The 55,718-nt window shown below is 55.3% G+C and carries 58 protein-coding genes and 1 tRNA gene (1 of these 59 only partly in view); 27 read left to right on the forward strand and 32 right to left on the reverse strand.

All coding sequences use genetic code 11. The features are described from left to right. The 4 genes from ACZ1G5_RS09795 to ACZ1G5_RS09810 all read left to right on the forward strand — a co-directional run. A protein-coding gene (locus ACZ1G5_RS09795; RefSeq protein ID WP_472732658.1) for a phosphomannomutase crosses the window boundary here: on the forward strand, nt 1–889 show its 3' portion. Its footprint begins 488 nt before the window's first position; the window shows 889 of its 1,377 coding nt (coding positions 489–1,377); its start codon lies off the left edge, out of view; it ends in the stop codon at nt 887–889. Between the two features lie 148 nt (nt 890–1,037). Continuing rightward, entirely contained in the window at nt 1,038–2,759 is a 1,722-nt protein-coding gene (locus ACZ1G5_RS09800; protein ID WP_472732659.1) for an AMP-binding protein, read from the forward strand. After that, nucleotides 2,759–3,640, forward strand: coding sequence for a bile acid:sodium symporter family protein (locus ACZ1G5_RS09805; RefSeq protein ID WP_472732660.1), 882 nt, complete (start codon nt 2,759–2,761; stop codon nt 3,638–3,640). The genes ACZ1G5_RS09800 and ACZ1G5_RS09805 overlap by 1 nt, the downstream gene beginning before the upstream one ends. Nucleotides 3,641–3,717: 77 nt before the next feature. Continuing rightward, nucleotides 3,718–5,052 (forward strand): UDP-glucose dehydrogenase family protein, encoded by a 1,335-nt coding sequence (locus ACZ1G5_RS09810; RefSeq protein WP_472732661.1) that lies wholly within the window; start codon nt 3,718–3,720, stop codon nt 5,050–5,052. Between the two features lie 8 nt (nt 5,053–5,060). Here ACZ1G5_RS09810 and ACZ1G5_RS09815 read toward each other — a convergent pair. Beyond that, a tRNA-Arg gene (locus tag ACZ1G5_RS09815) sits at nt 5,061–5,137 on the reverse strand. A 112-nt stretch (nt 5,138–5,249) separates the two neighbouring features. Here ACZ1G5_RS09815 and ACZ1G5_RS09820 point away from each other — a divergent pair. Next, nucleotides 5,250–6,272, forward strand: a complete 1,023-nt coding sequence (locus tag ACZ1G5_RS09820) for a LacI family DNA-binding transcriptional regulator (protein WP_472732662.1) — start codon at nt 5,250–5,252, stop codon at nt 6,270–6,272. A 70-nt stretch (nt 6,273–6,342) separates the two neighbouring features. On the opposite strand, the gene ACZ1G5_RS09825 is transcribed toward ACZ1G5_RS09820, so the two are convergent. The 5 genes from ACZ1G5_RS09825 to ACZ1G5_RS09845 all read right to left on the reverse strand — a co-directional run bounded on the left by ACZ1G5_RS09825 (nt 6,343) and on the right by ACZ1G5_RS09845 (nt 10,725). Next, nucleotides 6,343–7,287: a type IV pili methyl-accepting chemotaxis transducer N-terminal domain-containing protein gene (locus ACZ1G5_RS09825; RefSeq protein ID WP_472732663.1), complete on the reverse strand. Its 945-nt coding sequence runs from the start codon at nt 7,285–7,287 to the stop codon at nt 6,343–6,345. Nucleotides 7,288–7,415: 128 nt separating this feature from the next. Continuing rightward, nucleotides 7,416–8,996: a substrate-binding domain-containing protein gene (locus tag ACZ1G5_RS09830; RefSeq protein ID WP_472732664.1), complete on the reverse strand. Its 1,581-nt coding sequence runs from the start codon at nt 8,994–8,996 to the stop codon at nt 7,416–7,418. 245 nt (nt 8,997–9,241) lie between these two features. Then, the gene (locus ACZ1G5_RS09835; RefSeq protein ID WP_472732665.1) at nt 9,242–9,940 is read right to left on the reverse strand and encodes a winged helix-turn-helix domain-containing protein; all 699 of its coding nucleotides are present in this window, start codon (nt 9,938–9,940) and stop codon (nt 9,242–9,244) included. Further along, on the reverse strand, nt 9,918–10,199 hold the full coding sequence (locus tag ACZ1G5_RS09840) for a hypothetical protein (protein WP_472732666.1): 282 nt from the start codon (nt 10,197–10,199) through the stop codon (nt 9,918–9,920). Before ACZ1G5_RS09840 ends, ACZ1G5_RS09835 begins: the two co-directional genes overlap by 23 nt. A gap of 196 nt (nt 10,200–10,395) precedes the next feature. Next, on the reverse strand, nt 10,396–10,725 hold the full coding sequence (locus ACZ1G5_RS09845; protein WP_472732667.1) for a hypothetical protein: 330 nt from the start codon (nt 10,723–10,725) through the stop codon (nt 10,396–10,398). Here ACZ1G5_RS09845 and ACZ1G5_RS09850 point away from each other — a divergent pair. The 3 genes from ACZ1G5_RS09850 (at nt 10,706) to ACZ1G5_RS09860 (ending at nt 12,856) form a co-directional block, all read left to right on the forward strand. Next, the gene (locus ACZ1G5_RS09850) at nt 10,706–10,924 is read left to right on the forward strand and encodes a hypothetical protein (protein ID WP_472732668.1); all 219 of its coding nucleotides are present in this window, start codon (nt 10,706–10,708) and stop codon (nt 10,922–10,924) included. The two genes, ACZ1G5_RS09845 and ACZ1G5_RS09850, sit on opposite strands and share 20 nt — an antisense overlap. A gap of 100 nt (nt 10,925–11,024) precedes the next feature. Then, a complete protein-coding gene (locus ACZ1G5_RS09855; protein WP_472732669.1) occupies nt 11,025–11,657 on the forward strand; it encodes a ribonuclease HII in 633 nt (210 codons plus the stop codon). Nucleotides 11,658–11,746: 89 nt separating this feature from the next. Continuing rightward, nucleotides 11,747–12,856 carry a DNA methyltransferase gene (locus ACZ1G5_RS09860; protein ID WP_472732670.1) on the forward strand — a complete coding sequence of 370 codons (1,110 nt, stop codon included), beginning with the start codon at nt 11,747–11,749 and terminating at the stop codon, nt 12,854–12,856. Nucleotides 12,857–12,963: 107 nt separating this feature from the next. Here the strand turns inward: ACZ1G5_RS09860 and opgC are convergent, their stop codons facing one another. The 3 genes from opgC to ACZ1G5_RS09875 form a co-directional block, all read right to left on the reverse strand. After that, complete coding sequence (opgC, locus tag ACZ1G5_RS09865; RefSeq protein ID WP_472732671.1) at nt 12,964–14,067, reverse strand: OpgC domain-containing protein; 1,104 nt, start codon at nt 14,065–14,067, stop codon at nt 12,964–12,966. A gap of 127 nt (nt 14,068–14,194) precedes the next feature. Beyond that, complete coding sequence (locus tag ACZ1G5_RS09870; RefSeq protein WP_472732672.1) at nt 14,195–15,337, reverse strand: alkane 1-monooxygenase; 1,143 nt, start codon at nt 15,335–15,337, stop codon at nt 14,195–14,197. A gap of 51 nt (nt 15,338–15,388) precedes the next feature. Then, the gene (locus ACZ1G5_RS09875) at nt 15,389–16,387 is read right to left on the reverse strand and encodes an A/G-specific adenine glycosylase (RefSeq protein WP_472734313.1); all 999 of its coding nucleotides are present in this window, start codon (nt 16,385–16,387) and stop codon (nt 15,389–15,391) included. 122 nt (nt 16,388–16,509) lie between these two features. Here ACZ1G5_RS09875 and ACZ1G5_RS09880 point away from each other — a divergent pair, with 122 nt between their 5' ends. Genes ACZ1G5_RS09880 through ACZ1G5_RS09890 form a run of 3 tightly spaced genes read left to right on the forward strand, consistent with a single transcriptional unit; the run spans nt 16,510 to nt 18,849 of the window. Continuing rightward, nucleotides 16,510–17,028, forward strand: coding sequence for a DUF721 domain-containing protein (locus ACZ1G5_RS09880; RefSeq protein ID WP_472732673.1), 519 nt, complete (start codon nt 16,510–16,512; stop codon nt 17,026–17,028). Nucleotides 17,029–17,030: 2 nt separating this feature from the next. Further along, nucleotides 17,031–17,696 (forward strand): DsbA family protein, encoded by a 666-nt coding sequence (locus tag ACZ1G5_RS09885; RefSeq protein ID WP_472732674.1) that lies wholly within the window; start codon nt 17,031–17,033, stop codon nt 17,694–17,696. Between the two features lie 31 nt (nt 17,697–17,727). After that, a complete protein-coding gene (locus ACZ1G5_RS09890; protein ID WP_472732675.1) occupies nt 17,728–18,849 on the forward strand; it encodes a CaiB/BaiF CoA transferase family protein in 1,122 nt (373 codons plus the stop codon). On the opposite strand, the gene lpxK is transcribed toward ACZ1G5_RS09890, so the two are convergent. The 6 genes from lpxK to ACZ1G5_RS09920 form a co-directional block, all read right to left on the reverse strand. After that, on the reverse strand, nt 18,846–19,832 hold the full coding sequence (gene lpxK / locus ACZ1G5_RS09895) for a tetraacyldisaccharide 4'-kinase (protein ID WP_472732676.1): 987 nt from the start codon (nt 19,830–19,832) through the stop codon (nt 18,846–18,848). The genes ACZ1G5_RS09890 and lpxK overlap by 4 nt on opposite strands. A 194-nt stretch (nt 19,833–20,026) precedes the next feature. Beyond that, a complete protein-coding gene (locus tag ACZ1G5_RS09900; protein ID WP_472732677.1) occupies nt 20,027–21,034 on the reverse strand; it encodes a 3-deoxy-D-manno-octulosonic acid transferase in 1,008 nt (335 codons plus the stop codon). Nucleotides 21,035–21,058: 24 nt separating this feature from the next. Further along, nucleotides 21,059–21,304, reverse strand: a complete 246-nt coding sequence (locus ACZ1G5_RS09905; protein ID WP_472732678.1) for a DUF4170 domain-containing protein — start codon at nt 21,302–21,304, stop codon at nt 21,059–21,061. 36 nt (nt 21,305–21,340) lie between these two features. Next, nucleotides 21,341–22,132, reverse strand: coding sequence for an inositol monophosphatase family protein (locus tag ACZ1G5_RS09910; protein WP_472732679.1), 792 nt, complete (start codon nt 22,130–22,132; stop codon nt 21,341–21,343). Next, on the reverse strand, nt 22,119–23,465 hold the full coding sequence (locus ACZ1G5_RS09915; RefSeq protein WP_472732680.1) for a TldD/PmbA family protein: 1,347 nt from the start codon (nt 23,463–23,465) through the stop codon (nt 22,119–22,121). The genes ACZ1G5_RS09910 and ACZ1G5_RS09915 overlap by 14 nt, the downstream gene beginning before the upstream one ends. A gap of 117 nt (nt 23,466–23,582) precedes the next feature. Next, a complete protein-coding gene (locus tag ACZ1G5_RS09920; protein ID WP_472732681.1) occupies nt 23,583–25,088 on the reverse strand; it encodes a DUF2125 domain-containing protein in 1,506 nt (501 codons plus the stop codon). Between the two features lie 130 nt (nt 25,089–25,218). Between ACZ1G5_RS09920 and ACZ1G5_RS09925 the strand changes: the two genes are divergently transcribed. From ACZ1G5_RS09925 to ACZ1G5_RS09945, 5 genes are all read left to right on the forward strand, one after another. Then, on the forward strand, nt 25,219–25,968 hold the full coding sequence (locus tag ACZ1G5_RS09925; protein ID WP_472734314.1) for an SDR family oxidoreductase: 750 nt from the start codon (nt 25,219–25,221) through the stop codon (nt 25,966–25,968). Continuing rightward, nucleotides 25,965–26,570, forward strand: coding sequence for an enoyl-CoA hydratase/isomerase family protein (locus ACZ1G5_RS09930; protein WP_472732682.1), 606 nt, complete (start codon nt 25,965–25,967; stop codon nt 26,568–26,570). The genes ACZ1G5_RS09925 and ACZ1G5_RS09930 overlap by 4 nt, the downstream gene beginning before the upstream one ends. Nucleotides 26,571–26,631: 61 nt before the next feature. Further along, nucleotides 26,632–27,939: a mechanosensitive ion channel family protein gene (locus tag ACZ1G5_RS09935; protein WP_472732683.1), complete on the forward strand. Its 1,308-nt coding sequence runs from the start codon at nt 26,632–26,634 to the stop codon at nt 27,937–27,939. Then, nucleotides 27,936–29,105, forward strand: coding sequence for a TIGR03862 family flavoprotein (locus ACZ1G5_RS09940; protein WP_472732684.1), 1,170 nt, complete (start codon nt 27,936–27,938; stop codon nt 29,103–29,105). The genes ACZ1G5_RS09935 and ACZ1G5_RS09940 overlap by 4 nt, the downstream gene beginning before the upstream one ends. A gap of 523 nt (nt 29,106–29,628) precedes the next feature. Beyond that, nucleotides 29,629–29,844 carry a hypothetical protein gene (locus ACZ1G5_RS09945; protein WP_472732685.1) on the forward strand — a complete coding sequence of 72 codons (216 nt, stop codon included), beginning with the start codon at nt 29,629–29,631 and terminating at the stop codon, nt 29,842–29,844. A 52-nt stretch (nt 29,845–29,896) separates the two neighbouring features. On the opposite strand, the gene holA is transcribed toward ACZ1G5_RS09945, so the two are convergent. The 5 genes from holA to ACZ1G5_RS09970 all read right to left on the reverse strand — a co-directional run bounded on the left by holA (nt 29,897) and on the right by ACZ1G5_RS09970 (nt 35,867). Beyond that, complete coding sequence (gene holA / locus ACZ1G5_RS09950; protein ID WP_472732686.1) at nt 29,897–30,919, reverse strand: DNA polymerase III subunit delta; 1,023 nt, start codon at nt 30,917–30,919, stop codon at nt 29,897–29,899. After that, complete coding sequence (lptE, locus tag ACZ1G5_RS09955; RefSeq protein WP_472732687.1) at nt 30,916–31,401, reverse strand: LPS assembly lipoprotein LptE; 486 nt, start codon at nt 31,399–31,401, stop codon at nt 30,916–30,918. The genes holA and lptE overlap by 4 nt, the downstream gene beginning before the upstream one ends. Then, nucleotides 31,391–33,925, reverse strand: coding sequence for a leucine--tRNA ligase (gene leuS / locus ACZ1G5_RS09960; protein ID WP_472732688.1), 2,535 nt, complete (start codon nt 33,923–33,925; stop codon nt 31,391–31,393). Before leuS ends, lptE begins: the two co-directional genes overlap by 11 nt. A gap of 91 nt (nt 33,926–34,016) precedes the next feature. Further along, nucleotides 34,017–34,361: a DUF3576 domain-containing protein gene (locus ACZ1G5_RS09965; RefSeq protein WP_472734315.1), complete on the reverse strand. Its 345-nt coding sequence runs from the start codon at nt 34,359–34,361 to the stop codon at nt 34,017–34,019. A gap of 210 nt (nt 34,362–34,571) precedes the next feature. Further along, nucleotides 34,572–35,867, reverse strand: a complete 1,296-nt coding sequence (locus ACZ1G5_RS09970) for a porin (RefSeq protein ID WP_472732689.1) — start codon at nt 35,865–35,867, stop codon at nt 34,572–34,574. Between the two features lie 226 nt (nt 35,868–36,093). On the opposite strand from ACZ1G5_RS09970, the gene ACZ1G5_RS09975 reads away from it, so the two are divergent. Beyond that, complete coding sequence (locus ACZ1G5_RS09975) at nt 36,094–36,747, forward strand: YggS family pyridoxal phosphate-dependent enzyme (RefSeq protein ID WP_472732690.1); 654 nt, start codon at nt 36,094–36,096, stop codon at nt 36,745–36,747. Continuing rightward, on the forward strand, nt 36,744–37,391 hold the full coding sequence (locus ACZ1G5_RS09980) for an RluA family pseudouridine synthase (protein WP_472732691.1): 648 nt from the start codon (nt 36,744–36,746) through the stop codon (nt 37,389–37,391). Before ACZ1G5_RS09975 ends, ACZ1G5_RS09980 begins: the two co-directional genes overlap by 4 nt. A 6-nt stretch (nt 37,392–37,397) precedes the next feature. On the opposite strand, the gene ACZ1G5_RS09985 is transcribed toward ACZ1G5_RS09980, so the two are convergent. Next, on the reverse strand, nt 37,398–38,837 hold the full coding sequence (locus ACZ1G5_RS09985; RefSeq protein ID WP_472732692.1) for an aldehyde dehydrogenase family protein: 1,440 nt from the start codon (nt 38,835–38,837) through the stop codon (nt 37,398–37,400). Between the two features lie 123 nt (nt 38,838–38,960). Here ACZ1G5_RS09985 and ACZ1G5_RS09990 point away from each other — a divergent pair, with 123 nt between their 5' ends. Further along, entirely contained in the window at nt 38,961–39,614 is a 654-nt protein-coding gene (locus ACZ1G5_RS09990) for a peroxiredoxin (RefSeq protein WP_472732693.1), read from the forward strand. 56 nt (nt 39,615–39,670) lie between these two features. Here the strand turns inward: ACZ1G5_RS09990 and ACZ1G5_RS09995 are convergent, their stop codons facing one another. Further along, nucleotides 39,671–40,285: a hypothetical protein gene (locus ACZ1G5_RS09995; protein WP_472732694.1), complete on the reverse strand. Its 615-nt coding sequence runs from the start codon at nt 40,283–40,285 to the stop codon at nt 39,671–39,673. A gap of 203 nt (nt 40,286–40,488) precedes the next feature. Continuing rightward, nucleotides 40,489–42,621, reverse strand: coding sequence for a polyribonucleotide nucleotidyltransferase (pnp, locus tag ACZ1G5_RS10000; protein ID WP_472732695.1), 2,133 nt, complete (start codon nt 42,619–42,621; stop codon nt 40,489–40,491). A 283-nt stretch (nt 42,622–42,904) separates the two neighbouring features. Between pnp and ACZ1G5_RS10005 the strand changes: the two genes are divergently transcribed. Together ACZ1G5_RS10005 and ACZ1G5_RS10010 are read left to right on the forward strand one after the other, a co-directional pair. After that, the gene (locus ACZ1G5_RS10005) at nt 42,905–43,159 is read left to right on the forward strand and encodes a hypothetical protein (RefSeq protein WP_472732696.1); all 255 of its coding nucleotides are present in this window, start codon (nt 42,905–42,907) and stop codon (nt 43,157–43,159) included. Nucleotides 43,160–43,192: 33 nt separating this feature from the next. Beyond that, nucleotides 43,193–43,564: a prolyl hydroxylase family protein gene (locus tag ACZ1G5_RS10010; protein WP_472732697.1), complete on the forward strand. Its 372-nt coding sequence runs from the start codon at nt 43,193–43,195 to the stop codon at nt 43,562–43,564. 68 nt (nt 43,565–43,632) lie between these two features. On the opposite strand, the gene rpsO is transcribed toward ACZ1G5_RS10010, so the two are convergent. The 4 genes from rpsO to truB all read right to left on the reverse strand — a co-directional run bounded on the left by rpsO (nt 43,633) and on the right by truB (nt 46,397). Then, nucleotides 43,633–43,902, reverse strand: coding sequence for a 30S ribosomal protein S15 (gene rpsO, locus ACZ1G5_RS10015; RefSeq protein WP_019955803.1), 270 nt, complete (start codon nt 43,900–43,902; stop codon nt 43,633–43,635). Nucleotides 43,903–44,039: 137 nt separating this feature from the next. Next, a complete protein-coding gene (locus ACZ1G5_RS10020; RefSeq protein ID WP_472732698.1) occupies nt 44,040–44,876 on the reverse strand; it encodes a calcium-binding protein in 837 nt (278 codons plus the stop codon). Nucleotides 44,877–44,978: 102 nt separating this feature from the next. Beyond that, the gene (locus ACZ1G5_RS10025; protein ID WP_472732699.1) at nt 44,979–45,491 is read right to left on the reverse strand and encodes a DUF1643 domain-containing protein; all 513 of its coding nucleotides are present in this window, start codon (nt 45,489–45,491) and stop codon (nt 44,979–44,981) included. Further along, nucleotides 45,492–46,397, reverse strand: coding sequence for a tRNA pseudouridine(55) synthase TruB (gene truB / locus ACZ1G5_RS10030; protein WP_472732700.1), 906 nt, complete (start codon nt 46,395–46,397; stop codon nt 45,492–45,494). Between the two features lie 132 nt (nt 46,398–46,529). Between truB and ACZ1G5_RS10035 the strand changes: the two genes are divergently transcribed. Continuing rightward, nucleotides 46,530–47,747 carry an MFS transporter gene (locus ACZ1G5_RS10035; RefSeq protein ID WP_472732701.1) on the forward strand — a complete coding sequence of 406 codons (1,218 nt, stop codon included), beginning with the start codon at nt 46,530–46,532 and terminating at the stop codon, nt 47,745–47,747. A 214-nt stretch (nt 47,748–47,961) separates the two neighbouring features. After that, the gene (locus ACZ1G5_RS10040) at nt 47,962–48,273 is read left to right on the forward strand and encodes a cupredoxin domain-containing protein (protein ID WP_472732702.1); all 312 of its coding nucleotides are present in this window, start codon (nt 47,962–47,964) and stop codon (nt 48,271–48,273) included. Between the two features lie 54 nt (nt 48,274–48,327). Here ACZ1G5_RS10040 and recQ read toward each other — a convergent pair whose 3' ends face one another. The 3 genes from recQ to ACZ1G5_RS10055 form a co-directional block, all read right to left on the reverse strand. After that, complete coding sequence (gene recQ / locus ACZ1G5_RS10045; protein WP_472732703.1) at nt 48,328–50,364, reverse strand: DNA helicase RecQ; 2,037 nt, start codon at nt 50,362–50,364, stop codon at nt 48,328–48,330. Between the two features lie 167 nt (nt 50,365–50,531). Next, complete coding sequence (locus ACZ1G5_RS10050; RefSeq protein ID WP_472732704.1) at nt 50,532–50,861, reverse strand: hypothetical protein; 330 nt, start codon at nt 50,859–50,861, stop codon at nt 50,532–50,534. Nucleotides 50,862–50,961: 100 nt separating this feature from the next. Continuing rightward, nucleotides 50,962–51,294, reverse strand: coding sequence for a hypothetical protein (locus ACZ1G5_RS10055; protein WP_472732705.1), 333 nt, complete (start codon nt 51,292–51,294; stop codon nt 50,962–50,964). 482 nt (nt 51,295–51,776) lie between these two features. Here ACZ1G5_RS10055 and ACZ1G5_RS10060 point away from each other — a divergent pair, with 482 nt between their 5' ends. The 4 genes from ACZ1G5_RS10060 to ACZ1G5_RS10075 are packed head-to-tail and all read left to right on the forward strand — an operon-like array spanning nt 51,777 to nt 54,993. Then, the gene (locus tag ACZ1G5_RS10060) at nt 51,777–52,421 is read left to right on the forward strand and encodes a histidine phosphatase family protein (protein WP_472732706.1); all 645 of its coding nucleotides are present in this window, start codon (nt 51,777–51,779) and stop codon (nt 52,419–52,421) included. A gap of 12 nt (nt 52,422–52,433) precedes the next feature. Continuing rightward, entirely contained in the window at nt 52,434–53,036 is a 603-nt protein-coding gene (locus ACZ1G5_RS10065) for a glutathione S-transferase family protein (protein ID WP_472732707.1), read from the forward strand. After that, complete coding sequence (locus tag ACZ1G5_RS10070; RefSeq protein ID WP_472732708.1) at nt 53,036–54,085, forward strand: saccharopine dehydrogenase; 1,050 nt, start codon at nt 53,036–53,038, stop codon at nt 54,083–54,085. The genes ACZ1G5_RS10065 and ACZ1G5_RS10070 overlap by 1 nt, the downstream gene beginning before the upstream one ends. Further along, nucleotides 54,085–54,993, forward strand: a complete 909-nt coding sequence (locus ACZ1G5_RS10075; RefSeq protein WP_472732709.1) for a glutathione S-transferase family protein — start codon at nt 54,085–54,087, stop codon at nt 54,991–54,993. The genes ACZ1G5_RS10070 and ACZ1G5_RS10075 overlap by 1 nt, the downstream gene beginning before the upstream one ends. A gap of 6 nt (nt 54,994–54,999) precedes the next feature. Here ACZ1G5_RS10075 and ACZ1G5_RS10080 read toward each other — a convergent pair whose 3' ends face one another. Both ACZ1G5_RS10080 and ACZ1G5_RS10085 read right to left on the reverse strand, forming a co-directional pair. After that, nucleotides 55,000–55,326 carry a DUF3775 domain-containing protein gene (locus tag ACZ1G5_RS10080; protein WP_472732710.1) on the reverse strand — a complete coding sequence of 109 codons (327 nt, stop codon included), beginning with the start codon at nt 55,324–55,326 and terminating at the stop codon, nt 55,000–55,002. 84 nt (nt 55,327–55,410) lie between these two features. Continuing rightward, nucleotides 55,411–55,674 (reverse strand): hypothetical protein, encoded by a 264-nt coding sequence (locus ACZ1G5_RS10085; protein ID WP_472734381.1) that lies wholly within the window; start codon nt 55,672–55,674, stop codon nt 55,411–55,413. Nucleotides 55,675–55,718 lie beyond the last annotated feature (44 nt).

Here is a 55,718-nt window from a genome sequence, read left to right on the forward strand (position 1 = left end):
GATTGGCCTTTATCAGCATAGTGCAGTGGGGCGTGATTTGATGGTGTCGCTTCTGTCGGATTTGGGCGCCGATGTTGTTCGTCTTGGGCGGTCCGATGTGTTCATTCCGATTGATACCGAAGCCTTGTCGCCCACTTTGCGCCAACAACTGGCTGATTGGGCAGTGACCCACCGTTGTGATGCGATCGTATCGACTGACGCTGATGGTGATCGCCCCCTTCTGACGGATGAAAACGGTGCGGTTGTTCCGGGTGATATTCTTGGGCAAATCACTGCGACCTATTTGGCGGCTGAAACTGTCGTCACGCCAGTTTCATCCAATACAGGGGTCGAAGCGTCCGGGAGCTTTGCCCATGTGATACGCACCAAGATCGGATCACCGTTCGTTATCGCAGCGATGGCACAAAACAACGCCGCCGGATACGAAGCCAATGGCGGGTTTCTTTTGGGCTACACGGCAACAGGACCATCGGCCAACATCAGTCCTTTGATGACACGCGACGCATTGCTGCCGATCCTGACCGTCCTGCATGTTGCACGCAGCACTGGTGTTGCGCGCTGCGTCGCGGAACAGCCGGCCCGTTTCACGGCAACGGATCGGTTGGAAGGTGTGGACCCTGATGAGGCAAAGGACTTTGTACATCAGATCACAACGGACGTTGAGGCGCGGCTGTCATTCTTCATGGGTTTTTCTGACGTTCCCATCTCGATGGATAGGACAGATGGCGTCCGGCTGACCATGCAGTCGGGTCGCATTTTGCATCTGCGCCCATCCGGTAATGCACCAGAGTTTCGGCTTTACGTAGAAGCAGAAAGCCATGCTCTTGCGCAGGATATGCTTGCCAATGGGTTGAACGCATTGCGCACGGTATTCAACAGCGCGCATTGATAGACACGTAAGAATGAGCCACCACAAGGGTGGTGCGACCAACGGGCCGGACGAAACGTTGGGTCATTGACATCTGGAATGGAACGCAAGCCCTTCACAAAGTGCTCAGACCAGCTAAGCTTCTCCAAACGCTTTTGGGAGGAAGTCAGTGCAAGATCAGACACGTCCGTGGACGGCCTTTTATGGCCCGTCGGTCCGCAAGACCATTGATGCGTCTCAGTATCGTACAATAGGTGATTTCATTAGCGCGACTGCGGATACTTTTGGCGCGCTGCCCGCATTTACGACCTGCTTGCCCAACGGGATGAATGGCACGCTGACCTACGCGCAGGCCGATGAGATGTCGAATGCGCTGGCGGTTTATCTGCGGGAAACTGCAGGCCTGAACACTGGTGATCGCGTTGCCATTCAGGTGCCAAATTGCCTGGCTTACCCCATCGCAGCAATGGCGATTTTCAAAGCTGGCTGTGTGTTGGTCAACGTCAATCCGCTTTATACGCCCGAAGAAATGGCAAAGCAGTTTGCTGATGCAGAGCCCGCAGCCATCGTCGTGGTCGACATGTTTGCCGACAAGCTGGTCGAAGCGATGCAGGGGCACCCGATCCCCAATGTGATTGTGACCCGCGTGGCCGAATATCTGCCCGCGATGCCACGGGGTATTGTTGGTCTGGTTCAGAAATACTGGGACAAGACAATTCAGCCGATCACGATCCCGCATATTCGTCTGCCTGACGCCGTCAAAGCAGGTCGCGCCAAACAGGCCGAAATGCACAACGCCCTTGAAGAGTACCGCAGCACAATTGAGCCGGATGACGTTGCTTGCCTGCAGTATACAGGCGGGACGACGGGTGTGTCGAAGGGTGCGATGCTGACCCACACGAATATTCTGATGAATATGGAACAAACAATGGAGCTGATCGAGCAGTTCGAGAAGGGTAAGGAAGTCGCCCTGACGGCTCTGCCGCTCTATCATGTGTTTGCGTTCACTGTGAATTTCCTTGGCCTGTATTCGCAAGGAGCCCACAATATTCTGATTCCCAACCCGCGCCCGTTGAGTAACCTCAAGCGCGCATTCGAGAACTACAAGATCACTTGGCTGAGCGGCGTGAATACGCTTTTCAATGGGTTGAACGGCGAAATCTGGTTTCAGGACACACCGCCCAAGCACCTTAAATTCGCATCCTCGGGTGGGATGGCAACGCAAGGTGTTGTTGCTGAACGCTGGGAAGAGTTGACCGGAAAACCGTTGCTTGAAGGGTATGGACTGACCGAGTCGTCACCTATTCTGACCTTCAACCCCTATGGTAAAAGCCGTTTAAATTCGATTGGGGTGCCACTGCCCTCGACGGATCTGAAATGTGTCGATGAAGATGGCGTGGACGTGCCACAGGGCGAGCCGGGTGAACTGATCGCTAAGGGTCCGCAGGTCATGAAGGGTTATTGGAACAAGCCCGAGGAAACCGCAAAGACCTTGCAAAACGGTTGGCTGCTGACGGGTGATATTGGTGTTATGGAGGCCGATGGGTATTTTCGGATCGTTGACCGGAAAAAGGATATGATCCTTGTCTCTGGTTTCAACGTCTACCCAAATGAGATCGAAGACACGATCGCGGCCCACCCGGGCGTTGAAGAGGTTGCTGTTATCGGTGTGCCAGATGGCGCATCCGGTGAGGCAGTGAAAGCATTTATCGTCAAGCGCGATGAAACGCTCGATAAGGACGCTGTGCGCGCCTACTGCAAGGAACATCTGACGGCCTATAAGGTACCCAAAGCGGTTGAATTCCGCGACGAGTTGCCAAAATCGAACGTCGGGAAAATCCTGCGCAAAGACCTGCGCGCCGAAGAACAAGCCAAAGTGGAGAACGCATAATGGTTGGACCACTTGAACAGGCCATTCTGGCGCTGATGATTTTCGTGATTATGCTGGGCATGGGCGCGTCCCTGACCCCGCGTGATTTCACACTTGCCCTGAAACGGCCGTATGGCTTGATGATCGGGGTTGTTTCGCAATATGGGTTTATGCCGCTGATCGGCTTTCTCTTGGCCACGACCTTGCCGGTTTCGGATACCATCAAGATCGGTATTCTGATCATGGCCTGTATGCCGGGGGGTACGACGTCCAACATCTTTACCTATTTCTCCAAGGGGAATTTGGCGCTCTCTGTGCTGATGACAGTGACCTCTACGGTGTTTGGCGTGATCCTGATCCCGCTTGTGCTGGTGCTTTATGCCGGTGCGCTTGATCTGGATATCCCGCGCGAAAACATCATTGCGACCCTTGTTTTGCTGCTTGTTCCCGTCGCTATCGGCATGGTCTTGCGCAAGCTGAATGCCAATGTGGGGGCGGTGACCGAATTCATGGGGTCGATGCTGGCGATTTTCTTTATCCTGTTCCTGATCGTGTCCTGGATCCCCCGGAACTGGGAATTTTTGCTGACGACGACTTGGGCGACCTACGTGGGCTCTATTGTGTTGGGGCTTTTTGGCTTTGCGCTGGGCTACGGATTTTCGATCCTGCTGCGCTTGCATCCGCGGAATGCAAGAACCGTAGCGCTTGAAACAGGTATCCAGAACGGCCCGCTGGCCATTGCCATTATCGCATTTACTTTCGCGGGGACGGAGGCGCAGGCGGTCATGGCCGTACCGGTCCTCTATTCCCTGTTCATTGTCATTACCTCAACCATGCTGACGCTCTGGTTTCGCAGGGTGAATACGGCAAACGAACAACCGCTGCCCAATGGTCTGCTCTAGCGACAGTTTCTTGCAAGCCTCTGCAACTCCGACGATAAGGAGGCGATACGCAGGCGGTGCAAGAAAGTGAGACGCAAATGAAAATTGCAATGATTGGGACCGGATACGTCGGTCTTGTATCGGGGGTGTGTTTTTCTGACTTCGGGCACGAGGTCATCTGCGTTGACAAAAATCAGGACAAGCTTGCGACACTGCGCGCCGGCGAAACTCCGATATTTGAACCGGGGCTGGACACGTTGATGGCGCGTAACATTGCGGCCAACCGTCTGTCCTTTACCGATGACCTTCAGGCCGCCACCCGAGATGCTGAAGCGGTGTTTATTGCTGTAGGCACACCCAGCCGTCGGGGCGACGGCCACGCAGACCTTAGCTTTGTTTTTGGTGCGGTCAAAGAAGTGGCAGAGGTGCTGACCCGCCCGACTGTGATTGTGATCAAATCGACCGTTCCGGTTGGCACGAACCAGAAGGTTGCGGACCTACTGAAAGAAACGCGGCCTGATTTGGCGTGTGACGTTGTTTCGAACCCTGAATTCCTGCGTGAAGGGGCGGCGATTGATGACTTTATGCATCCCGACCGTGTGGTCGTCGGCGTCCAATCAGAGCGGGGTGATGAGGTGATGCAGGAGGTCTATCGCCCGCTGTCCTTGCGCGATTACCCGGTGCTGACGACCGATCTTGAGACCGCCGAAATGATCAAATATGCGGCGAACGCCTTTCTGGCGACCAAGGTGACGTTTATCAATGAAATCGCGATGTTGTGCGAACGGACCGGCGCTGACGTGAAAGACGTAGCCAATGGTATGGGCTTCGACAGCAGGATTGGCCCCAAATTCTTACAAGCGGGTCCGGGATACGGCGGCTCATGCTTTCCAAAAGACACCAAGGCACTGGCACGCATCGGGCAGGACCATGCCGTTCCTTTGCAGATCGTCGAAACGGTCATCAAGGTAAATGAAGAAGTCAAACGTCTGATGATCGACAAGATTGTCGATCTCTGTGATGAAAAATTGAGAGACAAGACAATTGTGGTGCTGGGGCTGACCTTCAAACCTGACACGGACGACATGCGTGATGCGCCCGCGCTCACGGTTGTGCCTGCGCTTGTTGGCATGGGCGCCAATGTTCGTGTCGTCGACCCTCAAGCATTCCGCGAGGCTGATGCTTTGTTGCCAAACGTCACGTGGTTTGATGATGCCTATGAGGCAGTGGCAGGTGCAGACGCTGTCGTTTTGCTTACAGAGTGGAACGAATTCCGCGCATTGGATCTACGCGATATGGCAGGCCGCATGGCATCGCCACGCATGGCAGATTTGCGCAACATGTACTCGTGCGATTATGCATTGGACGCGGGTTTTGAAGCCTATACCGGCATGGGCCGCAAATCGTCTGTGCCATACGAAAACGCGCGCTGAAAAAGTGCTGGCGACCCCGGCAGGATTCGAACCTGCAACCTGCCCCTTAGGAGGGGGCTGCTCTATCCAGTTGAGCCACGGGGCCATTTCGCGCAATGGAATGCCTGCGTTTGTGTGTGTGGTCAACGGCCAAGCTGATCTGGCTTTTGTGACCAACCCTCGTTAACAATGAGGAAACGACTGACAGGACTGCTCTTTTGACAAATCAAACCAAGCGCCCTTTGACCCTGCGCGATGTTTCAGAGGCATCCGGTGTCAGCGAAATGACCGTGAGCCGGGTCTTGCGCAATAAGGGTGACGTCAGCGCGGCGACCCGGACAAAGGTACAGGATGCGGCCAAACGCCTGGGTTACGTCCCGAACAAGATTGCTGGTGCGCTTGCCTCTCAACGGGTCAATCTTGTGGCCGTTATCATTCCTTCGTTGGGCAATATGGTCTTTCCAGAGGTGCTCTCGGGTATTTCAGAGGTTTTAGAGGATACAGATCTTCAGCCTGTTGTTGGCGTGACCGATTATTTGCCCGAAAAGGAAGAAAAGGTACTGTTTGAAATGCTCTCGTGGCGGCCTTCCGGCGTTATCATCGCCGGGTTGGAGCATTCGGAAGCGTCGCAAGCAATGCTACAGCAGGCTGGCATCCCCGTGGTAGAGATCATGGATACAGATGGCGAGCCTATCGACTATTGCGTGGGCATCTCGCATAGGCGTGCCGGGCGTAAGATGGCAGAGGAAATCATCGCGGCTGGCTATAAGCGGATCGGCTTTATGGGCACGAAGATGCCGTTGGATCACCGCGCCCGTAAGCGGTTCGAGGGCTTTACTCGAACGCTGGCCAAGGCTGGCATAGAGATTGCCGATCAGGAATTCTATTCAGGCGGCTCTGCGCTTGCCAAGGGCCGTGAGATGACGGCAAAGATGATAGAGCGGACGCCTGATTTGGACTTTCTCTATTACTCCAATGACATGATTGGTGCCGGCGGATTGCTCTATCTGCTTGAAACTGGAATCGATGTGCCCGGCAAAATAGGGTTGGCAGCGTTCAACGGCGTAGAGTTGCTGGATGGGTTGCCACGGCAACTTGCCACCATGGATGCGCGTCGACGGGACATTGGCGTGCGGGCCGCGCAGATCGTTGCGGCTTTGAATAGTGGCGGCACGGCGGTAGATGGCCCTGTCGTCACGTTGGATCCCACGCTGTCTGCCGGTGATACGCTGCGCCGTTAAGTGGATGCCTCAAAAGAAAAGAGGTGGCGGATTTGATCCCGCCACCTCTTTTTCACTCGAATCCTGTTGATCAGAGACCCAGCTTCGAGTTCCTATCGTAAGAAACAACTACATTGTTCATTCTTGACTCGATGCCTAAAAAGGCAAAGTAGACCCGCTGGCGCGCAGCCGTGTCCAATGTGTCCCCAGCCAGTGCGTTGTCAATCAGGGGTTGCATTGCGTCCCATTCTTCTTGAACAAAAGCAAGGCCATCGGCGATTTTGTCGGTCGGTGGTGGGCGCACGCCGACACTGGGCAGACCGTTGCGCAAAGCAGCCAGCGTGTCACTGAACAGCGCACGAGTTTGTGCTAAATCGACCTTGGCTTCTTCGGCACCAACACCTGATGCAATCAAGCAGATGTCTTTTGACATGCGTGCCGCAAGCATGCGTTGACGTCCGGCAAAGTCGATCAACAGAGCGTCCGCATGCAGCAGCGCAACGGGGTCGGCATATTGGCCGGTGATTTCGGAGACCAGAATATTGGCCGTATCAAGCAACGGATCGCTTTGCGCAGCCAGATCACCGATAGTGGTTGTGTCGTTCGAACCAACTTCTGTCGCAACTGCCTGATCCAGCAACGGGCCCCAGGCTTCGTTTAAGCGGTTGATGACGAACAATGTGCGCGGGCGTGTTTCCTCGCCCAAGATACCAAAGCTGCGATTTCCCATCAGCAATGCGTCGCTGATCCGCGAGAACTGATCAGATGAGATCTGCAGAACGGCTTGGCTTTCACGGACAGAGATACCGGAGCTTACGTTGCATGCAGATGCGATGATGCGTTGGCTGAGTGTACCAAGCTGACCGGCGACGTTGATGCGTTCGCTGGCTCCGACGTCCGATGCGATGCTTTGGGCATGCGCGCCAGTTGTCATCGCCAGTGAGAGTGCAGTGAGTGAGGCAATTCTGCGAAGTGTCTTTGCTGCGGTTTGCCGCGAGCCAGACATCTTCTGAAAGAGTGTGGGCATATATGTCATAGTATTCCTCTGTCATGCTTGTCATCGCGTTGTCCGGCAAAACTTTTCAAACTTCGCAAATTGCGTACTTGAAAAGGTTTCGCCGGACGTCGCTTTGGCAAACATCAATGAATCGAGTAAGGTTCAGGTCAGGAGGGTGACTTGATCCAAACCTCGACACGACGGTTGATCCGGCGGCCTTCATCGCTGGTGTTGCAGCCTGACGGTGCAATTTCACCAAAACCGACGGATGAAATCGTAATATCGTCGAGACGGCCAGCTGCTGTTGTGCGCAGTTCTTCGGCAACTTGCGCTGCACGTTGCTGTGACAAACCAAGGTTGCCGTCGAACTGTCCTACGTCATCAGTAAAGCCAACCATCAGTACTTCGGTGCCAGCCGGCTGTGTCGCCAGGTAGGTGATCAAACGATCTTTGTCGATCCGACCACGCTCATCCAGCTGCGCCGAACCGGTGCGGAAACGGAAGGTTGTTGACAGACGATCAAAGTCAACCATCTGGCCAAGCATTTCGCGCATGAAGCCGGCCTCGTAGGCGTCAACATTTGGATCCAAGAGAGAAAGTGCGCGACCGCTTTCCAGCGATTGTTCACGACGATCAACAGCAAAGCCAATAAAGCCTGCTTTGCCGATCAGGCTATCCGCTTGGTCAGATGTTGCATACTCAAGAAACTGTCGGGACTTGTCGCTGGTCGTGTCTTCACGTGTGTAAAGATACAGACGGCGTTGAAGTGCATACTCTTCCGTGCGTGCTGAGAACGCATCCGGGGCCATTGCGATCCCGCATTCGTTGATCAGGCTTAGTGCGTTCGCACCACGTTGGAAGGCATAACCTACATACGCAACCGCACCTTCCTCAGCATTAACGATCTGGGATGCTTCACTGTTTGTTGCGGCAATCACTTTTCCAGGTGCGTCCAAGGCTTCGATATCACCAAAGATGCGATCTTCAAAAACACCTCGTGTACCAGAGTCTGGCTGGCGACCAACCACCGTAATCGCAAGGTCCGGACCACCAACTGCTGACCAGTTTGTGATCTCACCAGTATAGATCTGGCGAACCTGTTCTGTTGTTAGCGTTTCAATTGGATTTGCTGGGTTAGTCACCAACACAAGGCTATCGACCGCAATAATATGTTCTTGCGTCGGGCTAACCATGTTGCCGGCCCCATCGCCGCGCAAGGCGCGTGCTTCATCTGGGCGAATGCGGCGCGATGACATGCTGATTTCAGTTGCGCGATTAAGTAGCTGCGAGAAACCGTCACCGGACGTTGTAGAGTTAACAAGGATGCTTGCCAATTCGTCGCCAAAGCCCTGATCACCGATCAAATCCGCGACAATGTCTTCGTCGTTACCGGTGTTAACCAATTCGGCTGCCGCATCAATCGAGCCAGCGTAGCCTTCCAGCAGCAGTGGCATAAGACCGAGACCAACAGTGTCGGACCCCGCAATTTTGATGTCGACTTCGCCACCACCAAGATCAGGACATGCAGCACCTTCGCAGTTCACACGGCTTGCAGAAACCCGCAATTCGCCCAACGCAGTGCTGATGATGTACGCGTTGTCGCGAAAATCAACAAAGTCACCAGTCATATTCACCGTGCCATCGCTTGAGGTCAGAGTAACCTCTTGCGCGAATGCAGTGCTGGCGAGCGATAAGCTCCCAACCAACGTAAGCATGCCCAATGCAGTGCTATTCCACTTCTTCATCATCTATTTACTCCTGCAAGGTCGGTGCGCGCATTACTTACAATTGCGTCTACAGGGACCCATTTAACTATTACCGTACGATGCATATGGTTATGGAAATGTGCGCAAAGTTAGGCAAATTTTTTCCAAACTAAGGGCAAACGTACAAAACCTTAGCAGATAGTTAACAAAAGATGCGGATATCAACTTAAGGTAGAATCTTTTTTCTGCAAATGAGACTGATCGGTGAAATTTTAAAGCGATATCAGCTAGATCATGCGGATAACGTCTTTGTCGATCGCCAAGACATAGCCTTTTCGAGCGATATTCTTAACCAAAAGTTCACTCATCATCTGATTCCCAAGCGTGTCGCGTAACCTCTTGATTCGAGTGGCACCCGCTGCTTCGTCGCAGTCCGCTGCGTTTCGGCCTGAAATCACGCCTTCGATCTCGGCACCGGTCATGACCTCATCATCCATCCGGGCCTCGGCAAGAACAGACAGTGTTTCAATCGCGGCATCGGTCAACTTGAATTCAAAATCATTGAGGTAAACGGCCTTTTGGTCACGGCTGATCGTCAGTGAATTTACTTCGATGCCCTGCCGTTCAATCCGACCCATCCGGCGGTTCAGGGCGATCAGCATGACAAGGAAAGCCACCGCTGCAACCAACAGTGCGGTCGCAAAAATCAGCAAAACGAAGATAACGAACCGATAAGATGCCAGCGTGTCCGAGAATGCTGTGCCAGACCCGGCAAGGATCTCAAGCAATTTGATTTCGGCATTGCCGGTCAGATTGTCGTTCTCAACAAAAAGCCTTTCAACCCGCATGTTGAATGCGTTGGCGTCGGGCAGGTTGATAAACAGCAGCACAGCCGCAATCGCCAAGATCAAGACTATCGCTGCAATCCCTGCGACGACGATCTTGTTACCGATTTCGCGTGCTTCAGTAGCGGAGGAAGAACTCACCTGCGCTGTCCTTTCTTTCATCAAGGCCTGCGTCATCAAAGACGCCCAGCACATTCAATAGCTGCCACCCGTCACTTGCCAAGCGGTCACGCAATTGCCCTTCTGCTGATCCGACCGAGCAATCGCCCCGCACCTCTACAACCCCGTAATGGAGCCGCAAAGGGTTGTCTTGCTTAGCCTTATAGTCAGCATAACAAGCCGCTTGGGCGACGGTTGCACTCAACATCAGAGCCATGAATGAGAAAGAAAGCTGTTTCATGTCGCCAACCTGATCCAAAGCTGCCCTGATATTCAATAACGTCTCATGTTATCGCGATGGCAATCGCATAACCATCCCCCGTTATTGTTTGGCAAGCTAGGTTCGCCCCAATTTCGGTTCATCGCCACCGCAACGGCATACGAACCGAAAGGACGACCAAATGTTTAGACGATTGATCGCAGGGGTTACTGCTTTGTCATTCACCTTGGCCACCACAGCACCCTTGCAGGCGCAGGGAGTGAACCGCGAAGATATGAGCAAGTTGCTCATCGGACTGGCCGCCATTGCCGTGATTGGTGCGGCAATTGACGAAAACCGGGATCGTGACCGCAGCACGCCAGCACATGACCGGCATGACAGAACTTGGACCAACCGCACCAATAATTGGTCCACGCTTAATCGCCAACACCAAAGCAATCAGGACCGACGTCGTGCGCTGCCGCATACGTGTTTGCGCACAGTTGAAACCCGCTTTGGTCACCAGCGTCTGTTTGGCCAGCGTTGCCTTGAACGCAACTACCGTCATCTGCGCCGCTTACCTGCGCGTTGTGCCGTTCGCGTCTACACCAACGACGGCCCGCGTCGAGGCTTTGACCCGCATTGCCTGCACGAACAAGGTTTCCGTTCAGATCGGCGTCACTAAGACGCTGTACCAAAGCGCGGTTCCATGCCCCGGTTACCGCGCCACCTTGGGTGTCTGGTCTGTCAATGAGCGCGCAGAGTAGTGCGTAAAGGACCAGGCACCCGTCATGGGGCAGAGAGGTTGGACATGGCTCTCTGCCCCTTTTTCCTTGAAGTCATCGTTGGCATCTGGTGACTACCCACATGACCAAACCTGATTTCAGTTTTGAGAAAACCGCACAGGACCGTGGTTTGATGTGCGTTGCAGGCGTTGATGAGGTTGGGCGCGGGCCTTTGGCGGGCCCTGTTGTCGCGGCCGCTGTGATCCTTGATCCAAAAAACATCCCCGACGGTTTGAACGACAGCAAGAAACTGACCGCCAGGCGGCGTGATGCGCTTTATGATGAGTTGCGCATTGCGGCAGATGTATCCATCGCAGAGGCGACTGTCGCAGAAATCGACGAATACAACATTTTACGCGCGTCCCATATCGCGATGGTGCGTGCGGTCGCTGGTTTGCAGCAAACCCCAGATCACGCCTTGATTGATGGCAACGTGATCCCTCGTGATTTGGTCGTTTCGTCAGAGGCAATCATCAAAGGTGACGCGCGCAGTTTGAGCATCGCGGCGGCCTCCATCATGGCCAAGGTGTGGCGTGATCGCCACATGGTGACATTGGCGCAACAGCACCCCCACTACGGCTGGGAAAAGAACGCAGGATACCCGACAGCCCAACATAAATTGGGGTTAGAGCAACATGGGGTTACCGAACACCATAGGCGTTCGTTCAAACCGATACACAACATCTTGTATCAAGACGAAAACCTAACCCACTGAATCAATAATGCTTTTGACTTGGAATCACCTCTGACTCACATTGGGCTCAACCAAAGAGCGGGACACCCGCCGGGGCTTAGAGGCAAGTTATGAAGACCAAGACGAAAGCACAGGAGGCGCAAGCGCTTCCCCTGAACACGATTGTTGACGGCGACTGCATCGAAGTGATGAACAGTCTGCCTGCGGGTTCTGTCGACCTGATCTTTGCTGATCCCCCCTATAACCTGCAATTGAAGGGTGATCTGCATCGCCCCGACAATTCCAAGGTTGATGCCGTTGATGATGCTTGGGACCAATTCGATAGCTTTAAAGTCTATGACAAGTTCACCAAAGAATGGCTGGCCGCGGCCCGCCGCCTGCTGAAACCCAATGGCGCGATCTGGGTTATTGGCAGCTATCACAACGTATTCCGCATGGGTGCTGAGCTGCAGAACCAAGGGTTCTGGATCCTCAATGATGTGGTCTGGCGCAAATCGAACCCGATGCCGAATTTCCGGGGCAAGCGCCTGACCAACGCCCATGAAACACTGATCTGGGCCTCGAAAGAAGAGGCCAGCAAATACACCTTCAATTACGAAGCGCTGAAAGCCCTCAACGAGGGCGTGCAAATGCGGTCGGACTGGGTTCTGCCCATCTGCACCGGTCACGAGCGGCTGAAGAATGAAGCCGGAGACAAAGCCCACCCCACTCAAAAACCGCAGTCCCTGTTGCACCGCGTTCTGGTTGCCACCACGAACCCCGGCGATGTGGTCCTTGATCCCTTCTTCGGGACTGGCACGACGGGTGCTGTCGCCAAGATGCTGGGTCGCGATTTCATCGGAATTGAACGTGAAGAAGCTTACCGCAAGGTGGCCGAGAAACGCATCAGGAACACCCGCAAATTCGACAATGAGGCCTTGCAGGTCTCGACCTCCAAACGCGCAGAACCACGCGTCGCTTTTGGTGTACTGGTTGAACGCGGCATGCTGCGCCCCGGCGAAGAATTGTGGAGCATGAACGGACGTCACAAAGCAAAGGTCCGTGCCGATGGCACGTTGATCGGTGACGATATCAAAGGATCAATCCATCAGGTCGGGGCCCACCTTGAAGGTGCGCCAAGCTGTAACGGCTGGACCTATTGGCAGTTTAAACGCGACGGGCAAAAGGTGCCCATTGATCTGCTGCGTCAGCAGATCCGCTCAGAGATGGCGAAGCATTAAGTTTCACCAAAGTTGATACCGCCGGTGCCTGCGGCAAGCCTTTCCATGGTGGAGAGGTCCGTATGCACTAACTTTCCCCCGCCATCCCAAGTGATGGCGGGGTTTTTTCAGCTTTTAACGGCAGAGGCGATCATAGTTCTCTTGTATACGATCCATAAACTGGGCACCGCGATGAAGAAGCTGATCCAAAAGACTGCAAAGCTGATCTTGATAGTTTGCGAGACCTCTTGGAAGCCGATCTTGTAGAGTGCCATGATGTAGACATGCAGAACGAACATTTGGATCGAGTATTTGCCAACGTTCCGGATGATCGACAGGCTAAAATACCAATGGATCAGTCGGTGTAGAGGACGTAACCATCCATCTTCTCTGATCAGGATGATTGCGACACCTAATGCAACGAGAGTGATGTGGAAAAGGAACAGAGGATGCAGCCCCATGCGAGACGCGTTGCGTGTCAATGAGACAGAAAATTGCAGTGGATCAGGGTAGAAATCATTCTGTCGCAGCACCACTGATACAGCAATCAGACATAGTAGAACGGCTGCGGTCAAACGTGCATCTGAGTGGCGAATGGCTTGTTGTACTGCGAGAAGACGCTGCCCAACCAGAATTGAACATACAAACAGAAATTGCCATGCTGCGATGTCAAACGCCACAAACGCGCCGGAACTTCCCAAAAAGCCGTTGAGGTTTGTGACCTGCGATACGGTGTAGATGACCAGCGACGTTACAAACATCAACGCAGGCCTATTTAGTGCCTGAATGGCAGCGAAAGGCAGCAGGAGAATAAAGCAAGTGAAATAGATCGGCAGAATGTCCGAGAACCAGCCGCCAAGCTGCATGAATGTGACCCCAAGCAAGCTTTCGATGAGTGAGGCCCCGGATGCCAGTGAGAAAGCCAGAAACGGCAGAGCTGACAGGACATAGTAGCGGTATATCGTAGCAAGCCGATTAACCACGAATTTGCGGCGTGCAGCAGCGTCCTTATACACGTTTGACCACAAATACCCAACGAGGAGCCCTGCAATCAGGACAAAGAATTCCGCGTCATAGAGGCGAATAACCTTGTAGTGATGCACATGTCCTAACCAACCCAAACCCTGTTGAAAACTCAGATGTGCGACAAGCATACCGATGAGCAGATGCCCACGTAGCCCATCAAAAATATCAAGCCTCTGGCGCACCGGAGCATGAGTCGGCTGGGTCATTCTTAAACTCTTTCATCAATAAAACTATGGCCGCACAAATGCGGAAACGATACCAGTCTGTTAGAGGATAGTTGCCATCGGGCGCAACAAAATTGACCTATTGATGAAGATGATCCGCCTACGAATGCTACCGCGGCATCGGGTTAGTCGCCGACCTATATGGTCCCCAATCCTCGATCTCAGGATAGTACCGTGCCCGCCAGTCCTTCACCCGAGGATCCATCATCTTGCGCCACACCGTCGGGATCAGGGCCATCATTGTCATCAGCGGATAGCCATATGGCAGCTGCGGTGCCTCATCGTCCCCATAGGTCTGCAACAGTGGGAACCGGCGATTGGGTTTATAATGGTGGTCAGAGTGCCGCTGTAGATTGATCAGTAACCAGTTGGAGGCCTGTTGTGATGCGTTCCATGAATGGCGCGGCAGCACATGTTCATATTTGCCATCACCAAGATGTTTGCGGGTCAGCCCGTAGTGTTCGACATAGTCAACCAACTCGAGCTGGAAGATCGCCCAGAAAGCTTGGACGGTAAACAGGAATACGCCCCAGCCGCCACCAATCAGCCATGCCAGAAGAACGAACCCTGCTTGTAGCCCAAGATAAAGCCAGAATGGATTGGACTGATGAAACCAGGGCAGGCTCTTGCGCGCCAACATTCCTTTTTCGGCCTTAAAGGATGACACAAGCGACTGATATAAGACGCGTGGAAAGAACCGGTAAAAGCTTTCGCCATAGCGTGCGGTCACCGGGTCACGTGGGGTGCCGATGTAGCGATGATGGACCAGCAGATGCTCTGAGCGGAAATGCGAATAAAGCACCGAAGCGAGCAAGATGTCAGCAATCCAGCGTTCCAGCTTCGGCTTTTGATGCATAAGTTCATGGCTATAGGTGATCCCGATTGTCCCAGACAAAATGCCGAGGGCGGCAAACAAGGCCCATTCCTCCACCCAATGCAGGTGACCGCTTTGCAAGACGTAGGCCATGATGCCAAAAATTGTGATGATCTGTATCGGGGCCCAAAGCAGGGTGATCAGACGATACCAGATCAATTGGTCATCCGGTGTATCGAGATCAGGATTTTCGGTGTTTTTGCCGACGACATAGTCGAGACCCGTAAAGAGATACCATGTCGAGAGAGGCAGGAGCGCAATGGCCCAGCCGCCTTGAACCGCTGCGAAAATGGCCAGCGGAACCAAGACCAAGGACAGCCAGAAAGGGAGTGCCGTCGTCAAACGGGCGATCTTGGGCGTTCCGGGAATAGCTGTCATAACAGGCCTCGCGCTGACTTTTCGGTAGTCTAGGCGTCTGAACTCAAATTCTCAAATATCGCGTAACGTCACATGCGCGAGATCGAACGCCTTTCGCATCGCCGTCGGCAGCGCTGAAGGGCTGAAGTCGGCCGGTGTCAGGAACCGTCCCCGCTTTGGCGCGACGTCCAAGCCGGCACGCACTGTCATAATCTGCAGCCGCAGATGAAAATGCGTGAACGTATGACGCGCCTCTTCCTTCAGCGGGATCCAAGCGGCGTCAAAGGGCGGGGACGGGACCGGATCATCGCTCCAATCAGACCCCGGCCAACCTAACATCCCCCCAAGCAGGCCGTTTTCAGGGCGGGTTTCCAGCAGCCAGGCGCCATCAAGGCGGCGCGCAACGTAGACAATGCCCAGACGCGTTGGCGTCTTTTTCTTGGGCGTCTTTTTGGGCAGTTCGGCAGCAGTGCCCGCCACCCGTGCCGCACACGGGTCGCGCCACGGGCAAATTCCGCAGGCGGGGCTGCGCGGTGTGCAGATCGTGGCGCCAAGATCCATGACGGCTTGGGCGTAGTCACCCGGCCTTTCTTGTGGGGTGAGCGCTTGGGCTTTCTTGGTTAGTGCACCCTTTGATCCGGGCAGTGGTGCGTGGATATCGTAAAGCCGGGCCATGACCCGCTCAACATTGCCATCGACGACGGTTTCGGGGCGATCAAACGCTATGGCTGCGACGGCCGCAGCGGTGTAGGGTCCAATACCCGGTAGTTTAAGCAATGCGTCGTATGTGTTTGGAAAAACCCCATGATGCTCTGCCACAACGGCTCGTGCACATTTAAGAAGATTGCGGGCGCGGGCATAGTATCCAAGGCCTGCCCACGCCGCCATCACATCGGCATCAGCTGCTGCCGCAAGATCGTGGACGGTGGGCCAAATTTCTAGAAATTTAGTGTGATAGTCGCGCACCGCAGCGACTGTTGTTTGCTGTAGCATGACCTCTGACATCCAGACGGCGTAGGGATCGGGCAATACGCCTGCTGCCCGATCTGCAGGGGAAACCCGCCAAGGCATTTCGCGCGCATGCATGTCATACCATGCTAAAAGCTCTGAACTGAGGTCACGCAATGTTTATTACCCGTACCGATCTGTCGCGCAGACTTGGCGCGCCTTTCATCATAGAGTAGGGCTTAGATATGAAAGAGCCACGCCACACCAGCACAACACGCGGATTTTCCCGTGCCGCGACATTGATGCAGACCCGCATCCGCAAGGCCAGCGAAGATCGCGGTTTTGCCGTGACGCGGTTGCTGACGCATTGGTCCGAGGTTGTGGGCGAAGCGACGGCAAAGACCGCAACGCCGGTGAATGTCAGCTACGGTAAGGGTGGCATGGGCGCGACTTTGACGCTGTTGACAACGGGCCCGCACGCCCCGATGCTGGAAATGCAAAAAGAGCAAATACGCGAGAAGGTGAATGCCTGTTATGGGTATCGCGCGATTTCGCGCGTACGCATCACTCAGACCGCCCCGGTAGGCTTTGCAGAAGGACGCGTGGCTTTTGCACCTGCGCCAAAAGTCAAGAAATCCCCCGATGCAGCAGTGCAATCCGCGGCAAAAGACTTATCTAGTGAAATAGAAAACGAAAAATTGCGTGCAGCGCTGACTGCGCTGGGCGCAAATGTATTAACAAAACAAAACTCTGATCAGAGGTAGATATGAAACGCAGAACTCTCTTGACCGCTGGCGGCGGCGCTTTGGTGGCTTTGGGTGCCGGTTGGACACTCACACGGCCTGATCCGCAAACGGGGCTTCTGCCCGGCGCCGCAATGGCGCAAAGCACAGACGGCGCACTGCCGGAAGTGATGGAGATGGTACAGGGCGATCCTGAGGCCCCCATCGAACTGATCGAATATGCGTCATTTACCTGTCCGCATTGTGCGTCTTTTCACGCCAACCAGTTCAAGGCGCTCAAGGAAAACTACATCGACACCGGTAAGGTCAAATTTGTCTATCGCGAGGTCTACTTTGACCGTCCGGGCTTGTGGGCATCCATGATCGCGCGATGCAGCAACGATTCTGATTTCTTCTTTGCGTTCTCGGATCTGCTTTATGCAGAGCAGCGCGCATGGCTGGCATCTGGTGAACCTACCGACATCATCGAAGACCTGCGCAAATTGGCCAAAACGGCCGGACTTGACGATGAGACACTCGACGCTTGCTTAAGTGATGCGCCGAAAGCAGAGGCTTTGTTCACTTGGTATCAGGAAAATGCCCAGCGTGACGCGATCAATTCGACCCCGACGTTCATGATTGACGGGCGTCAGTATTCAAACATGGTTTATGACGAATTCGCTGATATTCTGGATGGGAAGCTGGGCTAATCAGCCTTTCGCATGATCTGAAAGATACTGAATGCAGCCGCTTGCGGGTTTGAAAGTTGTGGAATTGGCGCGGGTCCTAGCGGGCCCGCTGGCCGGGCAAACGCTTGCCGATCTTGGTGCTGAGGTTATCAAGATCGAAAGCCCGCAAGGGGATGATACGCGTCAGTGGGGCCCGCCTTTCGTCGATCATGATGGTGAAGAAAGTGCGGCCTATTTTCACTGCTGTAACCGGGGCAAGAAATCCGTCGTGATTGATTTCCATACACCCGAGGGTCAGGCGCAGGTAAAACATCTGGTCGCGGATGCGGACATTCTGATTGAAAACTTCAAGGTGGGTGGGCTTGCAAAATATGGCCTGGACTACGCGAGCCTGTCAGCTTCTAACCCACGCCTGATCTATTGTTCGATTACGGGCTTTGGCCAGGATGGCCCTTACGCCAAGCGCGCTGGCTATGACTACATTATTCAGGGGATGTCGGGGCTTATGTCGGTCACCGGCGAACCGGACGGGCAACCACAAAAAGTGGGTGTTGCTGTGACGGACATCTTTACCGGTATTTATGCCTGTACTGGTATCCTTGCCGCCGTCAATCAACGCCATACGACTGGTAAGGGCCAGCATATCGATATGGCTCTGCTGGATGTCGCAACCGCGGTCATGACCAATCAGGGCATGAACTATCTTGCAACCGGCACGGCACCAAAACGGATGGGCAATGCGCATCCAAATATCGTCCCTTACCAGGTCTTTGATTGTGCCGACGGCCATATTATTGTGGCAAGCGGGAATGACGGACAGTATCAGCATTTCTGCCGACTACTCGGCGTTGCTGAGTTGGCGGATGATCCGGAATTTGCCACCAACGCCGCGCGCCTCACCAATCGCGCCAAGCTGTCGGCGCTGCTGACCGCCAAGACCGCGCAATGGTCAAAGGCTGATTTGCTTGACGCCTGCGAAGCGCACGGGGTCCCGGCCGGACCTATCAACGACATGAAAGATGCATGCGCTGATCCGCAGGTCATCCATCGCGGGATGCGTGTTGATCTTGATGGCATACCCTCTGTCCGTTTGCCCATTACGTTTTCTGACGCTGATGTTGAACCCAAGACCGCCTCACCCAAATTAGGTGCGGATCAAGACCTGTTGGACTAAAGCCCCAGTCTATCAAAGGCCGCATCAATTGGCCCCCAATCCACAAGTTGCAGACGCACAGGCAGGGTTAGCACCTTGGAGCGGAAGCTATCAGGTAGGCGCACCGCGTCCTTTTCTGTTGTGACAAGCTGGGCCTTACGCGCTTCGGCTTCGATTTCCAGCCGTTTCATCAGAGCGTCGGTCAATGGTTGATGGTCGCCAAGTGCCTCGGCGCGCACGAGCGTTGCACCCATGTCCCGCAGGGTAACAAAAAACTTCTCCGGATGTCCGATGCCCGCAAATGCCAGCAACTTGAGGTCTCGCCACGGCATGCCTGTTGGTAGGGGTGCAAGATGCCCAACCAGATGCGGCTTGTCACTTGTCCATGCCGCGCTGAACCGGTCCTGATCAGCGGGCGGTCCGATAGAAAGTACAAAATCGGCGCGTTTCAGACCCGTCGTGACAGGTTCGCGCAACGGCCCAGCTGGTACGACCCGGCCGTTGCCGAAACCACGCAGGGCGTCCACAACAACAATTGACAAGTCTTTGGCCACATCAGGGTTTTGAAACCCGTCATCCAAAAGGATGACATCCGCACCGGCCTCTTGTGCGGCGCCGACGCCAGCCGCCCGATCCTTGGCGACCCATGTGGGTGCGAACGCTGCCAGCAAAAGCGGTTCATCACCCGTCTCGCTTGCTTTGTGAGTGCGTTCATTGACGCGAAGCGGTCCTGATAGACTGCCGCCATATCCGCGCGATACAACATGAGGGCTGCGCCCGCGCGCCGTCAGGCGTTCAATCAATGCTATGGTCGTGGGTGTCTTGCCGGTGCCCCCTGCGTTGATATTGCCAATGCAGATCACCGGAATGTCGGCCTTTATTTTGGCGCTCTTGCGCAGGCGATGGGCGGTTGCAGCGGCATAAACTGCGGCCAATGGCGTCAGAAGTCGGGCAGACCATGCAGGCCGATCAGGCGGCGTAAACCAGAACGGCGGCGCGCGCATCTATTGCTCCTGTTCCAGCTCTTCCAGGCGCATTTGGATAAATGCAGCAATGCGGTTCGTCACCATCGCGCCGCGCGACGTCACATCCCACGCCGCATGGGCGATCTGGGCGGTTTTGTCAGGGGACAGAAGCGTTTCGATCGTCGGACCCAGGTCGGCCGCCGATCGGATTAGACGCGATGCATCCGCTGCATTTAGTTTTGCGGCATGTCGCTGAAACGGCGATACTTGCGGCCCGTAAAGGACTGCAGACCCAAGGGCGGCTGCTTCGAACGGATCACGGCAACCCCCACCGTCCAGGGTGCCGCCCAGATATGTGATTGGTGCGAGGCGATACCAAAGACCAAGATCAGAATCGGTATCAATGACATAAACCTGCGTGACATCTGACGGCTGCTGCTTTTTGATTGCAGCGCCACGTTAAACCCGAGTTTACGCATTTTTTCGGCGATTGGATGGGCCATGACGTGATGCCGCGGCACAATGATCAAAAGCAGCCGATGGGCGCGTCTGCTGGCAAATTGATGCGCCTGGGCAAGTTGTTCGCATTCGTCCAATTGTGCACCGGCCGCGAGCCAAACCGGTCGCGCGCCAATAGCAGTGGCCATTTCCTGTCGCTCGGTTTCATCACATGGCAGGGTTGGGGCGGCGTCGCCCATTGGGCCGGTGACAAGAACTTTGTCCTCGGGTGCGCCAGCCCGGATCAACCGTTCAGCGGCACTATGATCAAGCATCAAAAGCGCTTCGAACTCTGATAACAAGGACCGCATGGCCCCGGGTACCCAGGTCCCCGCAACATGGTCGAGCCCTTCAGCATTGGCATCCACAAGCATGGCAACAATTTTGGCCTTGCGTATTTCGGTAAGCAAAATGGGGTCAAGGTCGCCCTTCACCCAAACACACATCGTCGGTTGCCAGTGCGCAATGAAACTTCGAATATTTTCGCGACCAATGGGTTCAGGCAAGGCACGTTTGACATAAACCGGATTCCAGTCGAGCAATGTCACGATGATATGCAGCGGGTCGCCATCTTCGGCCAGCTTACGGGCCAAGGTTTCAATCGCCGTCAGCTGATCTGGATCGCTGCAACGTGCCCAAATAATCGTGCCTTCCGGGCGCGGTGGCTGCTCGGTTGAATGCTGCGGGCTATCTGGAGATCCCAACCCGGCCAAATAGGCGGCAATTGCGAGGGATCTTGCCATATCTTACTGTCCCAAAACCTTGCTTTAGTTGTCGAGTTCTTCGGTAGGCGATGCTTCTGTTTCTTCATCCCGCAACCGGTGGATATGCGCAATAAAGTAACGCATATGCGCATTGTCGACGGTGCGCTGGGCAGCACCTTTCCACGCGTTGTAAGCCGCTTCGTAGTTAGGGAACATGCCCACAATGTCGATATTGTCGACATCTTTGAATGCGTTCTTGCTTGGATCAACAAGCTCTCCGCCAAAGACGAGATGTAGGCGCTGGGTCATGGGAAAACCTTTGTGAATTTCTGTGTTGAATACAGTCTAGGGCTTTGGTGACGGCGGCTCAAGTCGGGCAAGAAGATCGGCATGCAATTGTGGACCAGCAGCCAGAACGCCCGGCACCTGTGGATGGGTATTGTTGAACCGCAGGGCTTGGCCATATTGGTCAGTGATACGCCCGCCCGCCTCTGTGACGATCAGCGCGCCTGCGGCGATGTCCCATTCCCAACTGGGGCGCAGCGTTATCATGCTGTCGTACGCACCCTGCGCCACAAGGCAGAGCCGATAAGCAAGGGACGACCGGAACTTGCGTTTGACTGGCGGCAGCGCGCCGTTTTTCCAGAACCGGCCATCAAAGTTCGGTTTTGCGCCGAGCACAGTTGCGCCGTCCAGCGCGGACTGCGTGGTGTGGATCGGTTCTCCGTTCAGGCTGGCTCCAGCATCCTTGCGTGCAGCAAACATCATATCGCGCATCGGCAGGTAAACGGCGGCTGCCACCGGGGTCCCGTCTTTGACGATGGCGAGAGAATGTGCCCAATCGTTGCTGCCATCAATAAAGGCGCGTGTGCCGTCGATAGGGTCAATGATGAACTGGTGTTCGGTTTTCAGACGCGCGGTGTTGTCTTCTGTTTCTTCTGAAAGCCACCCGTAGTCGGGTCGTTCAAGCCGCAAGGATGTTTCCAACATCGCATTGACAGCAAGGTCAGCGTCGGTGACAGGACCCGCACCATCGGGCTTGTCGGTCACGTCAGGATTTTGCTGAAAGTACTGTTTGGCGATGTCGCCTGCGTGTCGTGCTGCATCAACTAGCAGCGCAAGATCAGTCTCCGGCAAGGGTCAGTCCTTCGACCAGCAACGACGGAACAACGCGCGACAGATGGGTCCGTCCATCGTTGGCAGGGATGATCGTCATCAACATATCCCGCAAGTTGCCTGCGACAGTGCATTCATTGACCGGATAGGTGATTTCGCCATTCTCGACCCAGAAACCAGCCGCGCCGCGCGAATAGTCACCTGTGTTGGAATTGATGGTTGAACCGATCATGGATGTGACCAGCAGCCCCGTACCCATGTCCCTGATCAGATCGGCTCGGGATTTGTCACCTTGGGTCAATGCAACATTTGTCAGTTGCGGCGAAGGCGGCGCCCCGGTACCGCGCGCTGCATTTGCGGTGCTGTCCATGCCAAGTTTTCGTCCGGTCGCAAGGTCCAACGTCCAGCCTGTCAGAATTCCGTTCTCGACGATTGCCCGCTTTGAAGTTGCCAGCCCTTCGGCATCAAACAGACGCGATCCCGTGACACGCGCACGATGCGGATCTTCGATGATGGATAATTCCGTGGGCAGAACCTGCTGGCCCATAGCATCGCGCAGCCAACTGGATCCCCGTGCAATCATCATGCCGTTGGCGGCTTGCAGAAGGCTACCAATCAAGGAACTCGCGATCCGTTCATCAAAAAGTACCGGAAAGGCACCTGTTTTGGGTTTTTTGGCACCGATCCGTTCTACAGCGCGCTCTGCTGCAGTGCGCCCGATCTCTTCGGCATCGCGCAGGTCGGCTTGAAAGACGCGGCTGTCATAGTCGTAGTCGCGTTCCATGTCTGTACCGGTGCCGCTGATTGCAACGCAGGACAAACCACGATCAGTGCGGGTATATCCGGCGGAAAAACCGTTCGTCGCGGCCAAGTGGATTTGGCGGCGACCATATCCGGCAGAGGCGGACTGTACCTGACTGACGCCAGCATTGCGCAAGGCGGCGGCTTCGGCGCGTATCGCATCATCCTGCAATTCAGCCGGGTTGGGTTCGTCGCTGGGGTCAAAAAGCTCCAGCGCTTCAGTTGCTGTATTTGTAGTAATCTGGGCGGCATCAGCGAGGCCCGTATGCGGATCTTCCGGCGCTTCCTTGGCCATTGCAACGGCACGCTCTGCCATCTGTGTCAGCGTGTCTGGTTTGGCATCCGAGGACGATACGCAAGCCTGCCGCTGACCAACAAAGACACGCAGACCGATATCGATCCCTTCAGATCGCTCCGCTTGCTCCAACGCACCTTCGCGCACGGTAATTGACAGCGACGTGCCATCAACCGCCATCGCGTCGGCTGCGTCTGCACCAGCGCGCTTGGCTGCTTGCAAGATCTGGTCAGATAGATCGGAAAGAGATTGGGTCATCATTTATCCTTTGCTGGCCAAAGACCTAGTGCGCGCCGCAGTGACCCGCAAGACCGGGTGCACCAAATGAAAAGGGCGCAGATGTTGCCACCTGCGCCCGATCCGGATTTGAAGTGTTTAGCGAACGCGGTTGCCGTTCACATTCACCTGTCCGTTTTCAAGAATTTCCACCGAGGTTTCCATCGCGTCATCACCGACAGATTTGGCAAACATCCCCACCATCATACGGGCACCCATCACGTCTTGCTCTGGAACCAGACCCATTGCGACAAGGTTATCAAGCAACCCGTTGAAACCTGTAATCTGGACTGTTGCGGCACCTTCTGGGCGCGGCAAGGGTGCAAAGGTCTGCATATCGGTGTTGTCAAAAGTGAACGCGCCATCGCCTGTCATTTTCGCTCCAGCGGCATCAATGTTGAGCGTTTCAAGCACCAGTGTCTCGGGTTCAAACGGTGCGCCGCCGTCCATAGCCATAGCCATCTGATCTTCGGGATCCATCACATTCATCAGGGCCTTCGCCGTGCCTTGCAACGACAGTTGAATGGTTGCCGGATCGCGGGGCAAAACACTGCCCGGATCAAAGAGATCCCACAAACCATCGCTGATCGCCAGATCAATTATGTCAAAGCTGATCCCCATGGGGGCCGCTTCTTCAGTTTCGGCGGTCGGCATTTCGAAGCCAAGACCGTATGTTGCCATGCTGATATCAATGGGAAGCGGAAACTCTGAGGTCTGCATAGCAAGCTCCAGATCATCAACGGCTGTGTCATAGGCCAGCGCTGTCTCGCTTAGGCCGAACGTGAATGTTGCCTGCCCGGTGCTGCCAGACGCCGAGAATTGATCGCCCTCGGCATTGATATCCATGACGAAGTCAGAACTTTCGACAACATAGCCACCGGCAGTTGTCATGCCCGCCGCAACCAACTGTCCCGGCTCGATCTGTTCGACGTCGACAGGCATGGACACGTCACCCTGGACCGACATGTCGTTATATTTGGCCGCTGCGGTGATGTACTCGCCATCAGAACCGGGAATCTTGAAATCAACCAGTAGATCAAGCAGACCAACAGTCGCATTGTAAGAGGTTTCACGCGTGTCGCCGATCACACTCGAAGAGCTTGCAACAACATTGTTTGCTGTCAATTTAGCATCGCCGCCAAAGGTGACATCGCCGTTTGTAGCGTTCACGAAAGCGATCTCGTATTGATCTGCGGTGATGTCATAGTTCATTGCGTCAGGGTCACCGCTAACAATCATTTCAGCATTTGTCTGGCTGACTTCGACATTGATCACGGTGCCATCTTCAACCGTCATCACCATCGGATAACTATCTGCGATCGTCACGCGCACGGTGCCATCGGACTGTTCATTGAACACGATGTCACCGATGTTCATCGCCAAAGAGACGTCGTCGTCAGCATAATTCATTGCCAAATCGCGCACCGTCAGCGTACCGCTGGATGTTTCCTCTGCGCCGATCGTGATGTTGTCTTCGCCGTAAAGGGCCAGTTGTGACTTCCAGTCTTCCCAGACCTGCGCTGCGGTGACGTCCGCTTGCGCCGCAGTGCCAGCAATCAACGCGGCGAGGCAAACAGCGCTGCGCATTCCAGTAGAGTAAGTCATTCAAAATCCCTTTCTTTATGTCTCTTTCAGAACGGTCCATGGCTTCTTACTATGGTGCCAACGGACGTTACTATCGATTCACTAAGTAGCTATCCCAAACTTGGTCTGAAAGGGAGAAGGCGTGAAAAACATCAATTTAGTCGGGAAAACCGTACTTATCACCGGTGCAAGCCGTGGAATCGGCGCCGCCGCCGCGCATGCTTTCGCCGCCGCTGGTGCAAATGTGGGGCTCGTTGCGCGGAGTACGGATGACATCGCTGAAATCGCAGGGAATATTGGCGAAAAGGCGCTGGCAATCCCATGTGATGTGTCGCGTTACTCTGATGTGGCATCTGCTGTGTCAGCCACTGCGCAGACCTTTGGAGGTCTGGATATATTGATCAACAACGCGGGTATCATTGATCCTATCGGTCATCTGCAAGATACGGATCCAGAGGCCTGGTCCCGTACTATTGATATCAATGTGAAGGGTGTCATGCATGGGCTGCACGCAACGATGCCGGGTATGATCGCGCAGGGGCATGGAACAATCATCAACATTTCATCCGGCGCGGCACATGGGCCGGTTGAAGGGTGGACGGCCTACTGCAGCTCCAAGGCCGCAGTCTATATGCTGACGCGTGCAGCCGACAAGGAAGCGCGCGACAAAGGATTGCGCATCATGGGTCTTTCGCCGGGTACTGTCGCGACCCAGATGCAGCGTGAAATCAAAGCATCAGGGATCAATCCCGTCAGCCAATTGGACTGGTCGGACCATATTCCACCTGAATGGCCCGCGCGGGCCCTCTTGTGGATGTGTACATCGGAGGCGGATGGTTTCCTTGGCGATGACATCAGTCTGCGCGATGATGATATCCGCAAAAAGGTTGGTCTTACATGATCCGTTGTGACCGGGCCGGCGACGTCTGGACTGTCACAATCGACCGGCCGGAAAAGGCCGGTGCGCTGACCCCGGAAATGCTGCGTGAACTGGTACAGATTGCAGAGGACGCCCAAGCCGCCAAGCAGTTGATCCTGACCGGAACCGGCAAAGTGTTTAGCGCGGGTGCCGATCTGGAAGCCGCACGCGCCGGGCTGGCGACAGATCCGGTTTGGGAACGGCTGTCAGCGGCGATTGCGGCCTTACCGGGTATGACCATCGCTGCGTTGAACGGCACCGTCGCCGGTGGCGCATTTGGCATGGTGTTGGCGTGTGATCTGCGGGTCGCTGTGCCAGCGGCGAAATTCTTTTACCCGGTGATGAAATTGGGCTTTCTGCCCCAGCCGTCTGACCCTTCGCGACTGGCCGCGCTTGTCGGGCCGTCGCGGGCGAAACTGATCCTGATGGCGGGGCAGAAGATCAGCGCAGAGGATGCGTTGGGCTGGGGGCTTGTTGACTGCATCGTGCCGTCTGAGAGCTTGCTTGAAAGTGCATCTGCGTTGGGCAGAGATGTGCTTTCGGCAGATCTCGCGCATATTGCAGGCATCAAAGCACTCATTTGACAGGCTTGCGCCCGAGGTCGCGGCACTGCAGAAGAGCCAAGAGAGAGAATTAGAGGATGGCATGGAACCGCAAACATTGATGGATCAGGCGCGTGCGGCTTTTGATCAGGCACTGGTGATCGCGCAGGACTGGCTGTTGTCGCCAGCGGCATGGTCTCAGTTTGGGTTGCTGATTGGCGCGTACCTGCTTGCGCGCGTGGTCAATCGCATTGCGGCACCACGGATCACGTCGCTCTTAACACCTGCTGCCGATAGCATGACCATTCTATCAAAGGCACGCCGGTTTATTTTGATCTTCCTGCCGCTGCTGCTGCCGTTGTTGGCCTATGGCTTTACTGCGATAGGCGAAGCGGTCACGCGGTCGCTCTTTGGATCAGGTGCGGTCATTGCCTTTGGCAAACGGGTCTTCTTGTTCCTGGCAGCACGGGCCTTGGCCAAACACATCATCACCGATGCCTTCCTCAAGATGCTGGCCAAATATGTCCTGGTACCGGTCGCTGCACTTTACGCAGTTGGCTTTCTTGATCAGGTTGTCGCTGCTCTTGATGCCGCAGTCGTCAATCTTGGCAACATCAGCTTTTCAGCATTGGCAATTGTGCGTGGCGCGATCGCTGGTAGCATCCTGTTCTGGCTGGGGCAGTGGTCGAACTCCCAGTCCTCCGCCTACATTGAACAACAGCCCATGCGGCCAGCGATCCGGCAACTTGCGATCAAGTCGTCAGAGTTTGCGATCTTCGCCATCGCCTTCCTTGTTTTGATGAACATCATGGGCATCAGCCTCAGCTCACTGGCTATTATCGGTGGTGCTGTTGGTGTCGGCCTCGGTTTTGGTCTGCAAAAGATTGCGTCAAACTTTATCTCGGGCGTGATCCTGATGGTGGAAGGACAGGCGACCGTTGGTGACTATGTCGAATTGGATGGCGGTGAGGCCGGTACGATTATCAAGATGACGGCACGCGCGACGATTCTTGAGACCTATGACGGCAAATGGATCGTTGTACCAAACGAAGATTTCATCACGACGCGTGTGGTTAACTATTCGGACTCTGGTTCAGCGAACCGGCTCGAAGTGGCGTTTTCTGTCAGTTACGATACAGATATCAACACAATCCCCGCCATCATCGAAGCCGCAGTGTCCAAGCACCCCGGGGTGCTGCAAGAACCCGAAGGTCCCGATTGCGAACTGCGTGGGTTCGGCGATAGCGGAATAGATTTTGGCGTCGAGTTTTGGGTCGAAGGCATTGATGACGGCAAGAATAAATATTCGTCTGACGTGCTGTTTCTGATCTGGAATGCATTGAAAGACAACGACATCGAAATCCCCTATCCGCATCGCGTGATCGAGATGAAGGGGCCAATGCCAACGTGACCGATGCGGTTGTCATTGGGGCTGGCCCCGCCGGATTGATGGCAGCAGAGGAACTGGGAAAAGCGGGGCTTTCGGTCCTTGTGGCTGATGCAATGCCGTCTGTCGGGCGCAAATTCCTGATGGCTGGCAAATCCGGGCTGAACCTGACGAAAGCAGAGCCGCAGGCGCGGTTTCTTGCAGCGTTTGGGCATCCACAGCCAGCGGTGATGACAGATGCACTGCGCGCATTTGGCCCCGACCAGATCATGGCGTGGGTCGAGGGTCTGGGTCAGCCGATTTTCACTGGCTCCACCGGGCGCGTCTTTCCCAAGGCAATGAAAGCATCGCCATTGTTGCGGGCTTGGTTGGCGCGTCTTGAGGGCCTGGGTGTCCGTCTGCAAACGCGGTCCTATTGGAAGGGCTGGGATGACAGATCGCTGGTTTTTGACACACCAACAGGGGCAAGCGTGATTGCACCCAAGGTGACCGTTCTTGCGACGGGTGGCGCAAGTTGGACGCGGCTGGGCGCGACCGGGACATGGGCGCACTACTTGGCCGAAGATGTGGCTCCTTTTGTTCCGGCAAACATGGGGTTTGTTGTAAAGTGGTCCGATCATATGGCCCCGCATCTGGGGGCGCCGGTCAAATCCATTGCACTCACTGCGGGTGACACAACAACACGGGGTGAGTTTATCGTTTCGCGGCACGGGATCGAAGGAGGCGGTATCTATATGGTCTCGCGCGTCATGCGAGAGGGCGCTGCGCTCTACGCCGATCTGCTGCCGGACTGGTCATCGAATAGGTTGCGCGCGGCACTGGCCAAACCGCGTGGCAAGGCCAGCCTGACAAATCACTTGCGTAAGGTATTGCGGTTTGGCCCGCTTCAAATGGCACTATTGTCTGAATTTGGACGTCCTTTCCCCGACGATCTGGCGCCACTGATCAAGGCATTGCCTATCCGGCATGACGGCCCGCGACCTATGGACGAGGCGATCTCAACAGGAGGTGGGGTTCGCTTTGACGCAATGACTGATGATTTGATGCTGAAGCGAAAGCCCGGCGTCTTTTGTGCCGGAGAGATGCTGGACTGGGAAGCACCGACCGGTGGCTACCTGATTTCCGGTTGTCTTGCGACAGGCCGACTTGCTGGTCGTGCTGCTGCGACATTCGCTGGTGTCACCCTTTAGCGTATTTGAAAGGATCACATTGATTCGATTGGTCCGCGGTGCGACGAGGCCAATCAATCAGCCAACATTGTTGCGGCTCATCCCAAAAGCCGGCGATGCAATAGTACCGTGAAATCAATAAAGTGCGGTATCTTGAACGTTGATTCCGCTACTCCCAATTGCTGACGAATCCATACCGTTGCTTATTTTTTGGATGTTAATACATCAGCATTTGGTGAAAAGTGTTGCACCTTGGCATCGCTTTTGTGTCAATTGGCGTGCTGGTCATAGCCGCAAATTACCTCAAACCGCCCAGTTTGTTGCAAAAGTTTACTGGTCTATCGCCTCAAATCGCCAATATTTGTTGGATGTACTGAAGATGGGTGAAACAAATTTCGCTCTGTTTTGTGCCGAATACCCGGTCTAGGCGAAGAATCGCCCTTAAAATTATGCCTAGAATTCACCGCCAATGCCTGATTCAATAGAAAAATGTGGAACGGTCACGCTTTGACCTGTCCACCTCGTGCATGAATGGAGTACTCAAATGCGCTTTACAACAACACTTGCTGCCGCTGCTGCCCTCGCAGTTTCCGGCGTTGCCGCTACAGCTGGCGGTATGAGCGAAGAAGTCATGGAAGCCCCTGTTGTGATGGTCGAACCAGCACCAGCACCAGCAGCGTCTTCTATCAGCCCAACATACATCGTTCTCGGTGTGCTTGCTGCACTGCTGATCGCTGCTGCGGCTGCTGAAGCTGACTAAGTTTAAGATCTCAGATCTTAGAAAGGCAGGCCTTGGCCTGCCTTTTTTCGTTTCAGCGCCGCGCCATCATTGCCAGCCGGATCAACGTCCGCTCCATCAGGGCGTTTTGCGGGGCAGTATTCGCAGAGCGCAATTGCAAGTCGACATCCGTTAGCGCAGTTAGCGCGCGTTCCAGCCGATCGCGCCCCCAGTGGCTTGCTTGACGTACCATTTTGTCACGACGCGGTCCAAAGACAGGCGGTCGGAGCCGGCCTGCACCCGCAGCGGCACCGCCGGGATCGGACGCCACAACATGCAGACGACGAAAATGACGCATCGCGCCAATACACAGCGTCACCGGGGCCACCCCTTGAGCATATAGATTGCGCAATAGCGGGCCTAACCGGTCTGCCTGACCGGTCGTTACAATGTCTAGAATATCGTCGACATCCACTTCTGCGGACTGCGGCGCATTCGCAGTGATATCTTCAATGCTAAGAGGGCTGTCATCACTGCGCTTGTAAAGGCTGACTTTTTCGATGGTCTGCCTGAAATCTCCGGGCTCGAGCGAATTCGCCAGTGACACGAGCGTTTCCATCACATCCCGGCCCGGTTGCGGTATGCCCGCGTCTTGGAGCGATTGTTCGATGTCACCAATGGTCGGCGGATCATCATAAAGGCCGATGGCAACTGCATTGCCATGCCCTTCGACGACCTTGCGCAGCGCGGATTTGGCGGTGAGCTGTCCGGCGGTGATGACAATTTGGGCATCACCGGATTGCCAGTCTGTCAACACTGCCGCAATTACTTTTGAAAGCCCGTCGGTCGCGTCCTCAACAAATGCAACGCGGTGACCGGGGAAGAACCCTTGCGCCTTTATGGCGTCATCCAGCAAAGCGGGATCTTTGCGCAGGTCCGCCCCGCTGATACGTGTCAGCCGCATTTCTTCCTCGCCCTGAGGTCCAACAAGTGCTGTGATGACCTGTTGACGTTTGTCAGCAACGCGCATGGGATCGGCGCCAAAAATCAACAATGCTGCATGGCCAGGATCCGGCTTGCGGAAGTAGTTTTGTGCAGCGCTGCCGGTCAGCTTCATTTTGGCAGCTCTGGCGCAAGAAGCAGCAAGCGACTGATGATCAGATCCGCGAGAATGACGGACAACCGCGCTTGCGCATCGTCGCGGGTGGCTTGTGTTGCGATGGTCGATCCAGTGGCAGAATAACTGGTAAAGGCTTCGACCTCTCCGCTTTCCAAGGTGGCACCAGTGGCATTATCCACCAGCGACCATGTCGCCGTACCAATGATGTTCAGCCGGGAGGTATCACCATCAGCCGAGATCGCGGCAGCCCGTTGGCTGTAACGCTCTGTCGTCTTGAGCACGTATCGTGGGTTGCTGCCGCGGCCAAGCCGCTCTTTCAGGCGTTGCTGCAATACAAAACCAGAGACAGTTTCATTGGACTCAACGGCGACAAGACCTCGCAAACCGCTATCACTACTGTAGATCGGTGCGAAACCACAGGCAGAAAGGGCCAAGAAACCCAAGACAACGATCCAGCGGTGTGTGCGGCTAGATGACAATGTTCACAATCCTGCCCGGTACCACGATCAGCTTTTTGGGGGATCCCCCATCCAGCGCAGTCTGAACTACCTCTAATGCCATTGCCATCTCTTCCACGGCCTCTTTGGATGCATCCGCTGCCACGTTAATTTCGGCGCGCCGTTTGCCGTTGATCTGGATTGGCATGGTGACGGTGTCTTCGACCAACATCGCCTCATCCGCCATGGGCCAGGGGGCATTTGCAATCAGGCCTTCGCCACCGAGCATCGTCCAGATTTCCTCGGATAGATGAGGGGTCATGGGTGACATCAGTTGGGCCAGTACCTTGGTCGCCTGACGCTTTGCGGTTCCGCCTGCCTTTGATTTCGCCAACACGTTGGTAAATGCATAAAGTTTTGCAATAGCTGCATTAAAGCCGAATGTTTCGACCCCCATTGTCACATCATGGATGGCCTTATGCATCGCGCGCAGCAGGTCGTCGTCCCCATTGTTTGTGCCCTCATCCATTGTCGCGATATCTGTCGCGACACGGTGCACACGGTTCAGGTGTTTGTACGTTGCCTCGGCGCCGGATGCGGTCCACTCTACATCCCGTTCTGGCGGGCTGTCGGACAGGACGAACCAGCGGGCAGTATCAGCGCCGTACTTTTCCAAGATATCATCTGGGTCGACGACGTTCTTTTTGGATTTCGACATTTTGGCCGATGGGATGATTTCAACCGCCGTGCCATCGGCCAGTTTACCGTCCATCACATCTTCGGGCAGGTGATAAACAGGGCGGCCATTGGCGTCATTGGTTTGGTAGATCTCATGCGTCACCATCCCTTGCGTAAACAACGCATTAAACGGCTCTGCCGTGCCTTCGGGCAGGTGGCCGGTCATGTTCATCGCGCGGGCAAAAAAGCGGCTATACAGCAGGTGCAGGATCGCATGCTCAATCCCGCCGATATACTGATCGACATTCATCCAATAGGCGGCATCGTCCAGATTGGTCGGTGTGGGGGCATCAGGGGCGGTGAAGCGGGCGAAATACCACGAGCTATCCACGAAGGTATCCATCGTGTCCGTCTCGCGCTGGGCAGGCTTGCCGCAGGACGGGCAAGCACAGTCGCGCCATGTCGGATGACGGTCCAGCGGGTTGCCGGGAATGTCAAAGTTGACGTCATAGGGCAGCTCAATCGGCAGGTTTTCCTTGGCTTCGGGCACAACACCGCAGTCATCACAATGAACAACAGGGATCGGGCAACCCCAATAGCGTTGGCGGGACAAGCCCCAATCGCGCAGGCGGAATTTGGTTTGACCGGTACCAAGGTTATGCGCTTCGAAGTAATCGATGGTTGCGTCAATGCCGCTCTGACTGGTTGTCTCGGCCAGTCCGGCAAAATGGTCGATATAGACCACGGTCTCGGCCTTGTCGGGAACCAGTGCAGTGTTGCCAACCGGGGTATCATCGCCGGGCATGTGGAATGCACTTTGAACCGGCAGATCGTACTTGCGGGCAAAATCCAGATCGCGCTGATCATGGGCAGGGCAGCCAAAGACTGCGCCTGTGCCATAGTCCATCAAGACGAAGTTCCCGATCCAGACAGGTAAGTCTTGATCAGGGTAGACAGGGTGTTTGACGCGCAATCCCGTATCGACACCCTTCTTCTCGGCCTTTTCCATCGCGGCTTCTGTCGTGTCCATTTTACGGCATTCATCAATGAAGTCAGCCAAGTCAGGGCGGGATGCTTCCAGTGTTTTGGCAACCGGGTGGTCTGGCGCAATCGCAAGGAAGGATGCGCCGCGCATGGTGTCTGGACGGGTTGAGTAGCACAGGATCGGCTCACCATCGTCGCGCCGTTCAAAAGGGATTTCGATGCCGCGTGACTTGCCGATCCAGTTCGCCTGCATCAGTTTCACCTTGGCGGGCCAATTGTCCAAACCGTCCAGCGCAGCCAGCAAATCCTCGGAATAGTCACTGATCTTAAAGAACCATTGCACCAATTCGCGGCGCTCCACCTCGGCGCCGGAACGCCAGCCTTTGCCATCAATGACTTGCTCATTCGCCAGCACGGTCATGTCGACCGGGTCCCAGTTCACCACAGCTTTCTTGCGGTAAATCAGGCCCTTGGACAGAAAATCAATGAACAGGGCCTGCTGTTGGCCATAGTATTCCGGATCACAGGTCGCAAATTCGCGGGACCAGTCGATCGACAGGCCCAGCGGTTTCATCTGCGCCTTCATGTCGGCGATATTGCTGTAGGTCCAATCCTTTGGGTGACCACCTGATGCCATCGCCGCATTCTCCGCCGGCATCCCGAAAGCGTCCCATCCCATCGGGTGCAGCACGTTATGTCCTGTCGCCAGCTTATAGCGCGCGATCACGTCACCCATGGTGTAGTTGCGCACATGGCCCATATGGATGCGGCCTGATGGGTAGGGGAACATCTCAAGCACGTAGTACTTTGGCTTGTCCTCGCTCCGCACAGCCTTGAAGGTCTGCGCCGTATTCCAGGCGTCCTGCCATTTCGCCTCGATCGTGGCGGGGGTGTAAGTGGTCATCTGATGGTCTTTCCAAAAAGCAAAACGCCAAAAAGCAAAACGCCGGACGCTGGGGCCCGGCGGTAGTCATAATCGGGCTTGAGGCCGATGGCTATAGCGCTGCGTCAGCAATCCGCAGTTGGCGGGCACGTGCAAGGATTGCGTCCTCGACCGCGCGCTGGGTTTCAAGCGCAACAGGGCCATTGCGGGTGAGTAGGCTGAGGTTCAGCGAACGTGCATCCATAGCTGGGTCACTGACCTGCACAGTTGCGCGATACGCGCGGCCACTGCCGGGTGGGGTGCCAAAGCCAGTTGTGATCACGCCCGTGAACGGATCCGCAGACTGAACCGGCAGAAAGCTGAGCACATCAAGCGATGCGGCCCAAAGATAGCGGTTTACTGCAACATTTTCCGCGCCGCGGGGCGTTGGGGCCGGACCGCTGCCGCATGCGACCAGCGCGCCAAGTGTGATGATCAACAGCGCTTTGCGCCAAATGCTCAAAATCAAAGTCAAACCACTTCCCCTTTGGTCGGGTCAATCACGCCTGCAAAATATGTAGCGAAGGGGGGCAGGGCCACAAGCGTTTAAGCGTTTGAAGGATATTCCACAAAAAGAAAGAGCGACCCCAAGGGGCCGCTCTCGCTATTTTAGGTCGTTCTGCTTCGATTAGAAGGAGAAGGAAACCTCAACCGTTGTACCTGGCAGGTACTCAGGTGCGCCGATTTCGTCTTCTTGGTCTTCGTCTTCGTCGATTGCGTAGGATACGAGGAACTCTGCGCCACCGCCGAGATCATACTCACCAGCAACGTAGAAGTCTGTGTCGTCGCCTTCGTTCTCGTTCTGTGCACCAGCAAGAATTGTCAGGCCGTTACCCAGGTCGTAAGAACCGTCCAGGTTGAACTTGTCTGTACCCTGGTCGAAGTCGTAGTCAGCTGTGACAGAGATTGGGCCGTCTGCGTAAGCAATTTGCAGACCCATGTTGTCTTCGTCGCTGTCGTTGTCGTCTTCAGCAACGTAGTAAGCTGTCGCTGTGACTGGACCGAAAGGATATGCAACCTGGATACCAACAGAAGACTGGTCGCCTTCGTCGTCGATTTCGGAAAGCTGAGCATACGCCAGTGTGATGTCTGCACCACCGAAGTTTACGCTACCGGAGATACCGAAGACTTCGTTTTCTGTGAAGTCACCATTTGCAACGGCAGGAGCATACAGACCAGCTGCAACCAGCTCGTTTGTCGCTGTTGTGCGCTCGTCGTCGTCAGCCAGACCTTCCAGAAGTGTACCAGCTGCTGCGCCGAGACCAGCAGATACTGACTCTTCCTGGTAAGCAACAGACATGGAGAACATGCCGAAATCACCAGCAACACCGATCGACAGTTGGTCAACAACTTCGTCGTTGTTAGCAAAAGGCTCAACGTCTGCAAGGGCAACAAGACCACTTTCAAGTGCATCTTCGTCGAAGTTTGCGTTTACAGCGCCGCCGTCGTTGGCGTCGGTGCCAAGAGCGTGTGTCACGTTGTAAGATACAGAAGCGTCAAAACCACCTACGGAGAAATCACCGCGGATGACGTTTTCGCCGTCAGCTTCGGAGAAGCCGTCGAATTCCATATCGCCAGCGCCGACCCAGCGTGTTTCAGCAGCGAACTCTGTGTCGCCGAAGTTCAAGCTTGCGCTTTCTGTTGCCAGTGTCAGAACAAATTCGTCGCTTGAAATTGTTTCGGAGTTCTCATCATCAACGATGTCGAGTTCGAAAGCAGCAGTCGCTGTTACGCCGTTGTCCAGGCCAGCTGTCATTGTCACGTCAATGTCAGCGTCCCAGAAGAAACCGTCTTCACCGTTGACGTCGTCATCGTTGAAGCCAAGGTTTGCGTTACCAGCAAAGCTGATACCTGAGTGTCCGTCAGCAACAGCGGCGCCAGCAAAAGCGACGATAGCTGTTGTTGTAAGAAGGATGCTTTTCATGGATATTTTCCCTCGTGTTATGCATTCCCAAGAATGCCAGTTGTCCTAGCATTGGCGTTTACCTGCTCCCTTCCATGCGAACACTCAAGTGAAATAGGGGTTTGAAACTTGTCTTTGGTTAAAATGATGCATCAATGACACACAAATTTTTCGACAATGACACCGGTTGAAATTCGCACTATTTCAGGCCGAAACGTCCCGTGATCCTTATTTATCGGAGCCTCCTATGCCTCTTGCCGAAATTCAGGCCCGCGTTGCGAGCGCATGCGACGCCGCAGGCCGAAATCCCGATGATGTCAAACTGATTGCGGTTTCCAAAGTGCAGCCGAACGCACGCGTTGATGCGGTGCTGGAAGAGGGCCATCGCATCTTTGGCGAAAACAAGGTGCAAGAGGCTGTAGGCAAATGGCCTGATTTTCGCAAACGCTATGATGGGGTTGAGCTGCACCTGATCGGACCTTTGCAGTCCAATAAGGTCAAGCAGGCGATGCAGCTTGCGCAGGCGATCCACACACTCGACCGATCTAAACTTGCCAATACAATCGCACGCCATGCACAAGATTTAGGGATATGTCCTGATCTCTATATACAGGTGAATACCGGTGAAGAGGCGCAGAAGTCGGGCATCTTGCCTGCGGAAGCTGATGCTTTCGTGGCTGAAGTCCGCGCCCTTGATCTACCTCTCAAGGGTTTGATGTGCATCCCGCCTGTCGACGAAGAACCATCACTACACTTTGCATTGCTCGGCAAAATCGCGGCCCGCAACGGGCTGTCTGGTCTGTCGATGGGGATGAGCAGCGACTTTGAAAGTGCGATTGCATTGGGGGCCACACATGTTCGTGTTGGTTCCGCGATATTTGGTGAGCGCGTTTACGGGTGACTGACACCTACGATCCGCCCAAGGCCCCATTGAAGATCCTCCATGATGATCATCAGGTTTTGCTTGTCGACAAGCCGTCCGGTCTGTTGTCGGTCCCCGGCAAAGGCCCGCATTTGGCTGACTGCTTGATGGCGCGCGTGCAGGCTGCCTTTCCGATGGCGTTGCTTGTACACAGGTTGGACCGGGACACATCGGGCGTGATGATCTTTGCGCTCACGCCGCATGCCCAGCGCCACCTCGGTTTGCAGTTCGAGAAGCGCCAGACCAAGAAAACCTACGTCGCCCGTGTCTGGGGCAAGATGGCCGAGAAGACAGGGACCGTCGATCTGCCCCTGATCGTCGATTGGCCCAATCGTCCGCTTCAGATGGTGGATCATGAAAACGGCAAGCAGGCTGTGACTGACTGGCGCGTCATCCGGGCCAAGGATGGCGAAAGCCGGGTACGCCTGATGCCGCGCACGGGACGGTCGCATCAGTTGCGGGTGCATATGCTGGCATTGGGTCACCCGATCCTTGGTGACCCGTTTTACGCAAAGGGGCCGGCACGGGATCACCCGCGCCTGATGCTGCACTCCGAAACCTTACAGTTCCGCCATCCTGATGGTGGGCAGGGCATGCGGATCACCGCAAAGTGCCCTTTTTAGTCGGACCTATTCGGCGGCCCAGCCAGAGATGGCTTTGACTTCCAGAAATTCTTCAATGCCCCAAACACCACCTTCGCGGGCGCGTCCTGACATTTTGACACCACCAAAGGGTGACCCCGCACCGCGTCCTTGGCCGTTCATTTCCACCATGCCAGAGCGCAGGGCGCGGGCCATGCGGTTACGCTTGGCACCGTCTTGGGTCTGGACATAGTTGGTCAAACCGTAGGGCGTGTCATTCGCAATGGTGACAGCGTCCGCTTCATCCTCAAACGGAATGATCGACAGGACCGGGCCAAAGATCTCTTCTTGGGCGATCCGCATGTCGTTGGACACATCGGCGAAAACAGTCGGGCGGACATAGTAGCCCTTGTTCACCCCTTCCGGCAGGCCGGGACCACCGGCAATAAGACGGGCACCTTCATTCATGCCAACTTCAATCATGTCCTGAATTTTGGTCCATTGGGTTTTGTTTACAACCGGGCCTATATGGCGACCGGGTTCAGATGCGGGGCCAACGGCAATGCTGCCGGCAATCTCGGCCGCAGCTTCGACTGTTTGGTCATAGATGGACCGTTCCACCAGCATACGGGTCGGCGCGTTGCAGGACTGGCCAGAGTTGTTCATGCAATGGATTACACCGCGCTTAACCGCCTTTTCATCAGCATCGGCAAAGATGACATTGGCGCCTTTGCCGCCCAGTTCCAGTGTGACCCGTTTCAGCGTTTCTGCCGCAGCGGCAGAGATCGCTTTGCCGGCGCGGGTGGACCCCGTAAAGCTGATCATGGCCACATCTTCATGGCGCGACAGCTGGCTGCCGACGCCGGCACCATCACCGTTCACTAGGTTGAAGACACCGGCGGGAACACCAGCGTCATGGACAAACTCAGCAAAGAGTAGCGAAGAAAGCGGGGCCTCCTCAGAGGGTTTCAAGACCATTGTGCATCCTGCCAACAGCGCGGGGATCACCTTCAGCGTGACCTGGTTCATTGGCCAGTTCCACGGTGTGATCAGCCCAACCACACCAATCGGTTCCATCGCGATACGGTCGTTGGGGGCATGTGGGCCAAGGGGGCGGATCCACTCTACTTCCTCGAATGCTTTCAACGCACTTTTCAGATGCCGGGGCAGACAGGGGGCTTGGCTACTGCGCGCCATATCGATGGGCGCACCCATTTCAAGGCTGATCGCTTCGGCCATCTCTTCAACACGCGCTTCATATTGGGCAAGGATCCCTTTGACATAACCGGCCCTTACCTCTGGGTCAGTTGTGGCCCACGCCGGAAAGGCAACCTTCGCGGCAGCAACGGCGGCGTCAGTATCCGCCTGATCACCCAGCGAGATAACCGCGCCAACATCTTCGGTTGAGGGGTCAATGACGTTGCAATCACGCGCCATGACAGGCGGCACCCACGCACCATTGATATAGAAATTGCGCTTTTCGATCATGGCGTATCTCCTTTGCGTTCGCAGTTTTGTGGCATCGCAATTGATCTTCCGCAAGCGCATGTGGCGTTACGTTGTCATGATCTCTATATTGACGGACGAGTACGCAAGTTAAGGAGCACCAAAATGAGCCTGCGCATCAACGATACGATCCCTGATTTGACGGTTGAAACCGATCAGGGCAGTTTTTCGCTACATGACTGGATCGGCGACAGCTGGGCGATCCTGTTTTCGCATCCAAAGGACTTCACGCCGGTTTGTACGACCGAATTCGGGGCCGTCGCGCAGCTTGCCGATGAATGGGCCAAGCGCGGTACAAAGGTGATTGGCGTCAGTGTTGACGGTGTAGAGGACCACAAAAAGTGGAAGGGCGATATTGAGACAGTGGGCGGTGCGCCTGCCGGGTTCCCGATTATCGCTGACACCGGGTTGGAGGTTTCGAAAGCGTTCGACATGCTGCCAGCCGAGGCATATTTGCCCGACGGCCGTACACCAGCCGACAGCGCGACCGTCCGGTCCGTGTTCATCATCGGACCAGACAAGCAGCTTAAGCTGTCGATGACATATCCGATGACCGTGGGTCGCAACTTTGCAGAAGTGCTGCGCGCGTTGGACGGCTTACAGACATCAATGGGTCGTGGTGTTGCGACACCTGCGAACTGGAACGTGGGGGATGATGTGATCATTCCTGCGACGGTGAGTGATGAAGATGCAAAGGCCAAATTTGGTGATTTCACCAAGGTGCTGCCGTATCTGCGGACGACTAAGTTGAAAGATTAAAAACAAAAGGCCGCCTGTGATTGCAGGCGGCCGTCTGATTTCTGTCTCCTGCTGCCTTAGAATGTGTAAGAGACACCAAGTGCCAGATATGGCAGTGCGTTCACATCTTCTGCATCGCTGATGGCATCCTGAACATCTGGGTCAGCATCGATGCTGGCCTGATCCGCCGGGTTTTCGGCTGTGTATTCAACATCGATACCGCCGGTGAAGATCACTCCGACCTCAGAGGTGAAGGCCCAACCATTGCCAAGACCCAAGTCGTAGCCCGTGGTGATCATTGGTGCCACCGTGTTTGAGAATTCTGCAGTGACGTCCGCGTTGTCACCGTCAACCTGACCGGATGCATCAAGCTTGGTGTTCGACAGGAATAACCCACCAGAAATGCGCCAGCCGTTTTGCATAGGGTAGTAGTCCGCCAAAGCAGCCAACCCACCCAAGCTAAAGTCACCCTCAACAGTATCGCCATCGTCGGTGTCTTCAAAGTCCAGGCCAAGACCACCCATCAAGACGCCACGTGCACGCCACTGCGGATCAATTTGGTAAGCGCCTTCCAGGTTGAGGCCAAAGTTTGACAGTCCACCACCGACGGTCACGTCGCCAGCTTCTTGTGCATTTGCCAGTGCGCCGATTGTTGTCAAAGCGGTGGCTGCCAAAAGTCTTTTAGGGATCATGTTTCTTCTCTCATAAAATTATCGTGGTTTTGGCAATGTGATTGTTCGAAAAAACGGATTGCCAATTCGTGGGAAATTGCCTGATGCAACTGCACCAGAGTAAGGCAAGCTTGTAGCAATTTCAGGTTGTTAAACAATAACACCCGGTCGGTTGACCGGGTGTTATCAGATAGCAGTTCAAATATTGGGCATATGCCGGCAGATTATTCTGCCGCTTCTTCTTTTGTGATCTCTTCGCCAGTTGCCTGATCAACCATTTTCATGGCCAAACGGACCTTACCGCGATCATCAAAGCCAAGCAGCTTGACCCAAACTTCCTGACCTTCTTTCAGAACATCGGAAGGGTGGTTCAGGCGTTTGTTTTCGATCTGGGATACGTGCACCAGACCATCGCGCTTGCCAAAGAAATTCACGAAGGCGCCGAAATCGACAAGCTTCACAACTTTGCCTTTGTAGATCACACCCTCTTCAGGCTCGGCCACGATAGAGTGGATCATGTCGTAGGCCTTTTTGATGGCCTCGGCATCGTTGGACGCCAGCTTGATGATACCTTCGTCGTTGATATCAACCTTGGCACCAGACGTTTCCACGATCTCACGGATAACCTTACCGCCGGATCCGATGACTTCACGGATCTTGTCGGTTGGGATCTGCATCGTTTCGATCTTTGGTGCGTGAACGCTGAATTCATTGGCACCTGTCAGGGCTTTGCCCATCTCGCCAAGAATGTGCAGACGGCCTGCTTTGGCCTGTTCCAGCGCTTTCTTCATGATCTCAGGCGTGATGCCTGCGATCTTGATGTCCATCTGCAAGGATGTGATGCCGTTTTCGGTACCCGCAACCTTAAAGTCCATGTCGCCAAGGTGGTCTTCGTCACCAAGGATGTCAGACAGAATGGCGTATTCGCCGTCATCTTCCATGACCAGGCCCATGGCCACACCGGCAACCGGTGCTTTCAATGGCACACCAGCATCCATCATGGACAAGGACCCACCGCAAACAGACGCCATCGAAGACGAACCGTTTGATTCAGTGATCTCTGACACCAGACGGATGGTGTATGGGAAATCGGTTGCTGCAGGCAGAACCGCCTGCAACGCACGCCATGCCAGCTTACCGTGACCAATCTCACGACGGCCCGGGCCACCCACACGACCAACTTCACCAACCGAATAGGGTGGGAAGTTATAGTGCAGCATGAAGTTGGATTTATACATGCCGGTCAGCGCGTCGATCATCTGCTCGTCGTCGCCAGTACCCAATGTGGTCACAACCAGACCTTGCGTTTCACCACGTGTGAACAGGGCAGACCCGTGTGTACGTGGCAGGATACCAGTCTCGGACACAATCGGACGGATCGTATCAAGCGCACGGCCATCGATACGCTTGCCGTTCTTGACGACATCACCGCGCAGAACCTGGCTTTCCAGCTTCTTGAGGGCGGCACCAAGGTTGCCGTCTTCCTGCTGCTCTTCGGTCAGAGCCTCAACAATCTCGGCTTTGGCGGCGGTCACGGCAGCAGTGCGTTCCTGCTTATCAGTGATCGCGTAGGCGGCACGCATTTTGTCTTCACCGGCGGCTTTCACAGCGGCTGACAGGTCAGAGTAATCCTCTGGCTGGAAGTCAAATGGCTCTTTCGCAGTGTCTTCGGCCAGATCAATGATCAGGTCGATGACCGGCTGGATGCTCTCGTGTGCAAATGTCACCGCACCCAACATCTCATCTTCGGTCAACTCATACGCTTCTGACTCAACCATCATCACGGCGTCTTTGGTGCCGGCAACAACAAGGTCCAGACGCTGCTCTGGGTTCATGCGCAGGTTGTGCATGTCGTCGATTTCAGGGTTCAGGATATATTCGCCATCTTCAAAACCAACACGGCATGCAGCGATTGGGCCACGGAACGGCGCGCCAGAAATAGTCAGCGCGGCAGAGGCTGCGATCATCGCAACCATGTCTGGGTCGTTGACCATGTCATGCGACAGCACAGTACACATCACCAGAACTTCGTTCTTGAAGCCGGGGACGAACAATGGGCGGATGGGACGGTCGATCAGGCGGGATGTCAGCGTCTCTTTTTCAGTAGGACGCGCTTCGCGCTTAAAGAAGCCACCCGGTACTTTACCGGCGGCATAGTATTTTTCTTGGTAGTGGACGGTCAGCGGGAAAAAGTCCTGACCGGGCTTTTGCTTGCGTGCAAAAGTGACGTTGGCCATGACGCTGGTTTCACCCAGAGTTGCAATGACAGAACCGTCTGCTTGGCGGGCAACCTTGCCCGTTTCCAGTGTCAGCGTTTCTTCGCCCCACTGAATTGATTTCTTCACTTCATTAAACATGATGTTTTCCTGTTTGGCCTGTTTGGCCTTTTGCGTAGGGGGCGTATTCCCCCTCATCCCGGTATCTTCTTTGTCAGGCGCTGGAATGCGGGCGCCGGCTCTCAGATTTGCGGGCCATAGCGGGTTTTTTGCTGTTTGGGAAGGGGGTAGGGCCGCGGTGCCAAGCAAGGTGACTTGGTTCCTGCACCACTGAAAAAATGGATCAGCCACGAATTCATGTTTTGCCCTAGGTATCTGAAATTGCTAGAATCGAGAGGCATCAAATGACTTAAGGATCAATTTCTTGGAAACTTCTGGTACGCGAAAGATTTTATGCATCAACCCGCTTGTCATGGTGGTAGACGATTTTTTTGATCAAGGTATCGCACAAAGGATTGCGGCGGCCGGAGAGGCGACATTGCAACGCGCCAATGTTGTTGATCCAGACCAAGGCGGAGAAAAGACAGAAGACTCGCGCTCAAATGACTCTGGTGTGGTCAATCAATGGGCTGACCCTGAAATGACCAGCTTGGTCACGAGAATTGCCAGTCTGGTGTGACTTCCCCCGGAAAACTCTGAAACGACACAGCTTTTGCGGTACCGCGGGCAGCAAAAGTTTGATCCGCATTTTGATGGGTTCGATAAAACGGTCGGGGGGCTTCAGTGTCTGGCCCAAGGCGGGCAACGCCTCTTCACCACGATTTGCTATCTCAACGACGTAGAGTCCGGCGGAGAGACCGAGTTTCCAGAATTAAAGTTGCGGGTTGCGCCAAAGCTTGGTCGTGTCCTGATATTCGGGAACACCAAATTGGGGACTGCCGATATCCATCCGCATTCGCTTCATGGGGGATGTCCTGTGAATGCTGGTGAAAAGCTGGTTCTTTCTGTTTGGTGGAGAGAGCTCGCCTATCATGTCCAGCGTGAATTTCCTTCTGAAGTCGGCGACGTCAGAACTATTCACTAGGCTGTATTGGAAACGAAAACGCCTACCAAAAAGCGGGCGTTTCAAGACTAAGTGACTGCGGCGTCGCGTTAGCGGCGCAGGCCCAGACGCTCAATCAGGCTCTGATAGCGTGCTTCGTCTTTGCTTTTGGTGTAGTCCAAAAGCTTACGGCGCAGCGCAACCATCTTAAGAAGCCCACGGCGACCGTGGTTGTCTTTTTTGTGGGTCTTGAAGTGCTCTGTCAGCGTCGCGATGCGGCTGGACAAGATTGCGACTTGCACCTCGGGGGAACCAGTGTCGCCCTCTTTGGTTGCAAATTCCTTCATGATCCGTGTTTTTTCTTCAGCAGTAATCGACATCGGGGTCTCCTTCATATCAAGGGTTAATGGCGCGATCCGGGATGTCGTCCAGAAAGGCCCGTGGAGGGTCCGTGCAGGGAAAACCCTGCGCAGATGCGCCGCAATAGGGGGATTCTGCGTAAAAGAAAAGGGTTTTGTTAGGCCGCAATCAGGGTGATCTCATCAACGTCCAAATCAGACAGATCAAGGAAGGTTGCAACCACCGTATCATCCGCCATCAAGACAAGACCCTCGTCCGTCTCAATCGTGTGCAGTTCTGGCACGTCGCCCTCATAGGTCAGTTCGATCACATCTTCGGCCGCGTCGAAGTCCTCGACAATCAGATCGTTGTCAGCCAGCAGCGCAAAAGTATCTGCGCCCGTGCCACCGTGCAGATTGTCACCTGCACCGCCCATCAGCACATCGTCATCTGCGCCACCGTTAAGATAGTCGATATCTGCGTCGCCACGGTCGTACAGCACATCATTTCCAGATCCGCCATGCATCGTATCGGCCCCGCTGCCGCCAACCAGTGCATCATCACCCAATGATCCCAGCAGCGCATCATCACCCGCGCCACCCATCAACACATCATTCCCGCCGCCACCGTTCAGCTGATCGTCACCATCGCCACTGGCCAGCACGTCATCCCCGATATGCCCAAACAGCTGATCGTCACCATCCCCGGCATCCAGCACATCATCGCCGCGCCCGCCGTGCAGTATGTCATCGCCCGCACCGCTGGCCAGATGATCGTCGCCATCTTCACCATCCAGATAATCATCCCCCGCGCCTGTCAGCACGATATCATCCAGATCACCGGAAAAGATCACCGTATCCTCATCACTGGGATCAATCAGATCGTCGACAGGTTTGATATCAACACTGGGATCATCATCTTCACGCACATCATTTGCGGGCGCGTCTTCTTCATCCGTGTCCGACATCATGACAGCCGCCACCGCGACCCCCATCAATCCAAAAAGAGCGAGCATTTCACTAACCTGTCACTATCCGAGTCGCCCCCGACCCCGTGACAGATTGAATAGCATGCGAGGCAGCCAAAACGGCGCAAAAACTGAATGAATGGTTAACGCCTAGGCTGCATCCCACAGCACTGGCGACTGCGTATAGCTGATGTACAGAGGGTGTTTGGGATGCCCATGCTTGCTGAGGCCAAGAGAGTACAATGGCTTGCCCGTTTGCCGTAGCAACACCTCTACTTGCGGACCACGATCCAGATGCGCACCATGTGTTCCCCAGGCGGCGATAATCTGATCAGCCCATGCCGCTCCTTCCGTCAGAACCGTATCGTTGGCAGGCCCCACCGGATCAGCCGCTTTGCGCATCTGAAACGGATCGGTATCGCGCCAGGCAAAGATATTGGTGACCTGAAACGCACCAAAGCCCAGCGCCCGCGCACGCCGCTCGCAGCGTTCTACTGTTGGGTCGTTTTGCACTTCGGTCGCCTTGGATGGGTTCAGCATGACAAAAAGCACGCGTTTTCCAGCGTCGTCCCACGTCCGGGTCAGAGCGTAACGATATCGCTCGCAATCCGAATAGACAGCCGTTGAAGGCGCATCATCCTTGATATGCGTCCGCGTGATCACCTAGGCGACGAAAACGCGGGACGGCTGGATTTCACCACCGCGATAGGTCCCAACGGCAATGGCCTTGCCATCATAAGAGGCCCAGACTTCTTCACCGTATTCCACATCCGATGCGATGACAGACGCCGGATTGCCATTGCGCAGCTTGGCCACGCTTTCAGCCAGACAGCGCACCTCTGGCAGATCATTCAAACCCACCTCCAGCGGTTGCAAATAGGCATCCAGATCGGGGGTCTTTGCCATCGCGTCAACCTGTTCCAGCGTTACGCCATCTGTCGCCTGAAACGGCCCCGACCAGATGCGGCGCAGCGATTTGACATGGGCCTTGCAGCCCAGCGCATCGCCCAGATCGCGCGCGATGGACCGGACATAGCCGCCCTTACCGCAGGTCATTTCCAGCACAACATGGTCCACATCGGGGCGGTCGATCAGCAACAGCTCTTCCACCCACAACGGCCGGGCGGCAAGCGCCATTTCCTCACCATCGCGGGCCTTTTTATAGGCACGCTCACCATCCACCTTCACGGCAGAAAACTGCGGCGGCACTTGCATGATGTCGCCAATAAAGACCTCCAAGGCGGCTTTGATCGCACCATCATCCGGGCGCAAATCAGAGGTGGCAATCACCTCGCCCTCGGCGTCATCGGTGTTGGTGGCCTGCCCCAGACGCACGGTGAAAGTATAGGCCTTCAGCGCGTCGGTGATATAGGGCACAGTCTTCGTCGCCTCGCCCAAGGCCACAGCCAGCACACCCGTCGCCTCGGGATCAAGCGTGCCTGCATGGCCGGCTTTCTTGGCATCCATCGCCCAGCGCACTTTGTTCACAACAGCGGTCGAGGTGATGCCAGCAGGTTTATCCACCACCAACCAGCCCGAAATATCGCGGCCCTTGCGTCTGCGTCCCATGCCATTGCCCTTTGTCAGAATGGGCGCTTGCTAGTGGGTCCTATGGCGGGGGTCAATATGGACAACGCGGGGAACATGCAGCAAGCTTAGTCAAAGACGGCGCACCTGTTTCTTCAGACAGAAGGCAAACACATGGCCACAGCTCTCCTTGTCCGAAATCGCAACTTTCGCCTGCTGTTCAGCGCAGGCGCGCTGACGAACCTTGGCGATGGCCTTGTAGTTCTGGCCTTGCCGTGGCTGGCAACATTGATGACGGACAATGCGCTGATGATCGGTGCTGTTGCAGCCGCCGGGCGTTTGCCTTGGCTATTGTTCGCGATCCCGGCTGGCGTGGTGATTGACCGGGTGGACCGGCGCAAACTGATCGCGCGCGCGGACCTTCTGCGCGCCGTGATCGCATTCGCGATCATGTTGCTGGCGATGCAAGACCATGATGCAGGGGCCGTCTGGCTGTTGGCAGGGCTTGCGTTCTTGCTCGGTTCTGCCGAGGTGATCCGCGACAACGCCGCGCAAACGATTTTGCCTTCGATTGTCGCATCAGAGGACCTTGAGAAAGCCAATGGGCAGTTGTGGAGCACCGAACAGCTGACCGGGCAATTTATTGGACCGCCCTTGGCTGGGGTACTGATTGCCTCAAGCATCGCCCTGCCATTCGGCATTCATGCAGCATTCCTGACATTGGCCGCCGGGTTGGTTTGGCTGATCACGCTGCAACCCACGATCACAGTGCAAAGCGGCTTCTGGCAAGCGCTCAAGGAAGGGATCGCCTTCATGCGCGGCGACGCCCTGCTTTTGCGACTAGCAATCGTACTGGGCATCGCAAATTTCATCGCCACGGCCACCATCACCGTGCAGGTGCTGTTCGCGCAGGATGTGCTGCACCTGTCACCCGCGGCCTATGGTCTGGTCCTGTCGGTCGCCGCATTGGGCGCAATATCCGGCAGCCTGTTTGCACCATCGCTGACGCGCATGTTTGGCATTCAGCTGTGCCTTTATGCGTCCATCGCCGGTTGGGGGATTGGCTATGCGGTGATCGGGCTGACATCGCAGGGCATCGTGATGGGCTGCGCGCTATACGGTGTGATGGCAGCGGCGATGCTGTGGAATGTGATCACCGTGTCATGGCGTCAACGTCGCATCCCGTCTGAACTGTTGGGCCGGGTCAACAGCATCTACCGCTTTTTCGGTTGGGGGTCGATGCCGCTGGGTGCTTTGGCAGGTGGCGCACTCGTTGCCGTACTGGAAGATGATTTGGGACGCGAGATGGCGATCCGCATGCCATTCCTGCTCGCGGGTCTGTGCTGTGCGGCCTTGCTTGTCTATGCGGTGTTTCGGCTAAGACTGGACTAGCGTTCTGTCCCGTCAGTCAGAGAGCGTTTTTGCCGCATAGACCAAACAGATGGTACAAGATGATACGGCAGCGGTTGTGTTTGTTGCCGACGCGGCGGCAAAAAAACTAAAATAATTGCGAATAGATCAGACGGTCGGCGCGTAAACCCACTGAGACAGCCGTCTTGCATTTTGAAAACCAGGCTGAACAGCCGCTATTCGAAGGACAGAAAACATGACATTCAAATCAGTACTTGTCGCCGCCGCTATGGTGGTTTCTGCAACGGTCGCAAATGCTGCGGACCACGTCGTCAGCATCAAGGGTTTCGCGTTTGAGCCCGCGGTTCTGACAATTGCCGCAGGTGACAGCGTTACGTTCATCAATGAAGACAACGCACCGCACACCGCCACCGATAAGGCTGGCGCGTTTGATACGGGTCGCTTGTCGGGTGGCCAGCAAAGCACGCTGACATTTGGCAGTGCGGGCAGCTTTGACTATTTTTGTGCCGTTCACCCCAACATGACCGCACAGATCGTGGTGCAGTAAGCACTTCATTTCTTTATCGGAGAGGCGGGTCAGCGCAAGGGATCCGCCTTTTCTTTAGCCACCTTCCAGCACTTCGAGGAAAGCCTCTCCAAACCGCTCGGCATATTTGTCGCCGATCACGCGGGTCAGGTTCTCCATATCGGCCCCACGCAGTTGCGCGACCTTGGCCAGCATCGAGGCAGAGCAGCTCATCGGTTTATCCGCGCCATGCGGGCCGCGATTAAGTGACGCTTGCACTTGCATCAGCCGGTCATAAACCGCGCCCTCACCACGCCCTGCCAGTTTGCGGCGCATTGGATGCACCTCTTCCACAGCCCCAGCGATCACTTCAAGAAAATCACGGCCGTAGTTTTCCAGCTTTTTGGCACCGACACCGCCGATATGGGCCATTTCATCCAGTGTCATGGGCCGCTTCTCGGCCATCTCGATCAGAGTGCGGTCGTTGAAGATGATATAGGCGGGCGCATTGGCCTGTTCCGCCAGATAGCGGCGCTTGGCCTTCAACGCTGACAGCAGCGGCGCATCCTCTTCGCTGACCAACATCCGCACCTTGGGGCCAGAGCCGCGGGCGGCCTTAATCGTGTCCTTACGTAACTCCATCGTGGCCTCGCCACGCAGAATGGGGCGCGCATGTTCGGTCATCCGCAGCGCACCATGCCGTTCGCGATCAGGGCGCAGCAGATCATGCCCCATCATCTGCCGGAAAATTGCCTGCCATTGGCGTTTGTCATAGTCCTTGCCCACGCCGTAAGTGGGCAGGCTATCATGGCCACGTTGCTGGATCTTATCGGTAGAGTTTCCCAACAGGATATCAATCAGATGGCCCGCACCAAACCATTCTTCCGTCCGCAAAGCAGCTGAAAGCGCCATGCGGACCGCAGTAGTGCCGTCAAAAACCTCGGCAGGCTTATCGCACAAATCACAATGCCCGCAGGGGCCGGGGCTTTCGCCGAAATACTCCAGCAGGTTCTGACGACGACAGCGCAGCGCCTCTGCCAGACCCAAAAGCGCGTTTAGCCGCCCGTGATCCGCGGCACGGCGTTCCGGCGGGGCTAGTCCTTCATCAATTTGCTGGCGGCGATAGCGAATGTCATCGGGGCCAAACAGCGTGAGCGTTTCCGCAGGTGCCCCATCCCGGCCCGCGCGGCCGATTTCCTGATAATAGGCCTCAATCGACTTGGGCAGGTCCGCATGGGCGACCCAGCGGATGTCAGGCTTGTCGATGCCCATCCCAAAGGCCACAGTGGCGCAGACGATTAATCCGTCTTCCTGCTGGAAACGACGCTCCACAATGCGTCGATCCTCCGCCTCCATCCCGCCGTGATAGTGGCAAGAGCTGTGACCCGCATCAGCCAGCGCCTTGGCCAGTGTTTCCGTCTTCGCGCGCGTGCCGCAATAGACAATGCCAGACTGGCCTTTACGTGCAGCGGCGAAGTTCAAAATCTGGTTACGCGGGCCATCTTTGACAGCAAAGGCGAGATGGATATTAGGCCGGTCAAAGCCACGCAAGAACGTGGCTGGCTGCTGGCCACCAAACAGCTTTTCAACAATCTCTTCGCGGGTTTCGGCATCGGCGGTCGCCGTGAAAGCCGCCAAAGGCACATCCAAAGTGCGCTTTAGCTCTCCAATGCGCAAATAATCAGGGCGAAAATCATGGCCCCATTGGCTGACGCAATGCGCCTCATCCACAGCAATCAGGCCAATACCCGCCCGGCGGAGCATGTTCATCGTCCCGCCAGAGGCGAGGCGCTCGGGCGCCATATAAAGCAGCTTCAGCGTACCTGCGTCCAAGGCTTCCCAAACAGCATCGGTTTCTTCAGGGGTATTGCCAGAGGTCAGGGCACCCGCGTCAACCCCCGCTTCGCGCAGGCCGCGGACCTGATCACGCATGAGCGCGATCAGGGGGGAAATCACAACGGTCACGCCATTGCGGACCAATGCAGGCAATTGAAAACAAAGGGATTTACCGCCGCCGGTGGGCATGATCGCCAGGGCATTTTCACCCGCGATGACCGCCTCGACAATCTCTTGCTGCCCGGGCCGAAAGGCATCAAAGCCGAAAACGTCACTCAGAAGCGATGTGGTGGACAATAGAAGACCCTGTTCATGCGATTATTGGCTGCTCTTGAGCGTCACAATCCCACGCTAAGAATCGGTTAACAAGAGGTGAGCGTGCGGCAAAATGCAAAAGGCCGACACCCATGACAGGTGCCGGCCCCAGGAACAGGAAGGGGACACCTTCCTGCAATGGTGGGTCATTAGTTGATGTCGAAGTCACGCTCAGCAACGGTCTGGCCGTCAACTTTCAGCACAGCAAGGACGTCCATTGTTGGACGGATACCGACGTTTACTTTGACGTCTGTGTTTGCACCAGCGTTGACCATTTCAGTGCCGAGCAAGCGGCCAGCTTCGCCTTTGGAGAAGTCGTAGATTTCTACAACGCCAGCGCCTTCAGCGCGGACCAGGCCCAGTTCCAATGTGGAGGAGCTTTCGAGGTTTTCGCCAAACTCGAAGTAGTTGTCAGCAGATACGGCTGTTGAAGTTGCGGCCACAGTTGCGGCGATCAGTGCGATTGATTTGATAGACATGGTTTTGTTCCTTTAAGTTTGTGTATTTGCAGCGAGAGTACTGCGATTTGGTTTTTGGGGTGGGGCAGCGCCACAGGGAGATGACGCTGCCCCGAGGGGGTTAGTCGATGATGTCGAAGTCGCGCTCAGCAACGGTCTGGCCGTCGATTTTCAGCAGTGCGATCACGTCTTGTGTTGGACGGATACCGACGTTCACTTTGACGTCTGTGTTTGCACCAGCGTTGACCATTTCAGTGCCGAGCAAGCGGCCAGCTTCGCCTTTGGAGAAGTCGTAGATTTCTACAACGCCAGCGCCTTCGGCGCGGACCAGGCCAAGCTCAAGAGTTGACGAGCTTTCGATGTTCTCTGCGAATTCAAAGTAGCTGTCAGCAGATACGGCTGTTGAAGTTGCGGCTACGGTAGCGGCGATCAGTGCGATTGATTTGATAGACATGGTTAAGTTCCTTTGTGTTTGTGTTTTGCGGTGTTCCTGGTCCGCGGTTGGTTTGTTTGAGCAGCGGTGTGCTGCGTTTCGATGAGATGAAGATTGGGCATTCGAGGGCATTCGAAAAGGTCGGGGGTGATCACGAAAACGGTGATCGATGTGAACAGGTTTGGTGCTTGACATGAGAATGAATGCACTAGACGGGCATTTTTGTGCATTTACGCACACATAACGACCCCGATCTGTGCGTCAGTTGCCGTTGGGTTAACCAAATTTGGATCAAAGTTTTTTCAACTGTTCACAGATTTCAATTCGGCGCATTTCTGTGAGGGGCGATTATTTCTTTGTTCTCGCGGGCGCGTGACTGATGTGACATGAAATTTGCCTCTGAGCGGGTTTCGCATGGCAACATCTTGCTTCCGAATCTGCTATTTTGAGTCGTTGCCAACCTGTCTTGCACGCCGTACTTCTGTTCTTTCAGGAGGAAATTGATGGGCGAGATCATTTTAGTCCGGCACGGTCAGGCGAATTCCGGTGCAACGGATGAAGAAAGCTATGATCGTCTGTCTGATTTAGGTCATCAGCAAGCAAAATGGCTTGGTGACTACCTGCGCAGCCGCGAAAAGCCGTTCGACAAGATCATTTCCGGCAGCTTGCGCCGCCACAAAGAGACTGCCGCAGGTATTGGATACGATTCCCCACAGATTGATCCGCGTCTGAATGAGATGGATTACTTCAATCTGGGCCAGGCGCTGGAAGATGTGCACGGTGTGCCCTTTCCCGGTCCTGAAGAATTCGCCGCCCATGTCCCGCAGGTCATGGAAGCATGGCACAAGGCCGAGATTATGGGCGTCGAAACCTTTGCTTCTTTCGAAAATCGCGTGACGTCGGTTTTACAAGAGGCGGCGAAACCGGGTGCCCGCGTGCTTTGCGTCACCTCGGGCGGGGTGATTGGCATGATCATCCGTCATTTGCTGAACCTTGATCCCACGCGGATGGCGCATGTGCTGCTGCCGATTATGAATAGTTCGGTGCATCGGGTCCATGTGATCCCGCAGGGACCGATCCTCGCAAGCTTTAATGCGGTACCCCATTTGGACCGTGATGACCGCCTGTATGCGCATACTCACTACTAAAGGATCTTCAGGATGTTGAAACTGCACTATGCCCCGCGCACGATTTCCGTCGCCGCTGCCGTTGTTCTGGAAGAGGCGGGTGTTCCCTACGATCCTGTCCGCGTGGATTTCGCCAGCTTTGAGCAGACAAAATACGATTATCGCCAGATTAACCCCAAAGGTCGGGTGCCCGCGCTTGAAACCCCGGATGGCATTTTGACGGAAACACCGGCGATCCTTGAATATGTGGCACCGCAGATGGTGCCCGAGGACGCCTATTCGGCAGCAAAGATGCGCGAGCTGATGGCATATCTGAATGGCACGATGCATCCCCATCACGCGCATGGCATTCGGGGCGAGCGTTGGGCAGATGAAGAAAGCTCTTTCGCTGATATGAAGCGCAAGGTGCCAGAGCGGATGGCGGATTGTGCGGCACATCTGGAAAGCACGCTGCCATTGATCCCGTTCAACGTCGGCACATTAGAGGTTTTGTCTGACGCCTACCTATATGTCGTTCTGACGTGGTTGCCCGGTGATGGCGTGGATATCTCGCACTTCCCCGGCCTTGCCGCGTTTCAGCACCAGATGAATACGCATTCCTCGGTGCAGGCGGTTTATCAAAAGGGCATGCTGTGATGACCCACCTCTGGGTGCGGTCGGAAAGCCGTTCACATGAAGAACGGGTTGGCGTGACGCCGCAGGGTGCGGCCAAGCTGATTGTGGCTGGATATCGTGTGACCGTTGAGGACAGCGCGCAGCGCATTCTGCCTATCGCGGAATATGCCGCCGCCGGATGTGAGATTGCGCCAGAATTTTCATGGGTCGACGCGCCGGATGAGGCGATCATCTTTGGCCTAAAGGAACTGCCAGAGGACGGCACGCCCTTGCGGCATCGCCACATCATGTTCGGGCATGCCTACAAAGGACAGCCATCCGGCAAGACTCTGTTGGATCGGTTTAAGGTCGGCGGCGGGACACTTTATGATCTGGAATATTTGACTGATGCAGATGGTCGCCGTGTCGCCGCCTTTGGCTATTGGGCGGGATATGCGGGGGCGGCTGTGTCGTTGATGTGCTGGATCGCGCAGCAAGGCGGGAAACTCGTGGCACCGGTTAAGGCATATCCCAGCGCGAACCATATGCTGATGGACCTGCAGGAGACATTGATGGCAATTGGTACGGTCCGACCGACCGCCCTTATTATCGGCGCATTGGGACGGGTTGGCACCGGGGCTGCCGATCTTTGTCAGGCGATGGGTGTCGCCACAACAAAGTGGGACATGACCGAGACCGCATCAGGCGGCCCGTTCCCAGAGGTTCTGGCCCACGACATATTCCTCAACTGCATTCTGGCGCGCCCGGGCACGCCGGTGTTTGTACCGACACGTGCAAAGGCCGGGCCCCGGGATCTATCAGTGATTGGCGATATTGCCTGCGACCCGGACAGTGATTTTTCTCCCATCAAGGTCTACGACCGGACCACAACATGGGACGTGCCCGCCCTAAGGGTCCACGACGCACCGGTGCTGGATGTAACCGCAATCGACAACCTGCCATCCATGCTGCCTGTGGAAAGCAGCGAAGATTTTGCCGAACAGCTTTTGCCGCATCTTATGACGCTGAAGGACATTGACGACGGCGTCTGGGGTCGCGCGCAAGGTTGGTTTGATCGGGCGACCACCTGATGGGGTATATGGTCGACGGTGTGTATCACGTTGGTGAGGATGTCACCAAAACCCTGCCAAGCGGAGAATGGGAACGAAGCCGCAGTTCTGTCCGGCACTGGATCGGCAAAGGTGACTTCCCCGCAGAGGCGGGACGCTACCATCTGTTTGTTGCATGGAACTGTCCCTGGGCGCATCGGGCGTTGCTGACACGCGCGATCAAAGGGCTGGATGACATCACCGTTTCCTACGCCCGTCCCACTCGGAATGATCAAGGCTGGGTGTTTGACGACGCAGGTGAATTTGCTGATCCGCTGCTGGGTGTGCGTGCCGTGCATGAGGTCTATAGCGCCGACCCCATGCGCTATACGGGGCGGCTGACGGTGCCAGTGCTGTGGGATAAAGTGCAAGCGCGGATGGTCAGCAATGAAAGCGCCGATATCGTACGCATGTTGAATGCGGCCTTCAGTGGGCCCGACCTCTATCCCGCAGTGTTGAGCGCCGACATAGATGATTGGAATAAGTTGATCTATGACACTGTGAACAACGGTGTTTACCGGGCAGGGTTCGCATCCACACAAGCGGCTTATGAGATCGCAGCGTATCAGGTCTTTGCAACGCTTGACAGGATCGACGCGCATCTTGGCAAGCGTGCTTTTCTCTGTGGTGATCAGTTCACCGAAGCAGACCTGCGGCTGTTCCCAACGCTGGCGCGGTTTGACGTGGCCTATCACTACGCATTTCGATGCAACCTGCGAAAGATCTCGGACTATGCACATCTGTGGCCCTATGCCAAACGCATCTATGCGATGGCGGGGATCGCCGAGACGGTACGGTTTGATATCTACAAACGCGGTTACTTCAGCGCGAGCGAGAAACGAAATCCACTGGGGATCATCCCCATCGGACCTATCTTTGACTGGTCATAACGATATTCAGGCAGGGCGATAAAGATCATCTTCTGCTTGTGACGGATCGACACCAAGCGCAGACATGCCGGCCTCCAAGTGATCAGCAAGATGAGGAGAACCTTTGAGATAATCTGCGGTCGGCGTTGTCGCCTCGCGTGTCGCCGTGTCCAGTGCATCTGCGATGTCTTCGGGCTCAAAGCTGCCGCGGCCAATCCAAAACACCGCAACGAGCCCGACTTTCTCATCTTCGGCGAGCTGATCTACAAAACCGTCAAACTCATTCTCGGCGCGATCCAGTTCACGCGCGATGATGATAACTTCTGCGATTTTGTCTGCTGAAATTGGTAACATGTCGCGTCCTCCGTTGGTGTAAGCATGGAGGACAATAGCACAGCGCACCTTGATCTCGCGCAAGGTGCGGGGATTAAGCAGGTATCACTTCTTGTCGCGGGCGGCTTTTTCTTCTTTGGTCAGCTTGTTGCCCCACTGATTATTGCTCAGCCCAAGCTCAGCATTTGGGGGTTTGGTTTTGCCAACACTGACCTTGCCGCCTTTATTCAGAAACTCCTGAATAAGCGCATCATCCGTGGTTTCTTTGGGGACATGTTTCATATGGACAGCGTAGTCTAGGCTGCATTCTGAGGCAACGGCCGCTTTGGTGTGTCGCACAGGGTCCTGCGCGCTTAGTGTATTGTGCATGTCGACGGCAACGACGATGCTGCAAAGATGGTCACCGAAATTGA

Source organism: Yoonia sp. JB2-21 (genome assembly GCF_055693545.1).

What these genes read in the sequence shown, in the direction of transcription:
- ACZ1G5_RS10050 (WP_472732704.1), bottom strand. Translation starts at nt 50,861, where the DNA reads ATGTCTATCAAATCAATCGCACTGATCGCCGCAACTGTGGCCGCAACT.
- truB (WP_472732700.1), bottom strand. Translation starts at nt 46,397, where the DNA reads ATGGGACGCAGACGCAAGGGCCGCGATATTTCGGGCTGGTTGGTGGTG.
- rpsO (WP_019955803.1), bottom strand. Translation starts at nt 43,902, where the DNA reads ATGTCGATTACTGCTGAAGAAAAAACACGGATCATGAAGGAATTTGCA.
- ACZ1G5_RS09935 (WP_472732683.1), top strand. Translation starts at nt 26,632, where the DNA reads ATGGAACCGCAAACATTGATGGATCAGGCGCGTGCGGCTTTTGATCAG.
- lpxK (WP_472732676.1), bottom strand. Translation starts at nt 19,832, where the DNA reads ATGCGCGCGCCGCCGTTCTGGTTTACGCCGCCTGATCGGCCTGCATGG.
- ACZ1G5_RS09825 (WP_472732663.1), bottom strand. Translation starts at nt 7,287, where the DNA reads ATGACATATATGCCCACACTCTTTCAGAAGATGTCTGGCTCGCGGCAA.
- ACZ1G5_RS09805 (WP_472732660.1), top strand. Translation starts at nt 2,759, where the DNA reads ATGGTTGGACCACTTGAACAGGCCATTCTGGCGCTGATGATTTTCGTG.
- ACZ1G5_RS09995 (WP_472732694.1), bottom strand. Translation starts at nt 40,285, where the DNA reads ATGATCCCTAAAAGACTTTTGGCAGCCACCGCTTTGACAACAATCGGC.
- ACZ1G5_RS10070 (WP_472732708.1), top strand. Translation starts at nt 53,036, where the DNA reads ATGACCCACCTCTGGGTGCGGTCGGAAAGCCGTTCACATGAAGAACGG.
- ACZ1G5_RS10085 (WP_472734381.1), bottom strand. Translation starts at nt 55,674, where the DNA reads ATGCACAATACACTAAGCGCGCAGGACCCTGTGCGACACACCAAAGCG.
- ACZ1G5_RS09830 (WP_472732664.1), bottom strand. Translation starts at nt 8,996, where the DNA reads ATGATGAAGAAGTGGAATAGCACTGCATTGGGCATGCTTACGTTGGTT.
- ACZ1G5_RS09975 (WP_472732690.1), top strand. Translation starts at nt 36,094, where the DNA reads ATGCCTCTTGCCGAAATTCAGGCCCGCGTTGCGAGCGCATGCGACGCC.
- ACZ1G5_RS09890 (WP_472732675.1), top strand. Translation starts at nt 17,728, where the DNA reads ATGCAGCCGCTTGCGGGTTTGAAAGTTGTGGAATTGGCGCGGGTCCTA.
- ACZ1G5_RS09870 (WP_472732672.1), bottom strand. Translation starts at nt 15,337, where the DNA reads ATGACAGCTATTCCCGGAACGCCCAAGATCGCCCGTTTGACGACGGCA.
- ACZ1G5_RS09860 (WP_472732670.1), top strand. Translation starts at nt 11,747, where the DNA reads ATGAAGACCAAGACGAAAGCACAGGAGGCGCAAGCGCTTCCCCTGAAC.
- ACZ1G5_RS09970 (WP_472732689.1), bottom strand. Translation starts at nt 35,867, where the DNA reads ATGAAAAGCATCCTTCTTACAACAACAGCTATCGTCGCTTTTGCTGGC.
- ACZ1G5_RS10055 (WP_472732705.1), bottom strand. Translation starts at nt 51,294, where the DNA reads ATGTCTATCAAATCAATCGCACTGATCGCCGCTACCGTAGCCGCAACT.
- ACZ1G5_RS09985 (WP_472732692.1), bottom strand. Translation starts at nt 38,837, where the DNA reads ATGATCGAAAAGCGCAATTTCTATATCAATGGTGCGTGGGTGCCGCCT.
- ACZ1G5_RS09880 (WP_472732673.1), top strand. Translation starts at nt 16,510, where the DNA reads ATGAAAGAGCCACGCCACACCAGCACAACACGCGGATTTTCCCGTGCC.
- ACZ1G5_RS10065 (WP_472732707.1), top strand. Translation starts at nt 52,434, where the DNA reads ATGTTGAAACTGCACTATGCCCCGCGCACGATTTCCGTCGCCGCTGCC.
- ACZ1G5_RS10080 (WP_472732710.1), bottom strand. Translation starts at nt 55,326, where the DNA reads ATGTTACCAATTTCAGCAGACAAAATCGCAGAAGTTATCATCATCGCG.
- leuS (WP_472732688.1), bottom strand. Translation starts at nt 33,925, where the DNA reads ATGACCACTTACACCCCCGCCACGATCGAGGCGAAATGGCAGGACGCC.
- ACZ1G5_RS09875 (WP_472734313.1), bottom strand. Translation starts at nt 16,387, where the DNA reads ATGCCTTGGCGGGTTTCCCCTGCAGATCGGGCAGCAGGCGTATTGCCC.
- ACZ1G5_RS09990 (WP_472732693.1), top strand. Translation starts at nt 38,961, where the DNA reads ATGAGCCTGCGCATCAACGATACGATCCCTGATTTGACGGTTGAAACC.
- ACZ1G5_RS10040 (WP_472732702.1), top strand. Translation starts at nt 47,962, where the DNA reads ATGACATTCAAATCAGTACTTGTCGCCGCCGCTATGGTGGTTTCTGCA.
- opgC (WP_472732671.1), bottom strand. Translation starts at nt 14,067, where the DNA reads ATGACCCAGCCGACTCATGCTCCGGTGCGCCAGAGGCTTGATATTTTT.
- ACZ1G5_RS10060 (WP_472732706.1), top strand. Translation starts at nt 51,777, where the DNA reads ATGGGCGAGATCATTTTAGTCCGGCACGGTCAGGCGAATTCCGGTGCA.
- ACZ1G5_RS09915 (WP_472732680.1), bottom strand. Translation starts at nt 23,465, where the DNA reads ATGACCCAATCTCTTTCCGATCTATCTGACCAGATCTTGCAAGCAGCC.
- ACZ1G5_RS09900 (WP_472732677.1), bottom strand. Translation starts at nt 21,034, where the DNA reads ATGGCAAGATCCCTCGCAATTGCCGCCTATTTGGCCGGGTTGGGATCT.
- ACZ1G5_RS09885 (WP_472732674.1), top strand. Translation starts at nt 17,031, where the DNA reads ATGAAACGCAGAACTCTCTTGACCGCTGGCGGCGGCGCTTTGGTGGCT.
- ACZ1G5_RS09855 (WP_472732669.1), top strand. Translation starts at nt 11,025, where the DNA reads ATGACCAAACCTGATTTCAGTTTTGAGAAAACCGCACAGGACCGTGGT.
- ACZ1G5_RS09945 (WP_472732685.1), top strand. Translation starts at nt 29,629, where the DNA reads ATGCGCTTTACAACAACACTTGCTGCCGCTGCTGCCCTCGCAGTTTCC.
- ACZ1G5_RS09930 (WP_472732682.1), top strand. Translation starts at nt 25,965, where the DNA reads ATGATCCGTTGTGACCGGGCCGGCGACGTCTGGACTGTCACAATCGAC.
- ACZ1G5_RS09920 (WP_472732681.1), bottom strand. Translation starts at nt 25,088, where the DNA reads ATGACTTACTCTACTGGAATGCGCAGCGCTGTTTGCCTCGCCGCGTTG.
- ACZ1G5_RS09810 (WP_472732661.1), top strand. Translation starts at nt 3,718, where the DNA reads ATGAAAATTGCAATGATTGGGACCGGATACGTCGGTCTTGTATCGGGG.
- ACZ1G5_RS09845 (WP_472732667.1), bottom strand. Translation starts at nt 10,725, where the DNA reads ATGACGGTAGTTGCGTTCAAGGCAACGCTGGCCAAACAGACGCTGGTG.
- ACZ1G5_RS10035 (WP_472732701.1), top strand. Translation starts at nt 46,530, where the DNA reads ATGGCCACAGCTCTCCTTGTCCGAAATCGCAACTTTCGCCTGCTGTTC.
- ACZ1G5_RS09840 (WP_472732666.1), bottom strand. Translation starts at nt 10,199, where the DNA reads ATGAAACAGCTTTCTTTCTCATTCATGGCTCTGATGTTGAGTGCAACC.
- ACZ1G5_RS09905 (WP_472732678.1), bottom strand. Translation starts at nt 21,304, where the DNA reads ATGACCCAGCGCCTACATCTCGTCTTTGGCGGAGAGCTTGTTGATCCA.
- ACZ1G5_RS10075 (WP_472732709.1), top strand. Translation starts at nt 54,085, where the DNA reads ATGGGGTATATGGTCGACGGTGTGTATCACGTTGGTGAGGATGTCACC.
- holA (WP_472732686.1), bottom strand. Translation starts at nt 30,919, where the DNA reads ATGAAGCTGACCGGCAGCGCTGCACAAAACTACTTCCGCAAGCCGGAT.
- pnp (WP_472732695.1), bottom strand. Translation starts at nt 42,621, where the DNA reads ATGTTTAATGAAGTGAAGAAATCAATTCAGTGGGGCGAAGAAACGCTG.
- ACZ1G5_RS10020 (WP_472732698.1), bottom strand. Translation starts at nt 44,876, where the DNA reads ATGCTCGCTCTTTTTGGATTGATGGGGGTCGCGGTGGCGGCTGTCATG.